Annotated in this window: 56 protein-coding genes and 1 other RNA gene (2 of these 57 only partly in view); 40 read left to right on the top strand and 17 right to left on the bottom strand. The window is 67.6% G+C overall.

The genetic code is table 11. The annotated features are described in order from the left end of the window. On the top strand, positions 1-79 hold the 3' end of the coding sequence (locus AC3DE2_RS06010) for a Tex family protein (RefSeq protein ID WP_488425453.1). Its footprint begins 2,294 nt before the window's first position; 79 of the gene's 2,373 nt are visible here — the last part of the coding sequence; its start codon lies beyond the left edge, outside the window; the stop codon is at positions 77-79. A 771-nt stretch (positions 80-850) separates the two neighbouring features. Here AC3DE2_RS06010 and AC3DE2_RS06005 read toward each other — a convergent pair. Then, entirely contained in the window at positions 851-1,786 is a 936-nt protein-coding gene (locus tag AC3DE2_RS06005) for an MBL fold metallo-hydrolase (protein WP_488425452.1), read from the bottom strand. Between the two features lie 51 nt (positions 1,787-1,837). Continuing rightward, positions 1,838-2,473 (bottom strand): NAD(P)-dependent oxidoreductase, encoded by a 636-nt coding sequence (locus AC3DE2_RS06000; protein ID WP_488425451.1) that lies wholly within the window; start codon positions 2,471-2,473, stop codon positions 1,838-1,840. A 103-nt stretch (positions 2,474-2,576) separates the two neighbouring features. On the opposite strand from AC3DE2_RS06000, the gene AC3DE2_RS05995 reads away from it, so the two are divergent. The 8 genes from AC3DE2_RS05995 to AC3DE2_RS05960 all read left to right on the top strand — a co-directional run bounded on the left by AC3DE2_RS05995 (position 2,577) and on the right by AC3DE2_RS05960 (position 11,203). Further along, positions 2,577-3,503, top strand: coding sequence for a LysR family transcriptional regulator (locus AC3DE2_RS05995; RefSeq protein ID WP_295382361.1), 927 nt, complete (start codon positions 2,577-2,579; stop codon positions 3,501-3,503). A gap of 72 nt (positions 3,504-3,575) precedes the next feature. Next, positions 3,576-4,193, top strand: a complete 618-nt coding sequence (lexA, locus tag AC3DE2_RS05990; RefSeq protein WP_295382362.1) for a transcriptional repressor LexA — start codon at positions 3,576-3,578, stop codon at positions 4,191-4,193. Beyond that, positions 4,169-4,822 (top strand): translesion DNA synthesis-associated protein ImuA, encoded by a 654-nt coding sequence (gene imuA / locus AC3DE2_RS05985; RefSeq protein WP_295382397.1) that lies wholly within the window; start codon positions 4,169-4,171, stop codon positions 4,820-4,822. The genes lexA and imuA overlap by 25 nt, the downstream gene beginning before the upstream one ends. Positions 4,823-4,829: 7 nt before the next feature. Then, positions 4,830-6,251: a Y-family DNA polymerase gene (locus tag AC3DE2_RS05980; protein WP_488425450.1), complete on the top strand. Its 1,422-nt coding sequence runs from the start codon at positions 4,830-4,832 to the stop codon at positions 6,249-6,251. After that, positions 6,248-9,484, top strand: coding sequence for an error-prone DNA polymerase (locus AC3DE2_RS05975; RefSeq protein WP_488425449.1), 3,237 nt, complete (start codon positions 6,248-6,250; stop codon positions 9,482-9,484). Before AC3DE2_RS05980 ends, AC3DE2_RS05975 begins: the two co-directional genes overlap by 4 nt. A 1-nt stretch (position 9,485) precedes the next feature. Beyond that, positions 9,486-10,052, top strand: coding sequence for an alpha-ketoglutarate-dependent dioxygenase AlkB (locus AC3DE2_RS05970; RefSeq protein ID WP_488425448.1), 567 nt, complete (start codon positions 9,486-9,488; stop codon positions 10,050-10,052). Positions 10,053-10,101: 49 nt separating this feature from the next. Next, positions 10,102-10,551, top strand: coding sequence for a helix-turn-helix transcriptional regulator (locus AC3DE2_RS05965; protein ID WP_488425447.1), 450 nt, complete (start codon positions 10,102-10,104; stop codon positions 10,549-10,551). 115 nt (positions 10,552-10,666) lie between these two features. Further along, a complete protein-coding gene (locus tag AC3DE2_RS05960; RefSeq protein WP_488425446.1) occupies positions 10,667-11,203 on the top strand; it encodes a DUF4199 domain-containing protein in 537 nt (178 codons plus the stop codon). Positions 11,204-11,206: 3 nt separating this feature from the next. Here the strand turns inward: AC3DE2_RS05960 and AC3DE2_RS05955 are convergent, their stop codons facing one another. Next, positions 11,207-11,836 carry a TetR/AcrR family transcriptional regulator gene (locus tag AC3DE2_RS05955; RefSeq protein WP_295382371.1) on the bottom strand — a complete coding sequence of 210 codons (630 nt, stop codon included), beginning with the start codon at positions 11,834-11,836 and terminating at the stop codon, positions 11,207-11,209. Positions 11,837-11,915: 79 nt separating this feature from the next. Between AC3DE2_RS05955 and AC3DE2_RS05950 the strand changes: the two genes are divergently transcribed. Further along, complete coding sequence (locus tag AC3DE2_RS05950; RefSeq protein WP_295382373.1) at positions 11,916-12,293, top strand: cupin domain-containing protein; 378 nt, start codon at positions 11,916-11,918, stop codon at positions 12,291-12,293. 16 nt (positions 12,294-12,309) lie between these two features. Here the strand turns inward: AC3DE2_RS05950 and AC3DE2_RS05945 are convergent, their stop codons facing one another. Further along, a complete protein-coding gene (locus tag AC3DE2_RS05945; RefSeq protein ID WP_488425445.1) occupies positions 12,310-13,245 on the bottom strand; it encodes a Dyp-type peroxidase in 936 nt (311 codons plus the stop codon). Positions 13,246-13,278: 33 nt separating this feature from the next. Then, a complete protein-coding gene (gene fdhD / locus AC3DE2_RS05940; RefSeq protein ID WP_488425444.1) occupies positions 13,279-14,115 on the bottom strand; it encodes a formate dehydrogenase accessory sulfurtransferase FdhD in 837 nt (278 codons plus the stop codon). A 208-nt stretch (positions 14,116-14,323) separates the two neighbouring features. Between fdhD and AC3DE2_RS05935 the strand changes: the two genes are divergently transcribed. From AC3DE2_RS05935 to AC3DE2_RS05920, 4 genes are all read left to right on the top strand, one after another. After that, positions 14,324-16,627 carry an FdhF/YdeP family oxidoreductase gene (locus AC3DE2_RS05935; RefSeq protein ID WP_488425443.1) on the top strand — a complete coding sequence of 768 codons (2,304 nt, stop codon included), beginning with the start codon at positions 14,324-14,326 and terminating at the stop codon, positions 16,625-16,627. Beyond that, positions 16,624-17,538 carry a DnaJ C-terminal domain-containing protein gene (locus tag AC3DE2_RS05930; RefSeq protein ID WP_295382381.1) on the top strand — a complete coding sequence of 305 codons (915 nt, stop codon included), beginning with the start codon at positions 16,624-16,626 and terminating at the stop codon, positions 17,536-17,538. Before AC3DE2_RS05935 ends, AC3DE2_RS05930 begins: the two co-directional genes overlap by 4 nt. Then, the gene (locus AC3DE2_RS05925; protein WP_488425442.1) at positions 17,535-17,810 is read left to right on the top strand and encodes a chaperone modulator CbpM; all 276 of its coding nucleotides are present in this window, start codon (positions 17,535-17,537) and stop codon (positions 17,808-17,810) included. The genes AC3DE2_RS05930 and AC3DE2_RS05925 overlap by 4 nt, the downstream gene beginning before the upstream one ends. Positions 17,811-17,929: 119 nt before the next feature. Then, positions 17,930-18,277 (top strand): hypothetical protein, encoded by a 348-nt coding sequence (locus AC3DE2_RS05920; RefSeq protein WP_488425441.1) that lies wholly within the window; start codon positions 17,930-17,932, stop codon positions 18,275-18,277. Between the two features lie 27 nt (positions 18,278-18,304). On the opposite strand, the gene AC3DE2_RS05915 is transcribed toward AC3DE2_RS05920, so the two are convergent. After that, positions 18,305-18,700 (bottom strand): hypothetical protein, encoded by a 396-nt coding sequence (locus tag AC3DE2_RS05915; RefSeq protein WP_488425440.1) that lies wholly within the window; start codon positions 18,698-18,700, stop codon positions 18,305-18,307. A gap of 193 nt (positions 18,701-18,893) precedes the next feature. Between AC3DE2_RS05915 and AC3DE2_RS05910 the strand changes: the two genes are divergently transcribed. Then, the gene (locus AC3DE2_RS05910) at positions 18,894-19,604 is read left to right on the top strand and encodes a DUF2306 domain-containing protein (protein ID WP_488425438.1); all 711 of its coding nucleotides are present in this window, start codon (positions 18,894-18,896) and stop codon (positions 19,602-19,604) included. An 85-nt stretch (positions 19,605-19,689) separates the two neighbouring features. Here the strand turns inward: AC3DE2_RS05910 and AC3DE2_RS05905 are convergent, their stop codons facing one another. Then, positions 19,690-20,940, bottom strand: coding sequence for an MFS transporter (locus AC3DE2_RS05905; RefSeq protein ID WP_488425437.1), 1,251 nt, complete (start codon positions 20,938-20,940; stop codon positions 19,690-19,692). Between the two features lie 506 nt (positions 20,941-21,446). Between AC3DE2_RS05905 and AC3DE2_RS05900 the strand changes: the two genes are divergently transcribed. Both AC3DE2_RS05900 and AC3DE2_RS05895 read left to right on the top strand, forming a co-directional pair. Next, complete coding sequence (locus AC3DE2_RS05900) at positions 21,447-22,238, top strand: nucleotidyltransferase domain-containing protein (protein WP_488425435.1); 792 nt, start codon at positions 21,447-21,449, stop codon at positions 22,236-22,238. 433 nt (positions 22,239-22,671) lie between these two features. After that, positions 22,672-24,750 carry a catalase gene (locus AC3DE2_RS05895; RefSeq protein WP_488425763.1) on the top strand — a complete coding sequence of 693 codons (2,079 nt, stop codon included), beginning with the start codon at positions 22,672-22,674 and terminating at the stop codon, positions 24,748-24,750. An 86-nt stretch (positions 24,751-24,836) separates the two neighbouring features. Here AC3DE2_RS05895 and AC3DE2_RS05890 read toward each other — a convergent pair whose 3' ends face one another. Beyond that, positions 24,837-25,043 carry a KGG domain-containing protein gene (locus AC3DE2_RS05890; protein ID WP_295382391.1) on the bottom strand — a complete coding sequence of 69 codons (207 nt, stop codon included), beginning with the start codon at positions 25,041-25,043 and terminating at the stop codon, positions 24,837-24,839. Between the two features lie 295 nt (positions 25,044-25,338). Between AC3DE2_RS05890 and AC3DE2_RS05885 the strand changes: the two genes are divergently transcribed. Both AC3DE2_RS05885 and AC3DE2_RS05880 read left to right on the top strand, forming a co-directional pair. Next, the gene (locus AC3DE2_RS05885; RefSeq protein ID WP_295382392.1) at positions 25,339-26,868 is read left to right on the top strand and encodes an FAD-dependent oxidoreductase; all 1,530 of its coding nucleotides are present in this window, start codon (positions 25,339-25,341) and stop codon (positions 26,866-26,868) included. A 3-nt stretch (positions 26,869-26,871) separates the two neighbouring features. After that, positions 26,872-27,384, top strand: coding sequence for a hypothetical protein (locus AC3DE2_RS05880; protein WP_295382393.1), 513 nt, complete (start codon positions 26,872-26,874; stop codon positions 27,382-27,384). Here AC3DE2_RS05880 and AC3DE2_RS05875 read toward each other — a convergent pair. Then, positions 27,381-27,779, bottom strand: a complete 399-nt coding sequence (locus AC3DE2_RS05875; RefSeq protein WP_488425434.1) for a hypothetical protein — start codon at positions 27,777-27,779, stop codon at positions 27,381-27,383. The genes AC3DE2_RS05880 and AC3DE2_RS05875 overlap by 4 nt on opposite strands. A gap of 63 nt (positions 27,780-27,842) precedes the next feature. Between AC3DE2_RS05875 and AC3DE2_RS05870 the strand changes: the two genes are divergently transcribed. The 7 genes from AC3DE2_RS05870 (at position 27,843) to AC3DE2_RS05840 (ending at position 34,329) form a co-directional block, all read left to right on the top strand. Further along, on the top strand, positions 27,843-29,123 hold the full coding sequence (locus tag AC3DE2_RS05870) for an SDR family oxidoreductase (RefSeq protein ID WP_488425433.1): 1,281 nt from the start codon (positions 27,843-27,845) through the stop codon (positions 29,121-29,123). Next, positions 29,104-29,583 carry a DUF2269 domain-containing protein gene (locus AC3DE2_RS05865; protein ID WP_295381003.1) on the top strand — a complete coding sequence of 160 codons (480 nt, stop codon included), beginning with the start codon at positions 29,104-29,106 and terminating at the stop codon, positions 29,581-29,583. Before AC3DE2_RS05870 ends, AC3DE2_RS05865 begins: the two co-directional genes overlap by 20 nt. A gap of 135 nt (positions 29,584-29,718) precedes the next feature. Then, on the top strand, positions 29,719-29,913 hold the full coding sequence (locus AC3DE2_RS05860; RefSeq protein WP_488425432.1) for a hypothetical protein: 195 nt from the start codon (positions 29,719-29,721) through the stop codon (positions 29,911-29,913). A 25-nt stretch (positions 29,914-29,938) separates the two neighbouring features. Beyond that, positions 29,939-31,279 (top strand): cytochrome ubiquinol oxidase subunit I, encoded by a 1,341-nt coding sequence (locus AC3DE2_RS05855; protein ID WP_488425431.1) that lies wholly within the window; start codon positions 29,939-29,941, stop codon positions 31,277-31,279. A 50-nt stretch (positions 31,280-31,329) separates the two neighbouring features. After that, complete coding sequence (cydB, locus tag AC3DE2_RS05850; RefSeq protein ID WP_488425762.1) at positions 31,330-32,334, top strand: cytochrome d ubiquinol oxidase subunit II; 1,005 nt, start codon at positions 31,330-31,332, stop codon at positions 32,332-32,334. A 136-nt stretch (positions 32,335-32,470) separates the two neighbouring features. Beyond that, the gene (locus AC3DE2_RS05845) at positions 32,471-33,133 is read left to right on the top strand and encodes a BON domain-containing protein (RefSeq protein WP_488425430.1); all 663 of its coding nucleotides are present in this window, start codon (positions 32,471-32,473) and stop codon (positions 33,131-33,133) included. 29 nt (positions 33,134-33,162) lie between these two features. Then, the gene (locus AC3DE2_RS05840) at positions 33,163-34,329 is read left to right on the top strand and encodes a zinc-dependent alcohol dehydrogenase (protein WP_295380989.1); all 1,167 of its coding nucleotides are present in this window, start codon (positions 33,163-33,165) and stop codon (positions 34,327-34,329) included. A gap of 35 nt (positions 34,330-34,364) precedes the next feature. Here the strand turns inward: AC3DE2_RS05840 and AC3DE2_RS05835 are convergent, their stop codons facing one another. The 3 genes from AC3DE2_RS05835 to AC3DE2_RS05825 all read right to left on the bottom strand — a co-directional run bounded on the left by AC3DE2_RS05835 (position 34,365) and on the right by AC3DE2_RS05825 (position 36,530). Then, entirely contained in the window at positions 34,365-34,541 is a 177-nt protein-coding gene (locus AC3DE2_RS05835; protein ID WP_295380985.1) for a hypothetical protein, read from the bottom strand. 130 nt (positions 34,542-34,671) lie between these two features. Beyond that, positions 34,672-35,487, bottom strand: coding sequence for a DUF4142 domain-containing protein (locus tag AC3DE2_RS05830; protein WP_488425429.1), 816 nt, complete (start codon positions 35,485-35,487; stop codon positions 34,672-34,674). A gap of 383 nt (positions 35,488-35,870) precedes the next feature. Beyond that, the gene (locus tag AC3DE2_RS05825; protein WP_295378606.1) at positions 35,871-36,530 is read right to left on the bottom strand and encodes a DUF6766 family protein; all 660 of its coding nucleotides are present in this window, start codon (positions 36,528-36,530) and stop codon (positions 35,871-35,873) included. Positions 36,531-36,939: 409 nt separating this feature from the next. Here AC3DE2_RS05825 and AC3DE2_RS05820 point away from each other — a divergent pair, with 409 nt between their 5' ends. Both AC3DE2_RS05820 and AC3DE2_RS05815 read left to right on the top strand, forming a co-directional pair. After that, positions 36,940-37,356 (top strand): hypothetical protein, encoded by a 417-nt coding sequence (locus AC3DE2_RS05820; protein ID WP_295378604.1) that lies wholly within the window; start codon positions 36,940-36,942, stop codon positions 37,354-37,356. 473 nt (positions 37,357-37,829) lie between these two features. Beyond that, positions 37,830-38,237, top strand: a complete 408-nt coding sequence (locus AC3DE2_RS05815) for a low affinity iron permease family protein (protein ID WP_295378602.1) — start codon at positions 37,830-37,832, stop codon at positions 38,235-38,237. Positions 38,238-38,353: 116 nt separating this feature from the next. Here AC3DE2_RS05815 and ssrA read toward each other — a convergent pair. Together ssrA and smpB are read right to left on the bottom strand one after the other, a co-directional pair. Beyond that, positions 38,354-38,707, bottom strand: a transfer-messenger RNA (tmRNA) gene (gene ssrA / locus AC3DE2_RS05810). 239 nt (positions 38,708-38,946) lie between these two features. Further along, entirely contained in the window at positions 38,947-39,435 is a 489-nt protein-coding gene (gene smpB, locus AC3DE2_RS05805) for an SsrA-binding protein SmpB (RefSeq protein ID WP_295378599.1), read from the bottom strand. Positions 39,436-39,475: 40 nt separating this feature from the next. Between smpB and AC3DE2_RS05800 the strand changes: the two genes are divergently transcribed. Together AC3DE2_RS05800 and AC3DE2_RS05795 are read left to right on the top strand one after the other, a co-directional pair. After that, entirely contained in the window at positions 39,476-39,904 is a 429-nt protein-coding gene (locus tag AC3DE2_RS05800) for a type II toxin-antitoxin system RatA family toxin (protein ID WP_295378596.1), read from the top strand. A gap of 2 nt (positions 39,905-39,906) precedes the next feature. Next, entirely contained in the window at positions 39,907-40,161 is a 255-nt protein-coding gene (locus AC3DE2_RS05795; protein ID WP_295378593.1) for an RnfH family protein, read from the top strand. A gap of 6 nt (positions 40,162-40,167) precedes the next feature. On the opposite strand, the gene AC3DE2_RS05790 is transcribed toward AC3DE2_RS05795, so the two are convergent. Continuing rightward, positions 40,168-40,566, bottom strand: coding sequence for an outer membrane protein assembly factor BamE domain-containing protein (locus tag AC3DE2_RS05790; RefSeq protein WP_295378591.1), 399 nt, complete (start codon positions 40,564-40,566; stop codon positions 40,168-40,170). A gap of 105 nt (positions 40,567-40,671) precedes the next feature. Here AC3DE2_RS05790 and fur point away from each other — a divergent pair, with 105 nt between their 5' ends. Beyond that, positions 40,672-41,076, top strand: coding sequence for a ferric iron uptake transcriptional regulator (gene fur / locus AC3DE2_RS05785; protein WP_295378590.1), 405 nt, complete (start codon positions 40,672-40,674; stop codon positions 41,074-41,076). Between the two features lie 142 nt (positions 41,077-41,218). On the opposite strand, the gene recN is transcribed toward fur, so the two are convergent. Then, complete coding sequence (gene recN, locus AC3DE2_RS05780; protein ID WP_488425427.1) at positions 41,219-42,889, bottom strand: DNA repair protein RecN; 1,671 nt, start codon at positions 42,887-42,889, stop codon at positions 41,219-41,221. An 83-nt stretch (positions 42,890-42,972) separates the two neighbouring features. Continuing rightward, positions 42,973-43,431, bottom strand: coding sequence for a DUF2269 family protein (locus tag AC3DE2_RS05775; protein ID WP_488425426.1), 459 nt, complete (start codon positions 43,429-43,431; stop codon positions 42,973-42,975). A gap of 120 nt (positions 43,432-43,551) precedes the next feature. Here AC3DE2_RS05775 and hrcA point away from each other — a divergent pair, with 120 nt between their 5' ends. The 9 genes from hrcA to AC3DE2_RS05730 form a co-directional block, all read left to right on the top strand. Then, positions 43,552-44,604: a heat-inducible transcriptional repressor HrcA gene (gene hrcA / locus AC3DE2_RS05770; protein ID WP_488425760.1), complete on the top strand. Its 1,053-nt coding sequence runs from the start codon at positions 43,552-43,554 to the stop codon at positions 44,602-44,604. A 42-nt stretch (positions 44,605-44,646) separates the two neighbouring features. Beyond that, on the top strand, positions 44,647-45,165 hold the full coding sequence (gene grpE / locus AC3DE2_RS05765) for a nucleotide exchange factor GrpE (RefSeq protein WP_295378583.1): 519 nt from the start codon (positions 44,647-44,649) through the stop codon (positions 45,163-45,165). 109 nt (positions 45,166-45,274) lie between these two features. Next, positions 45,275-47,197, top strand: a complete 1,923-nt coding sequence (gene dnaK, locus AC3DE2_RS05760; protein ID WP_488425424.1) for a molecular chaperone DnaK — start codon at positions 45,275-45,277, stop codon at positions 47,195-47,197. A 128-nt stretch (positions 47,198-47,325) separates the two neighbouring features. After that, the gene (gene dnaJ, locus AC3DE2_RS05755) at positions 47,326-48,438 is read left to right on the top strand and encodes a molecular chaperone DnaJ (RefSeq protein ID WP_488425423.1); all 1,113 of its coding nucleotides are present in this window, start codon (positions 47,326-47,328) and stop codon (positions 48,436-48,438) included. A 51-nt stretch (positions 48,439-48,489) separates the two neighbouring features. Beyond that, positions 48,490-49,608: a prephenate dehydrogenase gene (locus AC3DE2_RS05750; RefSeq protein WP_488425422.1), complete on the top strand. Its 1,119-nt coding sequence runs from the start codon at positions 48,490-48,492 to the stop codon at positions 49,606-49,608. A 65-nt stretch (positions 49,609-49,673) separates the two neighbouring features. Next, positions 49,674-50,867, top strand: a complete 1,194-nt coding sequence (locus AC3DE2_RS05745) for an aminotransferase-like domain-containing protein (RefSeq protein WP_488425421.1) — start codon at positions 49,674-49,676, stop codon at positions 50,865-50,867. Between the two features lie 236 nt (positions 50,868-51,103). Further along, positions 51,104-51,823 (top strand): 4-hydroxy-tetrahydrodipicolinate reductase, encoded by a 720-nt coding sequence (gene dapB, locus AC3DE2_RS05740; RefSeq protein WP_295378571.1) that lies wholly within the window; start codon positions 51,104-51,106, stop codon positions 51,821-51,823. Between the two features lie 373 nt (positions 51,824-52,196). Next, a complete protein-coding gene (locus AC3DE2_RS05735) occupies positions 52,197-53,831 on the top strand; it encodes a TldD/PmbA family protein (RefSeq protein ID WP_295378567.1) in 1,635 nt (544 codons plus the stop codon). A 97-nt stretch (positions 53,832-53,928) separates the two neighbouring features. After that, a protein-coding gene (locus AC3DE2_RS05730; protein ID WP_488425420.1) for a TldD/PmbA family protein crosses the window boundary here: on the top strand, positions 53,929-55,002 show its 5' portion. It continues 261 nt past the right edge of the window; only the first 1,074 of its 1,335 coding nucleotides appear in the window; its start codon is at positions 53,929-53,931; its stop codon lies off the right edge, out of view.

The raw sequence follows: 55,002 nt of genomic DNA, 5'->3' as shown, positions 1-55,002 counted from the left end.
CGGCGCAGCACGCACCGCCGCGCCACCTGCCGACAACGCGCTGGCCGCAGCCTTCGCGCGTGCCCGCAGCAAGGATTGATCGCGCGATTCGTGTTTCCTTCCCCCGCATGCGGGGGAAGGTGCCGAAGGCGGATGAGGGCAAGCCGCTGGAGCGGCATCACGCGAAAGGCGCCCTCATCCGGCGCTTGCGCGCCACCTTCTCCCGTAAACGGGAGAAGGAAAACGGGAAGGGAACGAGTGCACTTTCATCCTGCATTCCTTCTCCCGCATACGGGGGAAGGTGCCGAAGGTGGATGAGGGCAAGCTGGTGGAACGGCATCGCGCGAAAGGCGCCCTCATCCGGCGCTTGCGCGCCACCTTCTCCCGTAAACGGGAGAAGGAAGCAACCAGTTTCCTTCCCCCGCATGCGGGGGAAGGTGCCGAAGGCGGATGGGGGCAAGCCGCTGGAGCGGCATCACGCGAAAGGCGCCCTCATCCGGCGCTTGCGCGCCACCTTTTCCCGTAAACGGGAGAAGGAAGTAACCAGTTTCCTTCCCCCGCATGCGGGGGAAGGTGCCGAAGGCGGATGGGGGCAAACCGGCGGAGCGGCATCACGCGAAAGGCGCCCTCATCCGGCGCTTGTGCGCCACCTTCTCCCGTAAACGGGAGAAGGGTGTAGCAGGTTTCTTCCCCCGCGTGCGGGGGAAGGTGCCAAAGGCGGATGGGGGCAAGCCGCTGGAGTGGCATCACGCGAAAGGCGCCTTCATCCGGTGCTTGCGCGCCACCTTCTCCCGTAAACGGGAGAAGGGTGTAGCAGGTTTCTTCTCCCGTTTACGGGAGAGGGGACAGGGCTTGAGGCCAGCGTTTCCGCTCAGGGCCAGCGCATCTCACCCTTGCTGACCTTGGCACTGAGTTCCAGCGAAGGCATGCCGCCCAGTTCCGGATAACGCGCCTTCATCGCCGCGATCAGCGCGGCCGAATCCTCCGCCTTGGCCGCTTCCGCGTCGTAGGCGCGGATGTAGTCGCCAGTGAAGCGCACGGCGTCCAGGCCCTGCGGTGCGCCCGGTTCGAAATGGCCGGGAATCACCGTCCCCGGCTTCAGCGCGGCGATCCGATCCAACGTGGCCAGCCAGTCGGCATGCGATTGCGGCGTCTGGGTATCGGCCATCCATACATGCTCACCGGCCATCACCGGAATGCCGCCGGCCACCGTGCGGATCGAGGGAATCCAGACCACGCTGCGGTCCGGGGTGGGGCCATCCAGGCCGATGATCCGCAGTTCCTGGCCCTCCAGGGTCAGGCGATCACCCGCCAGCGGCTCCGGCACGACGATCTGCTTGGGTGCGCCCGCGCCGAGGATCGGTCCCCAGTGCGCCAGCTTGCCGGCGCTGGTTTCCCGTATGTGGGCGATGGTCTGCGGCGTGGCCAGGATCTTCGCGTCCGGGAAGGCGGCTTTCAGCGTTTCCAGGCCGAAATAGAAATCCGGATCGCCATGGCTGATGTAGATCGTGGTCAGGCGCTTGCCGGAGGCCTTGATCATCTCGACCAGTTTCGCCGCGTCGACGGTGGAGAACTGCGCGTCGATCAGCACCGCGTCCTCGCGGCCGCTCAGCAGTACCGAGGACACCGCGAAGATGCCGTCCGGGCCGGGGTTGTAGATCTCCAGCTTCAGCGGTCCGGCGACCGACTCGGCGGCTTTCGGTACCGCCATGGCGGTGTCGGTGGACGATGGCGCCTGGCCGCCGCAGGCGGCCAGCGACAGGGCGAGCGCCAGCGCGCTCATGGATTTCAGGGCAAGGGCTTTCATGGACATCGTTTCCTGGTCGGTGGATGCGGGCGGAGGAAATTCGCGCAGCGCTCAGTAGGCGGCCGTGATGATCTGGCGCGGATGGCGCGCCTGCTCGATTTCGGCGACGAAGGCATCGGCGTAGTCGGGGTAGCTGATCGCGCTCTTGCCACCGGTATCGGCCAGCAGCTTGCCGGCCTGGGTGCGGAACCGGCCGCGCGCTTCGCCGGGGCCGATTTCGGCGGCGGGCGAGAAGAAGGTCCAGGCCAGATCGTCGGCGTCCTGGAAAAGCTTGAGCGCATCACGATGCGCCAGCGCGACCGGCTTGTAGGCGGCGGGGAAATCCGGAACGTCGACCAGCTGCACGCCAGGCGCCACTTCCAGGCTGCCGGCGCCACCCACCACGACAACGCGGGGCACGCCCGCCTCGCGGGCGGCGGCGATCAGGGCGTCGCTGACATCGACGAGGGTGGATTCGGCGCCGGGCTGCGGGCCATATGCGCTGGCCAGCACGTCGTGGCCGCGCACGGCGGCGACCAGGGCGTCGTGATCGTCCAGCGGTGCGATCACGATGCGGGCGCCCTCCAGTTCGGCGGGCAGGTCGCCATCGCGGCGGACGATGGCGGTGACGTCATGGCCCCGGGCGAGGGCGTGGGCGGCAATGTGGCGGCCGATTTTGCCGGTGGCGGCGACGAGGGCGATTTTCATGGGGAACTCCGGGTGGGCGGGAAAGTGGGGCCACTGTAAGGAGCTGAAAGCGAACGAAAAACCGCGTATAAGGCACTTGTTTGTTGCATGAATCGAGCAAGTCATGGACCGGATGACCGCAATGGGGGTGTTCGTCGAGGTCGCCGAGCGCGGCAGCCTGACCGCCGCCGCCGAGGCGCTGGACATGTCGCGGGCGATGGTCACCCGTTACCTGGCCGAACTGGAAGACTGGCTGGGGGTGCGCCTGTTCCATCGCACCACCCGCCGGATCAGCCTGACCACGCCGGGCGAACAGGCGCTGGAACGCTGTCGCAAATTGCTGGAACTCGGCGCCGATCTGCAGGCCTCGGTCGCCAGCGACACGGACACGCCGCTGCACGGGCAACTGCGACTGACCTGCAGTACCTCGTTCGGGCAGAGCCAGATGGCGGCGGCGGTGGTGGAGTACGTCGGCCAGCACCCGGGCGTGCGCATCGACATGCTGCTGCTGGATCGCACGGTCAACCTGGTCGAGGAGCGGGTGGATCTGGCCATCCGCATCACCCATGAACTGGATCCCAACCTGATCGCCCGCCGGCTCAGCACCTGCCGCTCGCTGCTGTGCGCCTCGCCGGACTACCTGGCCCGGCGCGGCGTGCCGGTACGCGTGGAGGACCTGACCACGCACGACTGCCTGACCCATCACTTCGTCGGCAAGAGCCTGTGGCACCTGCGCCGCGAAGGCCGCGAGATGGCGGTGGCGGTGGGCGGCGGGATCAGTGCCAACGAGGCCAGTGTGCTGCTGCAGGCGGTGCGCAGCGGCGGCGGCATCGCGATGCTGCCGACCTACCAGGCGGCGGATTATCTGGCGCGCGGCGAACTGGTCGCGGTGCTGCCGGACTACGACATTCCGCCGATGGGGATTTTCGGCGTCTACGCCACCCGCCGGCTGATGCCGCCGCTGGTGCGCTCGTTCCTGGATTTCCTGGCCGGACGTTTCGGCGAGGCGCCGGAATGGGACCGGGCGCTGTTCCCGGCCGGGACGGCCTAGGAAAGCACGCTCGGGAGGCCGATTCAGGTTTTCACCCTTGGCTTTCACCTGATTAGGTGAAAAGATTCTCGCGTGAGCCTGACCCTGACCCATCGCCAAGCCGCCATCCTGGAAGCCGTGCGCCTGCACCTGGCCGAGACCGGCAGCGCGCCGACCCTGCAGGAAATCGGCGCGGCGGTCGGCATCGGCCACGTCAGCGCGGTGTTCAAGCACCTGGAAGCGCTGGAGAAGAAGGGCTATCTGGTCCGCGATCCCAGTCGGCCGCGCGGCATCCGCCTGATCGAGGCGCGCATGGAACGCGACGACGTGATCAGCCTGCCGCTGGTGGGACGGGTCGCGGCGGGCCAGCCGATCCTCAACGACGGCGAGACCGAGGCATTGCTGCACGTGGATGCGGCGCTGTTCCGGATGCGCCCGGATTACCTGCTGCGCGTGCAGGGCGACTCGATGCGCGACGACGGCATCCTCGATGGCGATCTGGTCGGCGTGCGCATCACCCCCGACGCGCATCACGGCCAGACGGTGGTGGCGCGGCTCGGCGACGCGGGCATCACCATCAAGCGCCTGCACCGCACCGCCACCGAACTGCGCCTGCTGCCGCGCAGCGCCGGCCATGTACCGATCGATCCGGATCCCGACGAGGATTTCGCCATCGAAGGGCTGTACTGCGGTTTGATCCGGCGCGACTGATGGGCAGCGTCGTCGCCCTGGAATCCCTGCTGGCCGCGCAGACCCTGTGGCACGCGGGCCGCAGCGCCGTCGCTCCGGCCGAGAGCGAGAGCACCGGCCATCACGAACTGGATCGCCTGCTGCCGCAAGGGGGCTGGCCGCGCGGCGCGCTCACCGAACTGCTGCTGCCGGCCGATGGGGTGGGCGAGATCGGCCTGCTGATGCCCACGCTGGCGCGCCTGACACGGGCCGCCGGCGCGGTGGTGCTGATCGCGCCGCCGTACCTGGCCTATGCGCCGGCCTGGCAGGCAGGCGGCGTGGATCTGGCGCACCTGCATCTGGTCGAGGCCGCCCCGCGTGATGCGCTGTGGGCGTTCGAACAATGCCTGCGCAGCGGCGCCTGCGCGGCGGTGATCGGCTGGCCCTCGACTGCCGACGGGCGTGCCCTGCGGCGATTGCAGGTGGCCGCCGACAGCGGCGATTGCCTGGGCTTCGCGCTGCGCGATCGCCGGCATGCGCTCAATGCCTCGCCGGCCGCGCTGCGGCTGGAATACGCCCGCGAAAAAGGCCGCACGACCGGTGCCTGGCACGTACGCAAATGCCGGGGCGGGCATCCGCCCGCACAGGCGTTCGCCTGGACGGGTTCGTGAGCCGCGCATGCTCTGGGCCTGCCTATTGCTGCCGCAACTGGCGCTGGACGCCGTCCTCCGCCGTTGCCCCGATCCCGGAGCAGCGCTGGCGCTGGTGACCGGCCCGGCGCAACTGCGCACGCTGCACGCCGTCAACACCGCCGCCGCGCAGGCGGGCCTGCGGGCCGGCATGCGCCTGACCGCCGCGCATGCGCTGCAACCGGATCTGGCACTGGCCGAATACGACCCGCAGGCCGAGGCGCGCTGGCATCGTTTCCTGGCCGCATGGGCTTATCGCCACAGTTCGCTGGTGAGCGCGCAATGGCCCGGTTGCCTGGTCATGGAAGTGCGCGCCAGTTTCCGCCTGCTGGGGCCGTGGCCGCGGTTCGAGGCGCGGCTGCGCGAGGAACTGCATGCGCTCGGTTTCAACCATCGCATCGCGCTGGCGCCGACGCCGCGCGCGGCGCGCGTGTTCGCCGGCCTGCGCGATGGCCTGGCGATGATGCAGGCGCCGGCCATGCACGAGGTGCTGGATCGGGTGCCGGTCCGACGCGCCGTGTTGCCGGACGACGCGGGCGAACGCCTGCATCGCATGGGCATCCGCGATCTGCGTAGTCTGCGCGGCCTGCCGCGCGACAGCCTGCGCCGGCGCTTCGGCCTGCCGGTGCTGGAGCACCTGGATCGCCTGTATGGCGAGGCCGACGAGCCGCTGTCGTATTACGCGCCGCCGGATCATTTCGACGAGCGGGTGGAACTGGGCTACGAAGTGGAAAGCCACACCGCGCTGCTGTTCCCCCTGCGCCGGCTGATCGGCGATCTGTGCACCTACCTGTCCATCCGCGACGGGGGCGTGCAGCGGTTCCTGCTGCGGCTGGAGCACGAGGAAGGGCATACCGATGTGGAGGTCGGCCTGCTGTCGGCCGAGCGCGAACCGGCGATGCTGTTCGAACTGACCCGCAACCGGCTTGAACGCGTATCCATTCCCGCGCCGGTGGTGGCGGTGCGGTTGCTGGCGCGCGAACTGCCGCCCTTCGTGCCGGCCACGCGGGATCTGTTCGATCTGCACGCGCAGCAGACGCTGCCCTGGCCACAACTGCGCGAACGCCTGCGCGCGCGGTTGGGCGATGATGCGGTCCACCAGGTGGCGCCCACCGGCGATCCGCGCCCGGAACGGGCCTGGCGGCGACTGCGTGGCGACGAGCGCGCGGACATCGCCCCGGCGCCCGCGCGACCGCCGCGCCCGGCCTGGCTGCTGCCGCAGCCGATACCGCTGCGGGATCCGCGCCCGCGCATCCTGTCCGGGCCGGAACGGTTGGAAAGCGGCTGGTGGGACGGCGACGACGCGCGCCGCGACTACTACGTGCTGGAAACCTCGCAGGGCCAGCATGCCTGGGCGTTCGCGCCGCCGGGTGAGCGCGATCACTGGATGCTGCACGGGTGGTTTGCATGAGCCGCGAGCAGGAACGCGATACCGATTCGCCCGGTGGCCGCCCCCCGCGCGCCTGGGAAGTGGCGCAGCGGCTGGGACTGGCGGCGGCCAACGACGATGCCGTCGTCGCCGACGATTTGCCGGCCTACGCCGAGCTGCATTGCCTGTCGGACTTCTCCTTCCTGCGCGGTGCGGCCAGCGCGGAAGAGTTGTTCGCGCGCGCCAAACAATGTGGTTACAAGGCGCTGGCGATCACCGACGAATGCTCGCTGGCGGGCATCGTGCGCGCGCTGGAAGCCTCGCGGGCGACGGGGTTGAAACTGGTGGTGGGCAGCGAGTTCCGGTTGTTCGACGGCCTGCGGCTGGTACTGCTGGTGGAAAACCATCACGGCTACACGCAACTGTGCCGGCTGATCACCGCAGGCCGTCGCGCCACCACCAAGGGAAGCTATCGGCTCACCCGCCAGGATGTGGAAAGCGTGCTGGCCGAAGGAGCGTGCGGCCTGTTCGCGCTGTGGCTGCCAGCGCGCGTGCCGGAGCCGGAACAGGGAAGGTGGCTGCAACGGGTATTCGGCGAACGTGCCTTCCTGGCGGTGGAACTGCATCGCGACGAGGACGACGATGCCCGCCTGCAACGATTGCTGGCATTGGCGGCGGAGCAGGGCATGACGCCGGTGGCGACCGGGGATGTGCACATGGACGTGCGTCGGCGGCGCGCCCTGCAGGACACCATGACCGCGATCCGTCAAGGGCTGCCCTTGAGCGAGTGCGGCGAGCATCTGTTCCGCAACGGTGAACGCCACCTGCGCACGCGGCGGGCGCTGGGAAATATCTATCCGGCCGCGTTGCTGGAGGCGGCGGTGCGACTGGCGGAGCGCTGCACTTTCCATCTGGACGAACTGGAGTACCGCTATCCCGTCGAACTGGTGCCGGAAGGCCATACGCCGGCCAGTTGGCTGCGCGAGCTGACCGAGCGTGGCATGCGCGAACGCTGGCCGGGGGGCGCTCCCCCCAAGATCAGGCAACAGATCGAAGGCGAACTGGCGCTCATCGCCAAGAAGGGGTACGAAGCCTTCTTCCTGACCGTCCAGGACATCGTCAGTTTCGCCAAAGCACAGGACATCCTCTGTCAGGGGCGGGGTTCTTCCGCCAATTCGGCGGTGTGCTTCGCGCTGGGCATCACCGTGGTCAATCCCGACGAGACCCGCCTGCTGATGGCGCGTTTCCTGTCGGAAAACCGCAACGAGCCGCCGGACATCGACGTGGACTTCGAGCATGCGCGGCGCGAGGAGGTGCTCCAATACGTCTACGACAAGTACGGCCGCGAGCGCGCGGCCATCGCCGCCACCGTGATCCGCTACCGCGGCAAGAGCGCGGTGCGCGACGTCGCCAAGGCGTTCGGCCTGCCGCCGGACCAGATTGCGTTGCTGGCCGACTGCTATGGCTGGGGCAACGGCGATACGCCGATGGAACAGCGCCTGCGCGAGGCCGGCTTCGATCCGGACAATCCGCTGATCGCGCGGGTGCTGGCGATGACCGCACTGCTGCGCGGGCACCCGCGCCATCTGTCCCAGCACGTCGGCGGCTTCGTGATCAGCGACGCGCCACTGTCCACGGTGGTGCCGGTGGAGAACGCGGCCATGGACGATCGCACCATCATCCAGTGGGACAAGGACGATCTGGAAACCATGAAGCTGCTCAAGGTGGACTGCCTGGCGCTGGGCATGCTGACCTGCATCAAGAAAGCGGTGGATTTGATTGAAAAGCATCGTGGCCGCGTCATCGACCTGGCGCGGATACCGGGCGGCGACTCAGGTACCTACGATCTCATCCAGGCCGCCGATACCGTCGGCGTGTTCCAGATCGAGTCGCGCGCGCAGATGAGCATGCTGCCGCGATTGAAACCGGAGAATTTCTACGATCTGGTCATCGAGGTGGCCATCGTCCGCCCCGGTCCCATCCAGGGCGACATGGTGCATCCCTATCTGCGGCGGCGGCAGAAAAAGGATCCGGTGGTCTACCCGTCTTCCGGAATCGAGGAAATCCTCGGGCCGACCTTGGGCATCCCCCTGTTCCAGGAACAGGTAATGGAACTGGTGATCCACGCCGGTTATAAGGAAGCGGAAGCAGACGGACTGCGCCGCTCGATGGCGGCCTGGGGACGCGGCGGCGACATGGAGCCGCATCGCGCCCGCATCCGCGAATTGATGGAGGGAAAAAAATACTCCTCCGAATTCATCGACCAGATCTTCGAACAGATCAAGGGCTTCGGTTCCTACGGCTTCCCGCAGAGCCATGCGGCCTCGTTCGCCAAGCTGGTCTACATCAGCAGTTGGCTGAAACGGCACGAGCCGGCCGCGTTCACCTGCGCACTGCTCAACGCCCAGCCGATGGGCTTCTATTCGCCCAGCCAGATCGTGCAGGACGCGCGGCGCGGGCGGGGCGGGCGCCTGCCGGTCGAGGTGCGGCCGGTCGACGTGCTGCACAGCGATTGGGATTGCACGCTGGAAGGCGGCCGCTTCTACATCGATGACAAGGACGATGCCGGCCAGCCGGCAATCCGCCTGGGCATGCGCCAGATCAGCGGGCTGTCGAAGGCGATGGCGAATGCGATCGTCGCGGCCCGTGCGCGCCAGCCATTCCGGGACGTGCGCGATCTGTGCCTGCGCGCGCGCCTGGACGAGAAGGCCCGGCATGCCCTGGCCGAGGCCGGCGCGCTGGAAGCGCTGGCCGGCAATCGCCACGCCGCCCGCTGGGCGGTGGCCGGCATCGAGCGCCAGCGTCCATTGCTGCCCGGCAGTCCGGACGAGGAGGACATCGTGTTGCCGGCGCCACGCACCGGCGAGGACGTGCTGTCGGATTACCGCGCGCTGGGATTGACCCTGCGCACGCACCCGCTGGCACTGCTGCGTGAGCGCCTGCAGGCCGAGCGCGTGCTGGACTCGCGCCAATTGCAGGACATGCCGCACGGGCGTGGCGTGCATGCTGCCGGCATCGTCACCCAGCGCCAGCGACCGGGTACCGCCAGCGGTGTCATTTTCGTGACCCTGGAAGACGAGCACGGCGTGGTCAACGTGGTGGTCTGGCCGCACCTGGCGGCGCGCCAGCGCAAGGCACTGCTGGGCGCGCGCCTGCTGTCGGTGCGTGGGCGATGGGAACACGTGGATGGCGTGCAGCACCTGATCGCGGCCCATCTTGCCGACATGAGCGACTGGCTGGGCGATCTGGTCACCACTTCGCGGGACTTCCACTGAGATGGACCTGTTCGCCACGCCCATGCAGCAGTTGGTCGAAGATGCCCAGGGCGGGATCCGCTATTGGCCGGATTTCGTCGACGAGGTGCGGGCATGGCGGTGGTTCCAGGCGCTGCAGGCGGGGGCCGCCTGGACCCACCTGCAGCGGCCCATGTACGAGAAGGTGGTGGACGTGCCGCGCCTGCTGGCGAACTACGACGTCGGAGCGCTGCCCGCGGACCTGCCGCTGGCCGAGATGCTGGCGCGGGTGCGGGCGGTGGTGCCCGCACCCTACAGCCGGGTGGGCATGAACCTGTATCGCGACGGTCACGACAGCGTCGCCATGCACAGCGACAAGCTGCACATCCTGCGCGAGGGGCACCCGATCACCCTGGTCTCGCTGGGCGCGCCGCGTCGCATGCTGATCAAGGCCAAGGGAGAGGGTCACAAGGCCATCGCCATCGATCTGCAACCGGGCAGCCTGCTCAGCATGAGCCATGCCTCCCAGCTCACCCACGAACATGGCATTCCCAAGACCCGCCGGTCGCAGGCGCCGCGCATCAGCGCGGTATTCCGGGTGCGGCCATAGCGTCGCCGCGCCTTTTCCCCGGCGAGGGCTTGGCGGACAATCCGCCCGCATGAACCGACGCCACGCCCGGATGTCATCCGCCACCGGCAAGCGGACCGCCCTGTACGGCGGGGCGCTGGCGGTCGCGGCGCTGGGCCTGCAATGGCTGGACTACCAGCGGTTGGCACGCACCCACTGGGACGATTTCTACACCGGCCTGATCGCGCTGGCCTTCCTCGCGCTGGGGATATTCGTCGGTGCCCGCCTGTTCGCCGGTCGCCATCGCCCGCCGGCCTTCGACGGCAACCCGAAGGCGCAGGACAGCCTGGGCATCAGCGATCGCGAACGGGCCGTGCTGCTGGAACTGGCGGCGGGTCGCTCCAACAAGGAAATCGCCCGCGAATTGCACATCGCCCCGAGTACGGTGAAAACCCACGTGGCCCGGCTGTATGAAAAGCTGGGCGCGCGCCGGCGGACCGAGGCGGTGCGGCGCGCGCGTGAGCTGGGACTGCTCCCCTGAACAGGGCAATGACGTGCCATCCTTGGGGGAAACGGGCGAAATCACCCGTTTGGCCGATTGCCGCAGGCAGGGCCGGGTTGCCCAATGACGCCGTTTCCCATCCGAGAGGTGTCCCATGTTGCGCAGGATCCTGTCCTACGGTCTGCTCGCCGGCCTGATTGCCGGCGGCGTGCTGTCCCTCATCGTGCTGACCGTGCAGGACGCCCTCCCGTCCGGTTACAGCATGGCGATCGGCTATCTGACCATGCTGGTCGCGCTGAGCCTGGTGTTCCTGGCGATCAAGCGCCACCGCGACCGTGAAGGGGGCGGAGTGATCCGGTTCTGGCCGGCGTTCGGCCTGGGCCTGGGGGTGAGCTTCGTCGCCAGCGTGATCTACATGCTGTCCTGGGAGACTGCGCTCGCGATCAGCGGGCTGGATTTCGCCGACACCTATGCCAGGGCGATGATCGAGGCGCAACAGGCCAAGGGCGCCAGTCCCGAGGCGCTGGCCAAGCTGGCCGCCGACATGGAGGTGTTCAAGGCGCAGTACGCCAATCCGCTGTTCCGCCTGCCGATGACCTTCATCGAGATCTTCCCGGTCGGCCTGCTGGTCTCGCTGATCTCGGCCGCCATCCTGCGCAACCCGCGGGTGCTGCCGGCACGGCAGGGGTGAGGCTCAGGCCTTGCGCAGGTAACGCACCAGCAGGGCGGTGACTTCGTCGATGTAGGCGTCCGCGCGATCGCCGGACACCATTTCCGGCCGCAGCACCACCGCGGCATGGGTGAGCGCCTCCACCGTGGACACGGCGATGAAGGTTGCCGTGTCCAGATCCTGCACGCGCAGTGCCTGCCGGTGGCTTTCCAGGTACTGGCGGATCAGCGCGTAGACCTCGCGATCGATCGCCTCGATGTTCTCCAGCAGGCCCACCCTTGGCGTCTGCTCGACGAGCACCCGATGCAGGCGCGGATTGATGCGGTGTGCGTCGATCATCACCCGCACCAGTTCGCGGGTGGCCAGATCCAATGGCTCCTGCGCGACCCGGGCCAATGCGTCGCGGATGCGCTGCATCATCTCCTGCATGTGCTGGCCGATCACGCCCGCGACCAGCGCTTCCTTGCTCGGGTAGTACTGGTAGAGCGAACCGATGCTCACCCCCGCGGCCTGGGCGATGCGGTTGGTGCTGGCGCGGTCGTAGCCTTCCTTGACCAGAATGCGAGCGGTCGCTTCCAGCAATGCGTCCACGGTGGCGCGGGAACGTTGCTGGGTTGCGGTTTTGCGGGGTTTCGTCGCGGGTTTGCGGGCCATGGCGGTCGACGGGAAAGCGAGTAGACAAGGCGAGCTATCACTCACATTCTATCCATGCTTTCATCAGGCAGACAAATCCATGCTGACGTTTGATCCGCAGGAGCGCGTGGTCGGCTTCGACGATGCCCGCCGCGCGTCCGATATTCCGCTGGACCGGCTGAGCCGGACCGACTCCGAATGGCTGGTGGCGCTGATCGACATCGTCGATGACCGTTCGGTGGATGCGGCGTTCTGGGAACGCCATCCGGCGGGCGACAAGATCCTCTACGTGCTGGAAGGCGGGATCGCGGTGACGCTGGCCCCGGAAGGCGGACAGGAAACCACGGCCAGGGTCGGCGCGCCCGGCGCCTGCGTCATTCCGAGAGGCACCTGGTATCGCCTCGGCGTGCTCTCGCCAGGGCGGATCCTGAGCGTGACGCCAAGAGTGGGTACGGAAGACCGCAGATGCGTGGAGTGAAACGGAGCGGGTCTGATCAATCCCCGCCTGCCGCGTTTTCCAGGAAATCCGCCGAAGGTGCGAAGAACAGCGAACCGGTCACCGCCTTGCTGAAATCCAGCAGCCGATCGTAGTTGCCCGGCGGATTGCCGATGAACATGTTCTCCAGCATCTTCTCGATGCGCGAGGGCGAACGCGCATAGCCGATGAAGTAGGTGCCGAATTCGCCCTTGGCGGCGTCGCCGAAGGACATGTTGTCGCGCAGGATCTCCAGTTCCTGGCCATCCTCGACCAGCGAGGTCAGCGCATTGTGGGCGTAGCTGGGCTTGGTGGCGTCGTCCAGTTCGATGTTCGACAGCTTGGTGCGGCCGACGATCTTTTCCTGCTCGGCCACCGGCACCGCGTTCCAGCCGCCCAGGTCGTGCAGGTACTTCTGCACGATGACGTAGCTGCCGCCGGCGAAGGCCGGATCCTCGACGCCGACCAGGGTTGCGTCGAGCGCGGCCTGGCCCACCGGATTTTCGGTGCCGTCGACGAAGCCGATCAGATCGCGATTGTCGAAATAGCTGAAGCCGTGGACTTCGTCCGCGCCGGTGACCGCGTCGCCCAGCCGTTGCATGACCACGGTCGCCAGTTCGAAACACAGATCCTGGCGTGCGGCGCGGATGTGCAGCAGCAGATCGCCGGGCGTGGCGACGGCGTGGTGCTGGCCGTGCAGTTCGCGGAACGGGTGAAGTTCGCGAGGGCGGGATGCGCCGAACAGATCGTCCCAGACCTCCGAGCCGAACCCCATCACGCAGGACAGGGTGCCCTCCGGCACGCGTGAGCCTATCGCGCGCACCAGTCCCGCCATGTCGGCGCACAGGGCACGGCAGGCCTGCGCATGCCGCGGGCCGCGGGCCAGGGTGACGACGAGGAAGATGGCCGCGCGGGTCACGGGGGTGGTCACGGACTGGGCGAGTACGGCTTGCACGAAAACTCCTGCAGGGGATGGGGACGAAGTGCCTCACGGGCGTGCGCGCAGGCGCTCCGGGAAGGTATAGACGTTGTAGCCGTCGGCGCGGGCAAAGCCAACCAGGCAGACTCCGGCGCCGCGGGCCAGTTCGACGGCCAGCGCGGTCGGCGCCGACACGGCGACGATGAAGCCGATGCCGGCGCGGGCGGCCTTGACCACCATCTCGTAGCTGGCCCGGCTGGAGATCAGCAGCATGCCGGCGGCGGGATCATCGCCTTCGCGCACCATCGCGCCGATCAGCTTGTCCAGCGCGTTGTGCCGGCCCACGTCCTCACGCACCCGGCGTATCCGGCCCTCGGCATCGGTCCAGGCGGCGGCATGGGTGGCGCCGGTGGCCGCGTTCAGGGGCTGATGGAGCGCCAGGGCGTCCAGCGCCTGCCGCAGGGCCGTGCTGTCGAAGACGAGGGTGGCGTCGACCGGGGCCGGAGCCTGGACGACATCCTCCAGTTCGCGGGTGCCGCACAGGCCACAGCCGCCGCGTCCGGGGAGGTTGCGGATCGAGTCGTCGTCGAAATGGGCGCCGGCGGCGCTGGCCGATACCGACATCGCCAACTCGATGCCTTCGACCCGCGGATGGATCTTGATGTCCAGCAATTCGCCTACCTGCGTGATGAGCCCTTCACTGAGCGAAAACCCCAGCGCGAAGTCTTCCAGATCGCAGGGCGTGGCCATCATTACCGCGAACGAGCGGCCGTTGTAGCGCAGGGCAACGGGGACTTCCTCGGCCAACCGGTCGGTCACGGTTTCCACGACGTCTCCCTGCCGGCGCTGGATCCTGCGGACGGCGCATCCGGGCATGGGCGGCGCGGGTTCGCCGGAATCGAGCATGGCTCTCCACCTCCGGTGGATGGCGGGTTGGATGAATGCCATTGCGTCGGCGACACGTGGCCAGCGCGGATGGTGGGCCGCAGCGTAGCTCATCCGGCGCGGCGACGGCGAGAGCGGCCACGCCATGCGGATTCATCACGGCAAGGTGGAGCGTGGGCTCCTAAAGTGCTTAACTGATGGCGTCCTCGGGTTATGGGAGCGTCCGGCCATGAGCGAAAAGAAACCTCCCCGATACAAGCCCTACGACCAGCCCGCCGGTGGCTGGGGCGCGGCGGCGGCCACCGCCAAGGTGCTGCTGGAGCAGAGCGTGGTCGCCAAGGGCTCGCGCGCGTTGCTGGCGATGAACCAGCCCGGCGGCTTCAAATGCCCCAGTTGCGCGTTCCCGGACGCCGACCACACCAGGAAGCTGGAGTTCTGCGAGAACGGGGTGAAGGCACTGGCCTTCGAGGCCACACAGGCACGCGTCACCCGCGAGTTCTTCGCCAGGCACACCGTCTCGGAACTGATGGAACAGTCGGACTACTGGCTGGAGATGCAGGGCCGCCTGACCGAGCCGATGCGCTACGACGCCGCGACGGATCACTACGTCCCCTGCGACTGGGACAGCGCGTTCGCCCTGATTGCGCGGCACCTGCGGTCGCTGGAGAGCCCGCACCAGGCCGAGTTCTACACCTCCGGCCGGACCCCCAACGAGGCCGCGTTCCTGTACGCGATTTTCGTTCGCCAGTTCGGCACCAACAACTTCCCCGACTGTTCCAACATGTGCCACGAACCCACCAGCCGCGGCCTGCCGCCGGCCATCGGGGTGGGCAAGGGCACGGTGGTGCTGGACGATTTCGAGCACGCCGACGCGATCTTCGTGATGGGCCAGAACACCGGGACCAACTCACCGCGGATGATGACCCACCTGGTCGAGGCCCGGAAGCGCGGGATTCCGATCGTCGCGGTCAATCCCATGCCCGAGCGCGCCCTGATCCGGTTCACCGAGCCGCAGGATGTGGTGCAGATGGCGACGTTCGGGTCCACCGAGATCGCCAGCGAGTTCGTCCACATCCGCATCGGCGGCGATCTGGCCCTGCTCAAGGGCATGATGAAGGTGGTGTTCGAACGGGAGGCCGCGGGCGAAGCCGTGCTCGATCACGCATTCCTGCATGAACACACCGAGGGCCTGGAGGCCATCCGCGCCGACGCGCTGGCGCAGGACTGGGGCGAGATCGTGCGGGTGTCGGGGGTATCGGAGGCGCAGATCCGCCGGTGCGCCGAGATCTACATCCGCGCCAAGGCGACCATCATCTGCTATGGCATGGGATTGACCCAGCACCAGCAGGGCTCGCGGCTGGTGCAGCAGGTCGCCAACCTGCTGTTCCTGCGCGGCAACTTCGGCCGACCGGGCGCGGGCATTTCACCCATCCGCGGCCATTCCAACGTGCAGGGCGATCGCACCGTCGGCATCGACGAAAAACCGTCGCCGGCCTATCTGGACAAGGTGCGCGAGGTGTTCGGCTTCGAACCGCCGCGCGAGCACGGCCACCACACCGTGGAGTCCATCGAGGCGATGATGGACGGCAGCGCCAAGGTGTTCATCGGCCTGGGCGGCAACTTCGTGCGTGCGGTGCCGGACACGGATCGCGCCTATGCCGCCATGCGCAAGCTCGATCTGACCGTGGGCATCGCCACCAAGTTGAACCGGGGGCATCTGGTGCATGGCAGGAATGCGTTAATCCTGCCGGTGGTGGCGCGCTCGGAACGCATCGTGACGGCGGCGGGCGAGCAGTTCGTCACCATCGAGGATTCGATGTCCAACGTCACCGCCTCGCGCGGGGTACTGGAACCGGTGAGCGGGGATGTGCTGCCCGAGGTGGAGATCGTGTGCCGGATGGCGCGGGCGACCCTCCCGGATAGCCGGATTCCGTGGGAGGACTACCGCGCGGACTACGGACTCGTCCGGGACCGCATCGCGGCGGTGTATCCGGCGATCTACACGGGATTCGCCGATCGCATCCGCGAGCCGAAGGGATTCCACCTGGATGTCGCGCCGCGCCGGCGGATCTGGCTCACCCCCAACGGCAAGGCCAATTTCCTGCTGCTGGAGGGACTGGAGGTCAACGACCCCATCGCCGATCCGTCGATGCTGCGCCTGGCCACCGTGCGTTCGCACGATCAGTTCAACACCAGCATCTACAGCTACAACGATCGCTATCGAGGCGTGTACAACGATCGCATGGTGCTGTTCATGAACCTGGAGGATCGGCGCGCCCGCGGGCTGGCGAAGGAAGCGCGCGTGGCGCTGGAAACCATCAGCAACGATGGCCACCTGCGCCGGGTCGAAGGACTGACCGTGCTGGACTACCCGATGCCGCGCGGTGCGCTGGCCGGCTACTACCCGGAATTGAATCCGTTGCTGCCGCTGGATTACTACGACCGTATCAGCGGCACGCCGGCGGCCAAGTCGATTCCGGTCCGGGTGATCGCGATGGAAGCCCCGGAGGCATCCACGGAGGCGGGGCCGTGAGCAATCCCTATGACGTGCTGGGCGTGGCGCCTTCCGCTTCGGCCGAGGACATCAAGAAGGCCTACCGCCGGCTTGCGCGCAAGCTGCACCCGGACCTCAATCCCGGCGACAAGGCGGCGGAGGAACGCTTCAAGGAGGTCGCCGTCGCCTATCGCCTGCTCGGTGATGCCGAACAGCGCAGGCGCTACGACGCCGGCGAGATCGACGAGACCGGCGCCGAGCGGCCACAGCATCGTTACTACCGCGACTACGCCGGCAGCGACCACGGCCAGGGTTACGGGGATGATGCGGATTACGCGGGCTATGCGGATTTTGCCGAGGGCGACGACCCGTTCGCCGAGCTGCTGCGAAGGAGCGCGCAGGCCCGCGCGCGACGGCGCGGCCAGGACCTGCATTACCGGTTGGCCATCAGCCTGGCCGATGCCATCAACGGCACCCGCACGCGGCTGACCCTGCCGACCGGCGACACCCTGGATGTCAGCGTGCCGGCCGGTGTGGTATCGGGACAGACACTGCGCCTGCGCGGCAAGGGCGCTCCCGGCGGCGAACAGGGCCAGGCCGGCGATGCGCTCATCGAACTGGATGTGCAGCCGGACCCCCGCTTCAGCCGGGAGGGCGACGATCTGAGCCTGGAAGTACCCATATCGTTGCGCGAAGCGGTGCTGGGCGGCCCGGTGCGCGTGCCCACGCCCACCGGCCATGTCGAGCTGACCGTGCCGCCCGGATCCGACGGCAGCAGCCGGTTGCGGGTGAAAGGACACGGCCTGCCGCGCCGCGGTGGTGGGCGCGGTGACGAGTACGTCCGCCTGCGCATCGTGCTGCCCCGGGGCGAGGACGCCGAACTGAAGGAATTCGTTTCCCGATGGAGCGCGGGCCAGACCCACGTACCGCGCGAGGAGCATCCGGCATGAACATCGACGTCGAGGATTTCCTGTCCCAGTCCGGCATTCGGCGCGAAACGTTGACCGTCTGGATCGAGAAGGCCTGGATCACCCCCGCGCAGGGCGTCACCTGCGTCGAGTTGACCGAAGTGGACGTGGCGCGTGCCTACCTGGTCCGCGATCTGTCCGACGATCTGGGCGTGAACGAGGAGGGCATCGATGTCGCCCTGCACTTGCTCGATCAGATCCACGGACTGCGCCGGCTGCTGGCGCAGCTGCGCGGGGAGATCAAGGGCGGGTAGGGTGGATGCGCGCTCGCCTCTCCCTTGGAAGACAGCGGAACGAAGGGAATGGCCCTTCGCCGCATGGCCCCTGCCGATGGGCCGCCCGCCGCCCCCCAACCGATAACTACAGGAACGGCATGTCCACCCGCGAAGATCTCCTGGCGCATCTCTGGACCGAGGTGATCAACCTCCAACTCCGGCCGGAAGGCCTGGCCCAGCTGATCGCATACGCGAAGCAACGGCCGGAGGATCCCTTCGCCGACAGCGGCCCTGCCCTCGAACGCCTGTTCGCGCTGGGGGCCGATCCCGGGGACATCTGCCTGCTGATGCGCAACACCGCCTACGAGGCGGTGTTCTCGACCCTGTACGCGTTGGGCGATCCGGGCGTCGACGGCAACGATGTCTTCATGCTGCACGAGGATCTGCTGTCGGCGGATCCCAGCGGGATGGAAGGGCGTCCCGGATCCGCGTTTCGGCGCGGGTGACCATGCCGGGTCTTACTTGTCCGCTGTCTACTGGCCGCCACGCATGGCAAGCCGCATCCGCGGCCAGACACGGCGCAACTTCAGGGGGACGATGAACGATGCCAACAACCCCGCCACCAGGCATGCGCCGATCGAACCGTATTCGGACAGGAAATGGATCGCGATCGCTGTCCGTTCGTAGCCGCCGGCGGCCAATTGAGGTGCGACAAAGACATCCGCCATCCCCAATGGAAGGAAGGCCACGCCTGCAAGCGTGAAGAATCCGAACGACAGCAGCAGGCAGACGAGAATGAACGAACGGCGGGCATCCATCGGCATGCCGGAGCGCCAGGCGACGACCCAGGCGAACCATGCAGGTACGGCCACCACCGCGACGATGGCGATGCCTCCCAGAGCAACGATGAACAGTGAAATGGCGTCCAAAGCAGGCATTATCCGCTGACGGTACGAGACGACGCGGGTTTCACCCGGGCTCCCCTTGCGCGACTCATCCTACGTGGGCGCAATGACGTCAACAACGGGGCTGGTACGGTGTTTGCCCGCAACCTGAACACGTGGCTGTCTGCTCCCGGCACGTTGCGATACGCTGGCCGCGGCGTCCCCTCATGGCATTCGCATGCGTTTCGCAGACCCGGTCCAGGCCCCCGGCGGATACCGTCGCCATCTGAAAATCGCGTTGCTTGTCGTGGCATGGTCGCTGGTGGTCGCCGCCGCCGCCGAATTCCTGTCCATCGCCTACCAGAAATATACGCACCTGGATGCCGGCAGCTACGGCATGTTCTGGACCCGGCGCGAATGGCTGTGGACGCATATCGGCGGGGGCCTGCTGACGATCGTGCTGGGCGCCCTGCAATTCCTGCCACGGATCCGCCGTGGATATCCGCGGCTGCACCGCTGGATGGGCCGGAGCTTCCTCTCGGGCATGCTGCTCGCCTGCGTGGGCGCGGTGGGCCTGATCCTGACCAGCCCGGCACCGGCCGCGATTCGCATCGCTTTCGCCGCCACCGCGCTGGCCTGGCTGGTCACCGCCTTCCTGGGCTACCGCGCCATCCGCCGCGGGCAAGTGGGAACGCACCGGCGATGGATGATTGGCTGCTACCTGGTGACGCTGGCCCCGGTCACCTTCCGGGCGATGATCCGGATCCCCGGCATGATGGAAATCGCCTCGCCGATGGTAATGATCCCCACGCTGCTCTGGCTGAGTTGGGCGGCACCGTTGCTGGTGTATGGGATGGGCGTGGCCCTATTGGAGCGGACTCGCAGCAGGGTTGCGCCGCGCGGCCGTCGGGTGGACGTTGCTCGTGCCATGGGCGTGGATTCCGCCTGACGTTGGAATCGGCATGGGGGCCCAGGACGCAGGCGGGCGCGCTTGCTTCATGCGGCGCGTCCAGGAGGACCGTTTTTTCCATGGCTCACGGATGACGTGGACCAAACCGGGCGGCCAGGATGATGCCCACTGCCGACAGCAGCGCCGAAAGACCCGACAGGACGATGGACAGGGTGTAGCTGTGGTACAGGTCGTACAGGAACCCTGCGACGCTTCCGCCGGCGACTGCGGCAATCCCCACCGCAATGTACAGCGCGCCGAGGATGGCCCCCAGGTGGGAGGTGCCGAACCAGGTGCTGGCGACGGCTGGATACAACGCGATGCATCCGCCATTGGCCGCGCCGAACAGCAACGCGAAGATGCTCAGCGACGCGAAGCCGCGCGCCATGGCCCATGGTCCGCATAGCAGCGCCAGGCCGAGGGTGACCACGATCAGGAAGCGTTGGGCACCCATGCGATCGCCGATACGTCCGAGCACCAGCCGGCCGCCAATATTGCCCACGCCGATCAGGCCGATCAGCAGGTTGGCCCGGGTCGTCTCCAGCCCGTGCTGCTGTGCGTAGGGATTGATGTGGACGAGTGCGAGGAACAGGCCGACGGAGCCGAAGAAGATCGCCAGGAAAAACCACCAGAATCGGGCCTGGCGTACCGCGTCGCGCAACGTGGTGTCGCCGCACCGCGGTTTGGGCCCGTCGATGGTGGTCGTGCCCGAAGGTGGAAGCCCGTCGGGACGCTGCCCCAGATCTTCGGGTTTTCCCCGCAGGCAAGCCGCGGCGGCCAACCCGAGCACGGCGATGCCCGCGGCAAACAACCGCATGGTGCTTTGCCAGGACAAGTGTTGCATCAGCAGTCCCGCGACCGTCGGCCCGACGAGCGTGCCCAGCCCCGTTCCCGCCAGCGCGAGGCCGGAAGCCGAACTGCGATGGATGACGAACCAGCGCTGGAGGGTCGAGACCGCCGGGACGTAGACCAGACCGATGCCCAGCCCAACGAGGCTGCAGAATGCCGTCAGGAAGAGTGCAAGGGACGATGACAGCAGGCTGCCGGCCAGAAAACCCAGCGAGAGAAGCAGGATGCCCAGGCTGACGACCGTGCGCACCGAGGTCCTGTCGCTCCAGGTGCCGGAGAAAACGCCCACGACGTAGTAGATGAGCGCCGTGGAGGAGAAGATGGATGCGGTTGAAAATCGATCCGCGTCGAAGTTCGCCTGCAAGTGGGTGAAGAATGCGCCGAAGGAGTAGGCGGCACCGAAAATCAGCGCCAGCAACAGATGCACGGCGCCTACCATGTACCAGCCGTGGAAACGCGGACCATTCATCCAGACCTCGTCCTTCATCGGGGGGACATCGGGGACCATGGCAAGGCTCGTTCGCGCGGGACCTCCATGGTCATCAATGCGGCGTGGAAATCCGGACCGCACCGAACTGCACCGCGTCGTCGACGCTCTCGCCGCAGGACGATGCCGTGCCAACGCGCTGTTCGCCGCATCGCCGCCATCAGGTGGAAAGAGGCGATGCGCCGAGCTTCATGCCATTCCGTCGGTGGTGACGCTACCGCGTTGCGCGGGCATCTTCTTGTCCGCATTTGTCCATACAGGCACACCCGGCGCTGTCGATGCATTTTGTATGCGGGACCATGGCGCGCCTTGGCAGGAGAAGGCGGCGGCCAGGACCGTTCTTCCGGGAGCGAGGCTACTGTGAGGTGGGGAGTACTGGCCGCGATGCGAGGGAGGGCTGCAGGCCCGCGATCCCTCGCTGCTCCAGCGAAGGCCCGCATCGCTTGTTCTGGCCGCCGCATCTCCAGTAACCTGAGCTGCTGGCCTGGAGAACCGATATGCCCAGCATGCTTCCTCAGTTGCACCATGATTTTGTTGAAAGGGTCCGGACCGAGGTTTCCCGCGACCACCGGCTGACCGCGCTGCTCGCCGGCGGCTCCTATATCCACGGCGGCTTCGATCCGTATTCGGATCTGGATTTCGTAGTCGTCGTGGACGCCGCGCACTATCCCGACGTGATGGCGACGCGCCGGCAGTTCGCCGAACGGATGGATGGCCTGTTGTCGGCCTTCGGCGGCGAACATGTCGGCGAGCCGCGATTGCTCATCTGCCTGTACGGTCCGCCGCTGATTCACGTGGATCTGAAGTTCGTCGTCGCCGATGATCTGGACCGGCTGGTCGAGCGGCCCGCGGTGCTGTTCGCGCGCGCAGGCAGCGATATCGAAGCCCGCCTGGATTCGGCGGCCATCCACTGGCCCGACCGGTCCCCGGAATGGTTCGAACAGCGGGCGTGGGTATGGCTGCACTACGGCGCGGCCAAGCTGGGGCGTGGCGAGCTGTTCGAGGCGATCGGGATGCTCGCCTTCATCCGCGACCAGGTACTGGGACCGATGCTTCATCGCAGGGCGGGACGCCCGCAGCGTGGGGTGAGGCGGATGGAAGCAGTGGATATGCAGGCGAGCGATCTGCTGCGCCGCACCGTCGCCGCGCACGAGGCGAGTGCCATCCGCGCCGCCCTGGCAGCTTCGGCCGCCCTTTATCTGGATCTTCGCAACGATGAGCCGCCTGCCGAAGTCACCCGGCAGATGCCCGAAGTGCTCCTTCGCTATCTCGACGGGACCGCGGAAACCCCGTTGTAGCCGGGCCTCGACCAGGGCAGGGCGGGTGGCCCTGCACCGGCGGCGTAGCGGGTGTCCGGCTGGCGAACGCATTCTGTTCACTCCATCGGACTAGGTTGGGACACCTCTCTCCCTGGAGGTGCCCGCCATGAGCAAGAAGCAAGCCCCGTCCAAGCGCCAGGCCGCCAAGAAAGCCGCACCGCGGACCGATTCCGGCCCGGCGTCCGCCCGCCGCGATGCCGTGGGGGCGCCGCAGGCCGAAGCTGCGCGCCTGGCGGAGGCATGGTCCAGCGAGCGCGAGTACAACGTGGACAAGGCGGCCGAGCACGACCGGGAGAACGCGCTGGACCCGCCCGAAGGCACGCACGTGCCGGCGCCCGCGCCCGAGGCGGCGGCCAGCACGGTGAGCGAACGCAATGACACCGGCAAGACGGGTGAATCCGCCTTGCCGGGCATGGATGCCGGCAGCGGGCCGCTGCTGCGCGTGCGCAACGATGCCGGTGACCGGGTCCTGACCACCAACCAGGGCGTGGCCGTGGCCGACAACCAGAACAGCCTGAAAGCCGGGCTGCGAGGTCCGGCGCTGCTCAAGGATTTCATCCTGCGCGAGAAGATCACCCACTTCGATCACGAGCGGATTCCCGAGCGCATCGTGCATGCGCGGGGTTCGGGCGCGCATGGTTATTTCGAGGCCTACGAGAGCCTGTCTGATCTCACCCGCGCCGCGCCCTTCGCGGAAGCCGGCAAGCAGACGCCGGTTTTCGTGCGCTTTTCCACCGTCGCCGGCGAACGCGGATCCAAGGACACCGCGCGGGACGTGCGCGGATTCGCGGTGAAGTTCTACACCGACGAAGGCAACTGGGACCTGGTGGGCAACAACATGCCGGTGTTCTTCATCCAGGATGCAATGAAATTTCCCGACCTGGTCCACGCGGTGAAGCCGGAACCGCACCACGGCATGCCCCAGGCCGCCTCGGCGCATGACACCTTCTGGGATTTCGTCTCGCTGATGCCCGAATCCGCCCACATGCTGATGTGGTTGATGTCCGATCGTGCGATCCCGCGCAGTTTCCGGATGATGCAGGGCTTCGGCGTGCATACCTTCCGGCTGGTGAACGCGGACGGGGACTCGGTGTTCTGCAAGTTCCACTGGATTCCCAGGTTCGGCACCCATTCGCTGGTATGGGAGGAAGCGGTCAAGATTTCCGGCGCGGATCCGGATTTCCACCGCCGTGATCTGTGGGAGGCCATCGAGGCCGGCGACTATCCCGAGTACGAACTGGGCCTGCAGATCTTCACCCCGGAACAGGCCGAGGCCTTCAGCTTCGACGTTCTGGACGCGACCAAGATCGTGCCGGAGGAACTGGTGCCGCTGCGCATGGTCGGGCGGCTGGTGTTGAACCGCAATCCGGACAATTTCTTCGCCGAGACCGAGCAGGTGGCCTTCTGCGCCGCGCATGTGATTCCCGGCATCGACTTTACCAACGACCCGCTGCTGGCCGGGCGCATCCATTCCTATGTGGATACCCAGATCAGCCGGCTGGGCGGGCCCAACTTCCACGAGATTCCGATCAACGCGCCGGTGGCGCCGGTGCACAACAACCAGCGCGACGGCATGCATCGCCAGGCGATCCATCGCGGGCGGGTCTCGTACGAGCCGAATTCGCTGGGCGGGGGCTGTCCGTTCCAGGCCGGTGCGGCCGGATTCGTTTCCTTCCCGGAACCTCCGGAAGGCGATGAAGTGCGGGCCAAGCCGGAGAAATTCGCCGAGCATTTCAACCAGGCCACGCTGTTCTATGAAAGCCAGACCGCGTTCGAGAAGCGCCATATCGCCGCCGGTTTCCGCTTCGAGTTGAGCAAGGTGACGGTGCCGGCGATCCGCAGGCGGATGGTGTCGATGCTGCGCAACGTGTCCGAGACGCTGGCCGCGGAAGTGGCGGCGGGACTGGGCATGGCGTTGCCGCCCGCGATGCCGCGGGCGCTGGAACCGTCCCCGGCCGCGGAAGTGACCCTGTCGCCGGCGCTGTCCCTCGAGGCCCGTCCCGGCGACGGCGGCATCCGCACGCGGCGGGTGGCGGTCCTGGCCACGCGCGGCGTGCGCGCCGAAGACGTCCGCGCGATCGTCGACACGCTGGCCGGGCATGGCGCGGGCGTGCGGGTGGTGGGACCGCACGTGGGCGCACTGGAAACCGAGGAAGGCCAGATGCTGGATGCGGACGCCTCGGTGGAGAACGCGCCCAGCGTGCTGTTCGACGCGGTCGTACTGCCGGCCGGCGACGAGGCGGTGGCGCTGTGGTCGGCGGATGGACGGGTACTGGAATTCGTCCGCGACGCCTGGCGTCACGGCAAGGCGATCCTTGCGTTGGGGACTGCCAGCCAGGTGCTGTCCCTGGCCGGGATCGAGATCGAAGCGGCGTCGGACACGGCGCTGGTGATGGCCGAGGCCACCAATGAGGACAGCCTGTCGCGCTTTATCGGCGCCATCGCGCGGCACCGCAATCCCGAACGCGAGACGGATCCGCCCCGGGCGTGACCATGCTGCGGGGACACGCGAAAACGCGGGCCGTGAGCCCACGTTTTCGTGCTGAGTCCGGTAGCGGACCCACGGTCCGACGGAGATCAGTGATCGTTGCGGCCACCGCGGGCCTCGCCGCCCTTGCGGCCTGCGGCACGGGCCTCGCGGCAATCGAATTCGTGCGCGTTGCCACTGCGGTGCACGGCGCGGCCGCCTTCGGCGGCGATGTCGCGCTGCCTGTCCGGATCCATGCTGGCGAAGCCGCGGCGATCCTGGTGGTTCTGGCTGTTCTGGTTGCGTCGGGTTGGCATGTCGATCTCCTGTCGCGTGGGAAACGGGGCGTGATTCACACCCCGTTCCTTCGGCGCCATGGCCGTGCCAGCGGCAGGCGTCCCGCTACACGCTCGCCAAGGCGGGAAAGGCGCGGCCTGCAGATTCTGCAGGTCGGGCCCGCGAAGATTTGACTCAGGCATGGTCTTCGCCCGCGACGAGGTCACGCGTGCCTGCGTTGTTAACGCGTGCAGCGAGATCGCGTACGCGGGTTTCACGTCGTCTTGTCCCTCGCTGGGCTAAGCCAAGGACAACCGTGGAAGAAGGAGTCAGACGATGGGCACCGCACGCACGCAACCGATCTGGTCACCGGTGGACGCGGCCACTTCCGGCTGGTTCCTGGACGGGCCGGTCAGCGAAGTCCAGGACGTCGTGGTCATCGGCGCTGGTATCGCGGGGCTGAGTACCGCACTGTGCCTTTGCCGGGAGGGCCGGCGGGTCCTGGTAATCGATCGCGAGGGCATCGGTGCGGGCGAAACACTGCGCACCACCGCGCACCTGGCCTCGGCACTGGATGATCGCTATTACCGGCTGGCGCGCCAGCATGGCGAGGACGGCGCAAGGCTGGCGGCGGCGAGCCATGCCGCGGCCATCGACTGGATCGAGGAACTGGCGCTGGGCACGCAGCAGCCGTGCGGCTTCCGGCGCATTCCCGGCTACCTGTTTTCCCACGATGGCAATCCGGACAACCTGCATCGCGAAGCGGAAGCCGCGCGCACGGCCGGGCTGTCCGCCGAAGTCCTTGCCGGGGGCGCGGAGACGCCGGCAACGCTGGGCCCGGTGGTGCGTTTCGATCAACAGGCGCGGGTGGACATGGGTCTGTACCTGCTGGCCCTGGCCAAGGCGGTGCGCGATGCGGGCGGCGGCTTCCTGCGCGCGGAGGCCACGGCGGTGGAGGGCGGCGTGCAGCCGCTGATCCGGCTGCATGACGACGAGGTGCGCGCCGCGGCGGTCGTGGTGGCCAGCAATGTGCCGTTCCATCAGACCGGCGCGACCTACCTGAAACAGGCCGCCTACCGGACATACGCCGTGGCGGGCGAGGCGCCGTCCGGCGCGCTGCCCGACGCGCTGTACTGGGACGATGGCGATCCCTACCACTATGTGCGGCTGCAGGTACCCGGCGATGCTTCCGAACCGGTGCAGGTGATTGTGGGCGGCGAGGATCACAAGACCGGACAGGACGATGATCCGACCGCCTACGCGCGCCTGCAGGAATGGGCGAAGGTGCGGTTTCCGCACATCGACCGCTTCACCCATGCCTGGTCCGGGCAGATCCTCGAACCGGTGGACGGCCTGGCCTTCATCGGCCGCGATCCGGACAACGACAATGTCTATCTGGTCACCGGGGATTCCGGCAACGGCATCACCCACGGCACCCTGGCCGGGCTGCTGCTGACCGATCTGATCCAGGGGCGCGACAATCCCTGGTCCGCGCTGTACGACCCGGGTCGCAAGCCGGTGCGCGGCGCGGGGGAATGGCTGCGCGAGAACGCCAACGCCGCCCTGCAGTTCCGCGACTGGCTGCGGCCGGGCGAAGTGGCCAGCGCCGACGACATCGGCCGCGGCAGCGGCGCGGTGCTGCGCCGGGGCCTGCACCGGATCGCCGCCTATCGCGCCGCGGATGGACGCCTGCACACCTTCAACGCGCGTTGTCCGCACCTGGGCTGCGTGGTGCGCTGGAGCAGCGAGGAGAAGTCCTGGGACTGCCCCTGCCATGGTTCGCGCTTCGACGCCGCCAGCGGCGCGATCCTCAACGGGCCGACCAGCGAACCGCTGGCGGAATTTCCGTGGGACGAGGCATCCTGAGCCATGTCTTTCGCGGACTGGGCCTATGCCGGCTACATCCTCTGGCTGTGCGCCGGCCTGGCGGATTTCACCCTCCATTGGCGCGAGGATCTGGCGCACACCTCGGGCTGGTCCGAGTCGCGCCTGCACCTGCTGCAACTGGCACTGATCGGATCCGGGGTGATGCTGTGGCTGTACCTGCAGCCGTCATGGCCGGTATTGCTGCTGCAGGGGCTGCTGGTGGTGGGGCACGCCGGCGTGGGTTACCGCGATACCCAGATCGCCTATCCGCTACGACGCATCGGACCGCTCGAGCAGCACGTGCATAGCGTGCTCGACATGGCGCCGTGGTTCGCGCTGGTCGCGTTGGCGGGCATCGCCGTCGCCTCGGCGGACGGATGGGGTGGGCGGGTCGCGCTGCGGAAGCCTTGGCCCGATGCGGGCGTGCAGTTGCGCACGTTGCTGCCGGCTGCCGTGCTGGTGGCGCTGCCGGCGTTGGTCGAAGCGCGCGCGGCCTGGCACGCGCGGGCCGGTTAGCGAGGAAGGTGTCGCCGATGGCGACCGGCCAGGTACAGGCCCAGCGCGAAAGCCGCATAGGTCATCAGCATGCCCGGCCGGGCGATGCGGTGTTCGAAGCCGGGACTCAGTCGCAGTGGCACGACGTGATAGTCGACGACATAGGCCAGGGTGGCGATTGCCGAAGCCTTCGCCAATCGGGGCCCAGGGCGTCGTTGCCGCCACGCCTCGAACATCAGCGCCCAGAACACCGAACTGGCGTGATGGATGGCATAGCCGACGGCGGTATGCCGCCATGTCCACGCGCGCGCGCGGCGCGCGGGACGATCCCATACCCACTGGCTGGCCGCGTTGGTGCCGGCCGGGACGGAACCATCGACACGCTGGCTCCATGCCATGATGACGGCCGTGGACACCACGCTCGCCACCGACCCCGAGACCAGCGCACGCCGGAACACGCGCAGCCAGGGGGAACACTGATGCGCGTGCTGGTGGCAGGCGGAAGCGGCCTGCTGGGGGCTGCGCTGGTGCGGCGGCTGCAAGCGTCGGGGCATACGGTGATCCTGGCGATGCGCGCATCCGGCAGCCACGAAGACGGCACCCGGACGCTGGCGCTGGACTACACCGCGCCGCCCGCGCATGCCACGCTGGTCGAGCAGTTGCGTGGCGTGGATGCGGTGGTCAACGCGGTGGGCATCTTCCGGGAATCAGCAAAACAGACCTTCGATGCAGTGCACGTGAAAGGACCGATGGCGCTGTTCCGGGCCGCGGTGGATGCCGGCGTGCCGCGTATCGTGCAGGTTTCGGCGCTCGGCGCGGACCCTGCGTCGGCGCAGGCGTTCCTGGCCTCCAAGGGCCATGCGGATGCGCAGGTCCTGGCGCTGCCCGCCTCGGTGCGGGTGGTGCGGCCCTCGCTGGTGTTCGCCCCCGAGGGCGCCAGCACGCGCCAGTTCGCGCGCATGGCGGCATGGCCGGTCACGCCGTTGCCCGGCGGCGGGCACCAGTGCATCCAGCCGATCCACATCGACGATGTCGCGGCCCTGCTGGAAAGACTGGTCACCTCGCCGGAAGCACCTTCCGTGATCGCGGCGGTTGGTCCGCGTGCGTTGGAACTGCGTGACTACCTGGCGTTGTTCAAGCAGGCGTTTGCCCAGCGACCGCGCTTCCTCGCCGTACCGCAGGCACTGCTGCGCCGCCTGCCGCCATGGGCCAGACGGGTGGGAGGCGGCCTGGCGGATGCCGACGCGCTGGCGATGCTGGAAGCTGGCAACACGGCCGATGCCGCGCCCGTGCAGGCGTTGCTGGGTCGGCCGCCAAGGGATCCGGCCGGCTTCCTCGAGGGCGCCTCCGCGCGCACCCTGGAAGCTCGCCTGCGCACGTCGCGCTACCTGGCGTTGATGCGCGGGGCACTGGCAATGATGTGGCTGGGAACCGCCTGGGTGTCGTTGTTCGTCTATCCACGCGCGGCGAGCCATGCGTTGCTGGCACGGTTGGGCCTGCAGGGCGGTTGGGCGGACCTGGCGCTGTGGAGCGGCGCCGTGCTCGACGCGGTGCTCGGACTGGCGCTGCTCACCCGCCACCGCCGCGTTGTCTATCGCCTCCAACTGGCGCTGGTGCTGGCCTATACGGTGTTGATCAGCGTGGGCCTGCCGGAATTCTGGCAACACCCGTTCGGCCCCTTGCTCAAGAACGTCCCCTTGCTGGCGATGATCCTCGCCCTGCACGCACTGGACAGACCCGATGGACCTGATCCTCGTTAAGTACCTGCATATCCTGTCGTCCACGCTGCTGTTCGGCACCGGCATCGGCACCGCGTTCTACCTGTTCTTCATCAGCCGGACACGGGATGCCAGGCTGGTGGCGGCGGTGGCGCGATTGGTGGTGATCGCGGACTGGATCTTCACTGCCACCACCATCGTCTTCCAGCCGGTCAGCGGGCTGTACCTTGCCCACCGCATGGGCGTGCCGCTGGGCACGCCTTGGCTGTTCTGGTCGCTGGTGCTGTTCGTGATCGCGGCGGCGTGCTGGCTGCCGGTGGTCTGGCTGCAGATGCGGTTGCGCGATATCGCCCGCGCGGCGGCGACAGCGGGCACCGAACTCCCACCACGCTACGCGGCGCACCTGGGGGCCTGGACGGCACTGGGCGTGCCGGCGCTGGTGTCGTTCCTGGTGATCTTCTACCTGATGGTCGCCAAGCACGTTCCATTCCTGGAGGGTTGATCCTTTAGGCCCGATTCTTGAGGCCTGGTCCACGAAGGAGATCACGCCGTTTTGCATCCGCTTCACCTGGCCGTGGCCGTGCGCTAACGGCGAGCAGGCTAGCGTCGTCGACGATTTCCCCAACAGGAGTCCGTCATGACCGCCACACGCGGCAATCGCGAGCGCCACCAGCCGCCCGCCGGCCCGGATCGTTCCGATGACCATGCCCATGTGCTGCGCGCGGGCAAGAAGGGCAGCTCGCCCCGCAAGCAACCGCCTGAGCACGAGGCACCCACCCGCGACAAGGGCCGCGACGACCGCCGCAGCGGCAGTGACAGCAATCGCCACTGATCGCGCCAGGCAGGGATGACGCGCCATGGATGCCCTGTTGCTCTCGCGCATCCAGTTCGCCTTCGTCATCAGCTTCCACATCCTGTTCCCGGCGTTCACCGTCGGCCTGTCCAGCTGGCTGGGTTTCCTGGAATGGCGCTGGCTGCGCACGCGGCAGCCGGCATGGCGGGACCTGTATTTTTTCTGGCTGAAGATATTCGCGGTGTCGTTCGGCATGGGCGTGGTCAGCGGCATCGTGATGAGCTTCCAGCTGGGCACCAACTGGGCCGGACTGAGCGCGCGCGCCGGCGGCATCCTCGGGCCGCTGCTCGGCTACGAGGTGCTGACCGCCTTCTTCCTGGAAGCCAGCTTCCTCGGCGTAATGCTGTTCGGCTGGGGGCGGGTGCCGGAGCGGATCCATTTCCTGTCGACCGTGCTGGTCGCGCTGGGCACGCTGTTCTCCACCTTCTGGATCCTGTCTGCCAACAGCTGGCTGCATACCCCGGCCGGCTTCAGCCTGGAAGAGGGCATCTTCCGGCCCGTCGACTGGTGGGCGCTGGTGTTCAATCCCTCGTTCCCGTATCGCCTGGTCCACATGAGCCTGGCCGCGTTCATCACCACCTGTTTCGTCATCGGCGGCATCGGTGCGTGGTACCTGCGGCGCGGCAGGCATGGCGAACACGGCCTGCGCATGTTGCGGCTGGCGATCGCCTTCGCCTGCATCGCGGTGCCGGTGCAGGTGGTGGTGGGCGATCTGCATGGGCTCAACACGCTGACGCACCAGCCGATCAAGGTGGCGGCTATGGAGGGGCACTGGCAGGCCGAGCCGGGCAGGGGCCAGCCGCTGGTGTTGTTCGCCTGGCCGGACGAGGCCGCCGAGCGCAACCGCATGGAACTGGCGGTGCCGCGCGCGGGCAGCCTGGTGCTAACCCATAGCTGGGACGGGCAGACCCCGGGTCTCAAGTCGGTCGGCGCGGACGAGCGGCCGCCGGTGGTACCGGTGTTCTTCGCCTTCCGGGTGATGGTGGGCATCGGCGTGCTGATGCTGCTGCTGGCGCTGGCGTCGCTGTGGGCCTGGCGACGTGGCCGCCTCGCGGACGCGCGCGGGTTGCAGCGCGCCTGGATGCTGATGCTGCCGTCGGGCTTCGTGGCGATGCTGGCCGGCTGGCATGTCACCGAACTCGGACGCCAGCCCTACGTGATCTATGGCTGGCTGCGCACCGCCGATGCGGTGAGTCCGGTGGGGGCAGCAAGCGTCGCGTTGTCACTGGGCATCTACGCGGTGGCCTATGCAATCGTGTTCGGATTCGGGCTGACCTACCTGGTCAAGATGGTCCGGCGCGGGCCGGTGCCGTTCGAGCCGCCTCCGCATACCGAGGGTGGCTAGCATACGCCGGCGCGTCCACTGTCGGCGGCGGACGCGTCGCTGGAGGATCGCTGAGCATGGAAACCGCTCTGCCCGTGATCTGGTTCGGCATCATCGGCTTCGCGGTGCTGATGTACGTGCTGCTGGACGGCTTCGTACTGGGCCTGGGCATCCTGGCCCCGTTCGCCGAGGACGAAGCACAGCTCGACCTGATGATGAATACCGCCGCGCCCATCTGGGACGGCAACGAAACCTGGCTGGTGCTGGGCGGCGCGAGCCTGCTGGCGGCATTTCCGGCGGCCTATGCGCTGCTGCTGTCGTCGTTGTATCTGCCGGTCCTGCTGATGCTGATCGCGCTGGTGTTCCGCGGCGTGGCGTTTGAATTCCGCTTCAAGGCACGGCGTTCCAAGCGGCTGTGGGGCGCGGCGTTCCTGCTCGGCTCGTTGGGGGCGGCGTTCTGGCAGGGTGTGATCCTGGGGGCGCTGGTGGAAGGACGCGCGGCTGATCCGGGCGCCGGCGCGGCGGCATGGTTCAGTCCGTTCTCGATGCTGACGGGCGCGGCCCTGATCGCCGGCTACGCATTGCTGGGCAGCACCTGGCTGGTGATGAAGACGGAAGGCGACCTCCAGCGGATGGCGCGCATGCTGGCGCGCCCGCTGGTGGCACTGGTGGTGGTGTTCATGGGCCTGGTCAGTGCGTGGCTGCCCTTCCTGGACTCGCGCGTGATGGCACGCTGGTTCGAGCAGGGCAACTTCTGGTGGCTCTCGCCGGTACCGGCGCTGGCGCTGCTCAATGCAGCCTGGCTCTGGCGCAGCGCGTTCGCGCAGGGCCGGGATGCGCGCCCGTTCGTGCTGACCCTGAGTTTCTTCGGGCTGGGTTTTGCCGGACTGGTCATCGGCTTGTGGCCGTACCTGGCACCGCCGCGGCTGACCTTGTGGGAAGCGGCCTCGGGCGCGGGTTCGCAGGGATTCCTGCTGGTGGGCGTGGCGGTGCTGCTGCCCGTCATCCTCGGCTACACCGCGTGGTCGTACCACGTGTTCCGCGGCAAAGTGCGCGCGGGACAGGGATATCACTGAGGACGATCCGCGGTTGCATACCCTCTGCTCACGCCGGCGGGTCTAGCGTGGACGCAACGGGCCGCAGGCAAAGCGGCGCGCCGTGATCATCGCCGCCTTCGCGGAATGCCGGAGGCCGCTTTCCCGGAGGATCCCCATGAAACCGCAAGACGCACGCCGCGATCTGTCTCCCAATCCGCGCCACGAAGACCCGGCGGATCCGCGCGACTTCCATGCCTGGTCGCAAAACCAGGGACACGATCCGGGTGGATATTCGCAGCGGCATGGCGGACGCGAGCGCCCGGGTTCCAGTGATTACGCCAATCCCGGGCAGCACGCGCAGCGCGCCTGGCGGGAAGGTGCACGGGACAAGCCAACGGGCGGGCGCGAACAGGGGCGCCATGCGCCTTCGCGTTCGCTGGGAGCCGCGGACTGTCTGGATGCCCGATTTCGTCCATACCCAGGCGGCTACCACTACGAAGAGCGTCGTGCGGAGCCGTCGCCGCCCGGCTTCCGCGGGCGTGGCCCGCGAGGCTACGTGCGTTCCGACGAGCGGATCGGCGAGGACATCCACGAACGACTGACCGAGGATCCCATGCTGGACGCGGGCGACATCACGGTGGAGGTGCGCGACGGCGTGGTCACGCTGGGCGGATGCGTCGAACAGCGCTGGCTGCGACACCATGCCGAGGATCTGGTCGAGGCCTGCGGTGGCGTGCGCGATATCCGCAACGATCTGCGGGTGGGAACACCGGCAGGAAACGACATGCGCACCGCGGCCCGGGCCGGCGGGCGGCCGGACGCGACGACGACGGGCTAGTCCTGCCCGTCAGCAAGCGAGGAGAAACCATGCGCGCGCTCACCTATCACGGCACCCGCGACGTGCGGGTGGAGACGGTACCGGATCCGGTATTGCAGGACAGCGACGACATCATCCTGCGGGTCACCGCCACCGCCATCTGTGGTTCGGACCTGCATCTGTATCGCGGCAAGATGCCGGGCATGGAGGATGGCGACATCCTCGGCCACGAGTTCATGGGCGTGGTCGAGGACGCGGGCCCGGACGTGGTGCGCATCGCGCGTGGCGACCGCGTGGTGGTGCCGTTCGTGATTGCCTGCGGCACCTGCTTCTTCTGCCTGCTGTCCGAATACGCGTCGTGCCAGAACACCAATCCGGGCACCGGCGCCGCGCTCAACCGCAAGCAGCTCACTCCGCCGGCGGCGCTGTTCGGCTACAGTGCGCTGTATGGTGGCATCGCCGGCGGGCAGGCGGAATACGTGCGCGTGCCCAAGGCCAATGTCGGGCCGCTGGCCATCCCCGAAGGGCTGGCGGACGAACAGGTCCTGTTCCTGTCCGACATCCTGCCGACCGGCTACCAGGCGGCGGTCAATGCGGGCATCAAGTCCGGCAGCACGGTGGCGATTTTCGGTGCGGGACCGGTGGGCCAGATGAGCGCGGCCTGTTGCCGCATGCTCGGAGCGGATCGCATTTTCATGGTCGACCACCATCCGTACCGGCTGGACTTCGCGCGCACGGCTTACGGCGTCCATCCCATCAATTTCGACGAACAGGATGATCCGGCCGAGCAGATCGTCCAGGCGACCGGAGGGCGCGGCGTCGACGCCAGCATCGAGGCGGTGGGCTTCGAGGCCAAGGGGTCCACCGCCGAGACCGTATTGACGGCGATGAAGCTGGAAGGCAGCAGCGGGCATGCCTTGCGCCAATGCATCGCCGCCACCCGCCGCGGCGGTGTGGTCAGCATCCCCGGCGTGTACGCCGGCTTCATCCACGCCTTCCTGATTGGCGATGCCTTCGACAAGGGGTTGGGCTTCCGTATGGGGCAGACCCACGTGCAGCGCTTCATGCCCGAATTGCTCGAGATGATCCAGGAAGGCCGCCTGGCGCCGGAAGCCATCATCACCCACCGGCTGCCGCTGGCCGACGCCGCGCGCGGCTACGAGGTCTTCGACGAGAAGCGTGAGGACTGCCGCAAGGTGGTGCTGACGCCAGGATAGACCCGTCCCGCGAGAAGCGGGGATCCGGCCGGGCATCAATCGGGATTGACGCGCTTCTTGCGGGCATCGTTTCCGCGCCGCGCACCCGCCTCGGATGCGGGATCATTGCGCTCTTCGTTGGTGCGCTTGCCGGGCTGCTCGCCGCGTGGCGCCGGCGTGGCGGGCGCGCGCTCGCGTTCCACCGGATTGCGTGGCCGTGTGGTCGATGTCATTGGATCACTCCCATGGCGGGAAAGAAGGCACGGATCCAGCACGGGACCCGGCGCAGTGGTGTTGACGCGAACGGGTATCCACGCCGCGCGCCGCGCCTGGCCGGCGCGGCGCGCTTCGCGGTCCCATACGTCACTTCTTCTGCAATGCCTTGGCACGTTCGAGATGATTGGCGACGTGTTCACGGGTGGAAGCCAGATGATCCTTGACCGCTTGGGTGGTGGCCTTGGGAATCAGCTTCTGATCAAGCGCCGCGAGTGCGTCGGTATGGCCCTTGACCATGGCATCCACATAAGCCTTCGCATAGGCATCGCCGCTGAGCTTGTCGAGCGTGGCCAGCTCGGCCTCGCCCTTCTGGCGCTGGGCGTTGACGTCGGCGCCTTCGGAATCGGGCTTGAATCCGGTGGTTTTGTCCCGGTTCTCGGTATGCGCCTGGATCATCAGTTCGGCGAAACTCCGGGTATCGCCGGACACGCCTTTTTCCAGGGCCTGGTTGCCGGCCGCGATCTCGTGCTCATTGATCGCGTTCAGCACGCCGAGCGCGGCGCGTTCGTCCGTGGTGGTGGCCGCCGCGGCATCCACGGGCATCGCGCCGCTGGCATCGGCGGACGTCGCGATGTCGGCGGCGGTCGATGGCGTGGTATCGGCAGGTGCGGCGGGCGCATCGGCAGGCGTGGCCGGCGGCGGCGCGGAGGCGGTTTCGGTCGAAGAATCGGCGCGGTCCCCGCATCCGGCGAGGATGCCCAGGCAAGCGATCAGACTGAAGGCCAGATTCGATTGGGTGATCATGGTGAGCTCCAAGGAGGGAACGCGATGGTTATCCCTCCGGGCAAGGCAAGAGGTGATGAAAGACGCTTCTGGTCGGGCCTGCCAGACCAGATTGGGTCGTAACGGATCCGGGTAATGCGGGAGGCACCCGTGATGTGGGGGCTCGGTGGTGTCGCTCACCTGTTGGCTACGGAGGTGGACGCCTGGCCGATCCGTGAGCAGCCATGGCCACCTCGGGATCATCGAACGGATGGCAGGCAGGTGGCCGGCGCATCGTGCGGGCACGGTGGAACGATAGGGCACACCGGCTCGCGATCGACGCGGTATAGGGTGATGGCCACCCGACCTCCTCGTCACCGGCGTTCAATACGCAACGGGCGTCGTGGCGTTCCAGCCCGGGAGCAGGGCGGATGACTGCGTCCCGGATGTAGCCCTCCGGAATGAGCGGGCAGCCTACGCCGGGAGTGTCTGCCTGATCGTGCCTGTCCATGCGGCGGGGCTGTGGTCGCGCGGGTGATGAAGATGTGGACCAGCGGGCATGTCCGGGTTGCGCCTTCGCAGCCTCAGGTGCCGGTCTGCCCGTGCGGCGCCGCAAGCGGCTTGGACTCGGGTGATTTGTCCTGGCGCAGGAAGATGGACAGCACGACGATGGACAGCACGGCAAGGAATTCGCTCTGCCAGTTCTGGAAGGATTCAAACCAGAACTGCGCGCCGCACAGATGCTCCGCCAGCGAGATGAGCGGCTCGCCGGCCATCGCGCGCTCATCGTTCTCATGCTTCCAGCTGCCGCAGGCGTGCAGCACGAACGACAGGGCGAACAAGACGAAGAACGTGATCGACAGGGAATGCGCATACAACCAGCGCCAGGCGCCGCCGGCGAGGACAGGCCACGGTGTCGGACCCCGGTCGATGCGCTCTTCCTCCTCGGCCGGATCCAGCGGCCGGGATTCGGCGGAACCGCGCTGGCGCAGCCAGACGGTCAGCAGCACGTACATGCCCATCTGCAGGAATTCGCTTTCCCAGTTCTCGAAGGTGGCAGACACGAAGTGGCCGCTGGTGAGATAGGACGACATCGCTTCGGGGGGCAGATGATGATCGAGCCGGTCCGTGTTCCAGGCCGCGTGTCCGGCGATGATCTGCGCTACCAGGAACAGCGCAAACAGTGCCGTCAAGACCAGCGACAGGCCATTTCGTTTCCAGAAATTGTCTCTTTTCGGATTCATTCGAACGGTCCCGGAAAGATGGTGCAGGGGGCACCAGGCTCCTGCATGAAGGTCCCCCGCGCAGCGGCAAGGTCTTGTGAAAGATGATGCGTGGGCGGGCGCGGGCTTCGTCCACGCTTCCATCCCGATCCGCGATGGCGGTTCGCGGGCGACCGGTTGTCGGATTGCGTTCGTGCATGCCCGCGTCGTGCCCGCTCTGACCCGCTTTTCATCCATGCGGGTGCAAGCTTGCGGTGTCGCAGAGGGTTCCCGTCCGCTGGGCAGCGTTGGTCGGACCCTGGCGACGCCTTCCGCGAGCAATGGCTCGCGCAGGAACGCGCGGCCGGCCCCATCCCTAGCCGGGGCCGGCCCATGACTTCGCGACATCACCATGACTTCATCGAGGGGCCTGGGCGCCCGGGGATTGGCCATGCGCAGCCTTCGGAACGATGTGGACACCGTGCTCCCGGTGGGACCCGACCTGCTCGGCTTCGGCGTGGAGATCTTCCATGCCGCGCTGGCCGGAAACTTTCCCTGCGACTACCAATGGGCCGAAGGCGAGTCGGCCATCCACGTCGGCATCAAGGCCGTGATCTCCGAAATAGACGGCCATGGCCTGGAGCCGGAGGAAGAACTGTCGCTGGTCTACCGCGTGCTGGCCTTTGGCGACCTGGTGGAAAAGATGGCGCGGGATCCCCGCACGCGCGAGCATGTCGCGCGGTCGAAGGATGGCTATCAGGTCAGCGAAACCCTGTTGCGGCTGGCAGCCTCGGCGACGCTGGTTTCGACCGCGGACGGAGCACTGGAGTACGACCCGGAATCGCTGGCGAGGAAGTTGATCAACTGAACCCACGCGCCGCGCGGGCCTGAGCATTGGAACCGGCCGGATGACGGCGAAGACGGATACTCCGGAGGCCGGCCCCGTGAGCGGGAGCCGGCCTGTTTCGGACTCCTGTGGACTATCGGGCTCCGGCGGCATGGCCGGCCGGAGCGGGATCCGTGTTGCGGCACGCCGTCGTCATGGCGCTGGCGAACACGGCGACGAACAGGAGCAATGCGATTCGGGATTTCATGCGTCACCTCGATGACTTGTGTGGGGAGAGCCTGCAGGGTTTCGCATCCGCGGTGGAGAGAACGTTCGCGAACCCGGCCATGGCAATCCATGCGCATGCCATGGACAGGGTTGGCGGCACCGGGCCGGGCGGTGGATGGTGCCGGCGGGGCAAGGCTCCCTCGGTCGGCGCAGGCGCGCCTTCACCGCTTGCACATGCAGGCGACCGCACAGTCGAGCCAGCATCGACAGCCCCCAGGACCCGCGCCATGAACAACAAGGTTTCCGCCTTCACCCGCCTGGCCAAGCAGGCGTCCTCCTTTACCGGGCGTCCTACCTGTTTCGGCCTGGCCCTGGGCGTGGTCGTGCTCTGGGCGATCTGCGGTCCGCTGTTCGGCTTCAGTGATACCTGGCAACTGGTGATCAACACCGGCACCACCATCATCACGTTCCTGATGGTGTTCCTGATCCAGAACACCCAGAACCGCGACACCCAGGCGATGCAGATCAAGCTGGACGAACTGATCCACGTGACATCGCGCGCGAACAACGAACTGCTGGACCTGGAGGAACTGGAAGAATCCGAATTGGAACGGTTGCGCCAGCACTACGAAGCGATGGCGCAGAAAGCCAAGGATGCGCGCCAGCGGGTGCGGGGTTCCGGACGACGGGCGTGACAGCCGCGCAAGCAGTTCCCGGTCGTTATTTCCTGCAGGACGGCATGGCGGGAACGTTCTTTCACTGCAAGACGCGCAAAGAAAAAGACCCGCCGAAGCGGGCCTTTTTCCTGAAATGGTGGAGGTGGGCGGAATTGAACCGCCGTCCGAAGGCACTCCATCCCCGGTACTACATGCTTATCCCCCCGTTGAGTCTCGTCCTGCGGCAGCACGGTGGGCAAAGCGCACCGCAGGACCAGCCTGTTAGAGGTTGACCGGGAGCTGACAGGCAGCGGCTCCCGGCGATTCCGTGATAGTGACCCTACGCTGCGAGCACGGACACAAGCAGTTTCGGGGCTTACGCCTTAAGCGGCGAGAGCGTAGTTGTCGTCGTTGGCAACTAGAGTTTTGCCGCTGGATTTACGAGGAAAGCTGCCCCCTCGGCATGCACCAGGCAACTTTGCAACCCCCGTCGAAGCCAGTGCACCCCCGGGAGCCAGAATGTTTCCTGACCATGACAGTGTAGGGGCGGGGTGGGGCGCTTACAAGGTTGTGACGGAGAGCCGGTCAACCGGTGGTTAGCCGGGTGACGGCCGAGGGCGTCCCGTAGAAGCAACGTGAGTCGCGACCGGATGAATAAAGCAGTCTGGGCACGTACCCGTCATCCGTGCCGGGAACCTGTGCCGGAAATCCCGGGCGCGACTCACGTCGCTCCTACGGGAAAACCGGCTCAGGCGTCGCGGTTGTGCTGGCGCATGACGCGCGATTTCTCGCGGGCCCAGTCGCGTTCCTTGCTGGCGGCGCGCTTGTCGTGGGATTGCTTGCCCTTGGCCAGGGCGATCTCGGCCTTGACCTTGTTGCCCTTCCAGTACAGCGAGGTCGGCACCAGGGTGTAGCCGTCACGCTCGACCTTGCCGATCAGGCGGTCGATTTCGCGCCGGTGCAGCAGCATCTTGCGGGTACGGCGATCCTCGGCCACCACGTGGCTGGAGGCCTGGATGAGCGGGGTGATCTGGGAACCGAACAGGAAGATCTCGCCATGGCGAATGGTCGCGTAGGCCTCGGTGATGTTGGCCCGGCCGGCGCGGATGGCCTTGAGCTCCCAGCCCTGCAGCGCCAGTCCCGCCTCGAGGCGCTCCTCCAGGTGGTACTCGTGGCGGGCGCGCTTGTTCAACGCGATGGTGCCAGTTGCTTTATTCTTGTCCGGTTTCTTGCCCATCCGTTTATTGTCGCCGAAGGCGGAACCACAAGCGAGTCAAATGCAAACCATCCGCCGCAGCGCCCTGGTCGAACACGCCGCCAGCCGCATGTTCGACCTGGTCAACGACGTTCCCGCCTATCCCCGCCGCTTCGACTGGTGCCGCGGCGCCGAAGTCATCGAGTCCGGCGAGCAGCGCCTGGTGGCCCGGCTGGATCTGGGGCTGGGCTCGCTGAGCACCTGGTTCACCACCGAGAACACCCTGGACCGTCCGCACCGCATCGACATGAAGCTGGTCGACGGGCCGTTCCGCAAGCTGCACGGGCAGTGGGAATTCCACGCCCTGGACGAGAGTGCCTGCAAGGTCAGCCTGACCTTGGAATTCGAGCCGTCCAGCCGGCTGTTGCTGCCCGCGCTGACCCTGGGCTTCCAGGGCCTGGCCGACCGCATGGTCGACGACTTCGTGCGCGTGGCCGACCGCGGGGAATGAGCATGCGGGTCGAGGTCATCCGCGCCTGGCCGCACCGGTTCGACACGGTGACGCTCGATCTGCCTGCCGGCGCGCGGGTGGGCGATGCGGTGCGGGCATCAGGATTCGCCGATGATCCGGAAATCAACGGCTACGCCATCCACGGCGTGGCGGCGCAGGCCGAAACCGAACTGCGCGAGGGAGACCGGGTTGAATTGTTGAGGCCGTTGACGCTGGACCCCAAGGAGGCGCGGCGACGCCGCGCCCGCAAGGCCTAGGCCGGCTCAGCGGCCGCCGCGACCGCCCTTCTTCTTGTCCTTGGCCAGATTGGGACCGAACTTGCGCACATCCGAGGCCAGTTGCAGATCGTTCTCGGGGAAATACTCGCCTTCCCAGCTCGCCAGCTGATCGCCCTGGAACAGCAGGGTCAGGGTCTTGATCTCGGTGGTGCCGCGGCGGTTGGTGCGTTCGCTGGCCGCGTAGTCCCAACGCTGGGAATGGAACGGATCGGCGATGGACGGGCTGCCGATCAGCGCCTGCACCTGCTGCTTGCTCTGGCCCACCTGCAATTGATCCACCGCCGCCTTGTCCAGCAGGTTGCCCTGGTAGATCGGCTGCTTGTAGAGGATGCCGCAGCCGGCAGTCAGGGAGGCGAGGGCGGCGACCAGCAGGAGTTTGCGCATGGGACGGCTACAGGTGGAAAACATGCCGATGATACACTTCCGGCGACCGCCGCAACCCAGCTTCAGGCAGCCGGCGCTAAACCGGTTATGAACGGAGACGCCGATATGGAATCCCAAGAACTTCGCAAGGTTGGCCTCAAGGTCACCCACCCGCGGATGCGCATCCTGGAGCTGCTGGAGCAGAAAAGCTCACAGCACCACCTCAGTGCCGAAGACATCTACCGCCAGTTGCTGGAGCACGGCGATGAAATCGGACTGGCCACGGTGTACCGGGTGCTGACCCAGTTCGAGGCCGCCGGTCTGGTGCTGAAGCACAACTTCGAGGGTGGCCAGGCCGTCTACGAACTCGATCGCGGCGGCCACCACGACCACATGGTGGACGTGGATACCGGCAAGATCATCGAGTTCGAAAGCGCGGAAATCGAGAAGCTGCAGCGCGAAATCGCCGCCAAGCACGGTTACGTGCTGGAAGAGCACTCGCTGGTGCTGTACGTGCGCAAGAAGCGCTGATTCCCGCGATTCGACATCCGCCTCCAGCCCGATGCCGGGCGGGAGCGGTCTCCGGCCGCGAACTTTCCCGCAGGCTTCCGGGCCATCCAGGCGCCTTCCATCCCGATGCCGGGAAAGGAACACGCCCCCGGGGGTGCATGCCTCAGCCGGCGACGTCGGCCAGCAGCCGCTTGGCCGCCGCGTGGGCTTCCTTGCTGACCTCGACGCCGCCCAGCATGCGCGCCAGTTCTTCCTCGCGCTGGCGCGCGGTCAGCACTTCGACCGCGCTCTGGGTCATGCCATCCACCGGCGCCTTGCTGACCCGGTAGTGCGCGTGCCCCTGGGCGGCGACCTGGGGCAGGTGGGTCACGCACAGCACCTGCCGCTGGGCGCCGAGCGCACGCAGTTTCTTGCCGACGATGTCGGCGACCGCGCCGCCGATGCCGGAGTCCACCTCGTCGAACACCATGGTGGGCACCGCGTCCACGCCGAGCGCGGCGACCTCGATGGCCAGGGAGATGCGCGACAGTTCGCCGCCGGAGGCGACCTTGCGCAGCGGCCGTGGCGGCTGGCCGGCGTTGGCGCCGACCAGGAACTCGACCCGCTCGGCGCCGGCCGGATCGGGCCGATCGCCTTCGTTGGCCTCCAGCGAAATCTCGAAGCGCCCGCCGCCCATGCCCAGTTCGCCGATCAGGGCGGTGGTGGCCTTGCCCAGTTCGCGGGCGGCGCGCTGGCGGCTGCGGGTGAGTTTGGCGGCGGCGGTCTTCCAGGCGTCGCGGGCGGCCTCGATTTCCTTGTTGAGGCCGAGCAGGCGTTCGCCGGCACCGCGCAGGCCATCCAGTTCGGTGGCGATGGCATCGCGCACGCGGGCCAGGTCGTCCGGGGTGGTGCGGTGCTTGCGGGCCAGGTCGTGGATGCGACCGAGCCGCAGTTCCAGCTCCTCGAACTGCTCCGGATCGGCGTCCAGATCGTCGCGGATCTGGCCCAGCAGGCCGAGCGCTTCCTCGATCTGGATATTGGCGCTTTCCAGCATGCCGTCGATCTCGGCCAGCCGGGGTTCGTGCTGGGCCAGCCGGGCCAGGTCGCCACGGGTCTGCTGCAGCTGCCGTGACAGGGACGGCGATTCGTCGCCACCCAGCCGCGCCAGCGCCGCGTCGCAGGCCTGGATGAGGCCGGTGGCATGGGCCTGGCGGCGGTGGCCGGCGACCAGGTTCTCGATGCTGGCTGGAGCGAGATCCTCGCGCGCCAGTTCGCCGAGCTGGTGTTCCAGGTAGTTGATGCGGTCGGAGACGTCGCCCTGGCGCGAGAGGTGATCGCGTTCCTGCAGCAGTTCCGACCAGCGCGTCGCGGCGGTCGCCACGGCTTGCCGTTCGGCGGCGTTGCGGGCGTAGCCGTCCAGCAGGTCGCGCTGGCTGGCCTTGTCCATCAGTGCCTGGTGCTCGTGCTGGCCATGGATTTCCACCAGCCGCCCGGCCAGATCCGACAACTGGCCGAGGGTGACGCTGCGGCCGTTGATCCAGGCGCGCGAACCGCCATCGGCGCGGATGATACGGCGCAGCTGGCAGGCCAGTTCGTCGTCCAGTTCCTGCTCGCGCAGCCACGCCAGCGCCGGGGCGTTGGCCTCGATGGCGAATTCGGCCGACAGTTCGGCGCGTTCGGCGCCGTGGCGGACCACGCCGCTGTCGGCGCGCAGGCCGGACAGGAATCCCAGGGCATCCACCAGCAATGACTTGCCGGCGCCGGTTTCACCGGAAATGACGGTCATGCCGGGGCCGAATTCCAGTTCGGTGGCGCGGACGACGGCGAAATCCTTGATCGCGAGGTGTCTGAGCATGCTCGTATTGTAAGGGCCAGCCATGACGCGCATGGCACGCGGCGGCAGCATCGGCGGGCGCCGTCGCAGGAACCGAGACGGCGCTACGCGGGCACCTTCAGCACCATCGCGGCGAGGGCCAGCCAGGCCGGCACCAGGCTGGCGATGCCGATGCGGTTCCAGCGCCGCAGCAGCTGCGCGCAGTCTTCCCAGCCGATTCCATCGCGGGCGGCCAGCACCCGCAGGCGGTGCTGGAGCGGGGCCAACACCGCGAACACCAGCCCGGACAACACGAACAGGCCGACGCCCCAGGCGATCCAACCCGTGCGCAGCACCGGCCAGCCGCCTTGCCAGGCGGCCAGGCCGCCGCTGGCGATGATCACCATTACCGCCGGCAGGGTGAACACGCGATCGCCGCGGATGACCCCGGCCATCGCGTCCGCCAGCCGCGACGGGGAACGGTGGCGGGCGGCGTGGCGCACCCAGAACACGCCGATGGTGATGTTGCCGAGGAACAGCACCACGGCCACCACGTGCAGCAGCTTGAACAACAGGTAGACCATGGCGGTGGGCTCGGTGCGGAAGGGATGCCCATTGACCCGCATCCGCCGGCGCGGGCCAAGTGGCCGGAAGTCACTTCAACGCTTGCGGTCGCGAGGCGATGCCGCTATCTATTCGCGATGATGGCCGCACCCGCCGACACCCCGCTGGACCCCCGCGCCCGCCAGTTGCTGCGGGCGCTGATCTCCCGTTACATCCGCGACGGCGAGCCGGTCGGCTCGCAGACCCTGGCCCGCCACGGCGGCCTGGACGTCAGCCCGGCGACCATCCGCAACATCCTGGCCGAGCTGGAGGAAGTGGGGCTGTTGAGCTCGCCGCACACCTCCGCCGGACGGGTGCCGACCGCCCAGGGCTATCGGGTGTTCGTGGACAGCCTGGTGCAGGTGAAGTCGCTGGGCGAGGGCGAGATCACCCGCCTGCGTTCCGAACTGCCGGCCGGGGCGGGCACCCAGGCCCTGCTGGGCAATGCCTCCGAACTGCTGTCGGCGATGACCCATTTCGTCGGCGTGGTCAGTGCGCCCCGGCGCGAGCAGTTCGCGTTCCGCTACATCGATTTCGTGCCGCTGGACGGCCGCCGGGTGATGGCGATCCTGGTGTTCGCCGACAACGACGTGCAGAACCGGGTCATCGAACCGCGCCGGACCTACGACCGGTCCGAGCTGGAGCGGATCGCCAACTATCTGAACACCCATTTCGCCGGACGCCCGCTGGCCGACATCCGCGCGACCCTACTGCGGGAACTGCGCGCGGCCCGCAGCGAGATGGAAGGGTTGCTGGCCGAGGCGGTGGACCTGGCCGAACAGGCGCTGGTCCCGCCCGGCGACGACGTGGTCCTGGCCGGGCAGACCCGGCTGATGAGCGTGCAGGACCTGTCCGACCTGGAACGCCTGCGGGATCTGTTCGAGACCTTCGCCCGCAAGCGCGAGATCCTGCAGCTGCTGGAGCGAACCCTGCGCGCCCCCGGGGTGCGCATCTTCATCGGCGAGGACACCGGCCTGGCCCGCCACGACAGCGTCTCGGTGGTCACCGCGCCCTACATGGCCGGCGGCCAGGTGCTGGGGGTGCTGGGGGTGATCGGCCCCACCCGGATGGCCTACGACCGGGTGATCCCGGTGGTGCAGGCGGCGGCCGATGCGCTGGGCGCCGCCTTGAATCCCGACAGCCCGGCCCAATAAGTTGGCTGTCATGCGGCAGGAAACGCCGCGCCGGGACCCGAAATGAACCAAAACGAACACGATTCCGAACCGGGCCAGATGCCCGAACCGCAAGAAACCGACAACCCCCTGATCGCCGAACTGGAAACGCTCCGCAACGAGGTGGACCAGTTGCGGGCCGCCTCGCTGCTGGAGCGCGCGGACCTTGAGAACCAGCGCAAGCGGGTGGCGCGCGACATCGAGATGGCGCGCAAGTTCGCCAACGAACGCCTGCTGGGCGACCTGCTGCCGGTCTTCGACAGCCTGGATGCCGGGCTGGCTGCGGCCGGCAACGAGGCCAATCCGCTGCGTGAAGGCCTGGAACTGACCTACAAGCAGTTGCTGAAGGTCGCCGGCGACAACGGCCTGACCGTGCTCGATCCGGTCGGCGCCCCGTTCAACCCGGAACACCACCAGGCCATCAGCCAGGCCGACGCCCCCGGCGCTGCCCCCGGCAGCGTGGTGCAGGTGTTCCAGAAGGGCTACCTGCTCAACGACCGCCTGCTGCGCCCCGCGCTGGTGGTGGTGGCCCGGCAGGACTGAACGCGTGGACCCGGCGGCGCTTGAACCGCGCCGGCCGGACCCCACATCCAGACCATCCCCGGCGCAACGCCGGACCAAGACAGACATTTTTTAGGGAGCGAACCCGACAATGGGCAAGATCATCGGCATCGACCTGGGCACGACCAATTCGTGCGTGGCGATCATGGAAGGCGGCAAGGCACGCGTCATCGAGAATTCCGAAGGCGACCGTACCACCCCCTCCATCGTCGCCTACACCAAGGACGGCGAAGTCCTGGTGGGCGCCTCGGCCAAGCGCCAGGCCGTCACCAACCCCAAGAACACCTTCTTCGCGGTGAAGCGCCTGATCGGCCGCAAGTTCACCGACGCCGAAGTGCAGAAGGACATCGGCCTGGTGCCGTACTCCATCGTCCAGCACGACAACGGCGACGCCTGGGTGGCCACCGCCGACGGCAGGAAGCTGTCCGCGCAGGAAATCTCCGCGCGCATCCTGGAGAAGATGAAGAAGACCGCCGAGGCCTTCCTGGGCGAGACGGTGACCGAAGCGGTCATCACCGTGCCGGCCTACTTCAACGACAGCCAGCGCCAGGCGACCAAGGACGCCGGCAAGATCGCCGGCCTGGACGTCAAGCGCATCATCAACGAGCCGACCGCCGCGGCGCTGGCCTATGGCCTGGACAAGGCCGACGGCACCGATCGCAAGATCGCCGTGTACGACCTGGGCGGCGGCACCTTCGACGTGTCGATCATCGAGATCGCCAACGTCGACGGCGAGAAGCAGTTCGAGGTGCTGGCCACCAACGGCGATACCTTCCTGGGTGGCGAGGACTTCGACAAGCGCGTCATCGACTATCTGGTGGAAGAGTTCCAGAAGGACCAGGGCATCGATCTGCGCAAGGATCCGCTGGCCCTGCAGCGCCTGAAGGACGCCGCCGAGCGCGCCAAGATCGAGCTGTCCAGCTCGCAGCAGACCGAAGTCAACCTGCCGTACATCACCGCCGACGCGTCCGGCCCGAAGCACCTCAACATCAAGCTGACCCGCGCCAAGCTGGAAGCGCTGGTGGAAGACCTGATCAAGAAGAGCATCGAGCCGTGCCGCATCGCGCTGAACGACGCCGGCCTGCGCGCCAGCGAGATCAGCGAGGTGATCCTGGTCGGTGGCCAGACCCGCATGCCGAAGGTGCAGCAGGCGGTGGCCGAATTCTTCGGCAAGGATCCGCGCAAGGACGTCAACCCCGACGAAGCCGTGGCGCTGGGCGCCGCGATCCAGGGCGGCGTGCTGGCCGGCGACGTCAAGGACGTGCTGCTGCTGGACGTGACCCCGCTGAGCCTGGGCATCGAGACCCTGGGCGGCGTGTTCACCAAGATCATCGAGAAGAACACCACCATCCCGACCAAGGCCTCGCAGACCTTCTCCACGGCCGAGGACAACCAGTCCGCGGTGACCGTGCACGTGCTGCAGGGCGAGCGCGAGCAGGCCCGCTTCAACAAGTCGCTGGCCCGCTTCGACCTGGCCGGCATCGATCCCTCGCCGCGCGGCCTGCCGCAGATCGAGGTGTCGTTCGACATCGACGCCAACGGCATCCTGCACGTCTCGGCCAAGGACAAGAAGACCAACAAGGAACAGAAGGTCGAGATCAAGGCCGGTTCGGGCCTGTCCGAGGAAGAGATCCAGCGCATGGTCGCCGACGCCGAGGCGCATCGCGACGAGGACAAGAAGTTCCACGAGCTGGTGCAGGCGCGCAACCACGCCGACGGCCTGCTGCACGCCACCCGCACCGCCATCACCGAACACGGCAGCAAGGTGCCGGGCGACGTGATCGGCCGGGTCGAGGGTGCCATCGCCGAGCTGGAAACGGCGATGAAGAGCGACGACAAGGCCCAGATCGAAGCCAAGTCCAAGACCCTGGAAGAAGCGGCCCAGTCGCTGTACGCGGCGGCCGCCGCCGGCCAGCAGCCGGGCGCCGATGACGGTGCCGCCCCGGGCGCGCAATCCGGGGGCGACGACGTGGTCGATGCCGAGTTCACCGAAGTCAAGGACGACAAGAAGTAAGGCCGGGAATCGGGAATGGGGATTCGGGATTCGGAACAGCGCTTCCGGTTTCCGGATCCCCTTCCGGTATCTGAAGTTCCGATGCTGTCCGCCATCCCCAATCCCGAATCTCCAATCCCTGCTTGCCGATGAAACGCGATTACTACGAAGTCCTGGGCGTGGCCCGCACCGCCAGCGAAGATGAGCTGAAGAAGGCCTATCGCCGCTGCGCGATGAAGTTCCATCCGGATCGCAATCCCGGCGACAAGGCGGCCGAGGCATCGTTCAAGGAATGCAAGGAGGCCTACGAGGTGTTGTCCGACGGCGCCAAGCGCCGCGCCTACGATGCCCACGGGCATGCCGCGTTCGAGCACGGCATGGGCGGTGGCGCGGGCGGCCCGGACATGGGCGACATCTTCGGCGACATCTTCGGCAACATCTTTGGTGGCGGCGGCGCGCGCGCGGCCCGCCGCGGCGCCGACATCGGCTACGTGATGGAGCTGGATCTCGAAGAGGCCGTGGCCGGCATCGAGAAGCGCATCGAGATTCCCACCCTGGTGGCCTGCGAGCCCTGCCATGGTTCGGGCTCCGAGGATGGCCAGGTCGAGACCTGCGCCACCTGCGGCGGGCGCGGCAACGTGCGCATGCAGCGCGGCATCTTCGCCATGCAGCAGGCCTGCCCGGCCTGCGGCGGGCGCGGCCAGACCATCAAGAATCCGTGCAAGACCTGCCATGGCGCCGGTCGCGTGGAAGAAGAGAAAGTCCTGTCGGTCAAGATTCCGGCCGGCGTGGACAGCGGCGATCGCATCCGCCTGACCGGCGAGGGCGAGGCCGGCCCCCCCGGTACGCCGCCGGGCGATCTGTACGTGGAAGTGCGCGTGCGCGAACACGAGATCTTCCAGCGCGACGGCGACGACCTGCATTGCGAAGTGCCGATCCGCATCTCCCAGGCGGCGCTGGGCGACACCGTCCGCGTGCCCACCCTCAATGGCGAGGCGGAGATCCGTATTCCGGCCGAAACCCAGACCGGCAAGCTGTTCCGCCTGCGCGGCAAGGGCGTGAAGTCGGTGCGCAGCCGCAGCGAGGGCGATCTGTATTGCCGGGTCGTGGTGGAAACCCCGGTCAACCTGACCACCGAGCAGCGCGAATTGCTGGAGAAGTTCGAGGCGACCTTCGTGGGCGACGAAGCGCGCAAGCACTCGCCCAAGTCGGCGACCTTCCTGGACGGCGTGAAGGGCTTCTGGGACCGGATGACGTCCTGACCCGCACGAGGGTCTGACCTAGAATGAGGGCTCCCCCTGGAGCCCTTTTTCGTGTCCGCACCCCTGATCGGCATCGTCGGCAGCGCTGGCGCCTATGGGCGCTGGTTGCGCCGTTTCTTCGAGACCCGCATGGGCCTGGCCGTCATCGGGCACGATCCTGCGGATCCAGACTCGCGGCCGGAAGCCGAACTGGCGCGGCGCGCCGACGTGCTGATCTTCTCCGCGCCCATCCGGCACACCGCCGGGATCATCCAGCGCTACATCGGACTGGCCGGCGGCGGCGAGGCGGGGCGGTTGTGGCTGGACGTCACCTCGATCAAGGCCACGCCGATCGCGGCGATGCTGGATTCGCGCGCCGAGGTCGTGGGCCTGCACCCGATGACCGCGCCGCCCAAGGCGCCAACCCTGAAAGGGCGGGTGACGGTGGTCTGCGAGGCCCGGCTGGACGCCTGGCGGCCCTGGCTGGACGATTTCCTGCACGCGCTCGAAGGCGAATACGTGAGGGCCGAGCCCGAACAGCACGATCGCATCATGGCGCTGGTGCAGGCCATGGTGCATGCCACCCACCTCGCCCAGGCCGGCGTGCTGCGTGGACAGAAAGCCCGGGTTGGCGATTTGGCGGACGTGCTGCCGTTCCGTTCGGCCTCCTTCGAGATGGACGCGGCCATCCTGGCGCGCATCCTCTCGTTGAACCCGGCCATCTATGAAGACATCCAGTTCGGCAACCCGCACGCCCATGAGATCCTGACCGCGTTGCACGCCCAGATCGGGCGGATGGCGGCGCTGGTGGGCGAGGGCGACGATGCGGCGCGGGCGGCGTTTCGCGCGGAATTCCTGTCCGGCAACCGGGAGGCGCTGGGAACGCGGGCGCTGGCCGAGGGCAATTACAGCTACGAGCGGCTGGGCTATCTGCTGGCGGACCTGGCGGGAGCGCAGGCCATGAGCGTGCACCTGCCCGAAGATCGCCCCGGTTCGCTGCGCGCGCTGCTGCACGTGTTCGAGCGGCATGGGGTCAGCCTGTCCTCGATCCATTCCTCGCGCACCCCCGACGGCGAAGTGCATTTCCGCATCGGTTTCGATGCCGGTGTCGACGCGGCGGCCCTGCGTCTTGCCGCGGCCGAGATCGATGCCAGCGGGATCGGCCGGGTGCTGGTGGCGGCCGGCCGCTAGCGGTACGCCGGCGTATTGGCGCAGTGCATGACGGCGGCGACCGGTATCGCCGTTACACTGCGCCGATGAACAGCCATTTCACCCTGTCCCGTCGTGCGCAGGCGCTGACCAGTTCGGCGATCCGCGAAATCCTCAAGGTCACCGAGCGTCCCGAGGTGATTTCCTTCGCCGGTGGCCTGCCTTCCCCGGCGACCTTCCCGATCCAGCGCATGCAAGCGGCCACCGACAAGGTGTTCGCCGAGGCGCCGCAGGCCGCGCTGCAATACGGACCGACCGAGGGCTTCACCCCCTTGCGGGAATGGATCGCCGCGCGCCACAGCCGCGATGGCGTCACCATCCGGCCCGGGCAGGTGCTGGTCACCACCGGCTCGCAGCAGGGACTGGATCTGCTGGGCAAGGTGCTGATCGACGAAGGCAGCAAGGTGCTGGTGGAAACGCCGAGCTACCTGGGTGCGCTGCAGGCCTTCTCGCTGTTCCAGCCCGCGTTCTCGGCCATGTGCAGCGACGACGAAGGCATCGTGGTCGACGCGCTGGACGAGGCGCAGCTGCGCGGCGGTCGTTTCATGTACTGCCTGCCGAACTTCCAGAACCCCACCGGCCGGCGCCTGCCGCTGGAACGCCGCACGGCGTTGATCGCGCGTGCCCGCGCCGCCGGCGTGCTGGTGATCGAGGATGACCCTTACGGCGAACTGAGCTACCAGGGCGAGCAGTTGCCCAGCCTGCTGTCGATGGATCCGGACAACGTGGTCTACATGGGCTCGTTCTCCAAGGTGCTGGCGCCGGGTTTGCGGCTGGGCTACCTGATCGCGCCCGAAGCGCTGCACGCCAAACTCGTGCAGGCCAAGCAGGCGGCGGACCTGCACACGCCGTCGTTCTCCCAGCGGATTGTCTTCGAGGCGGTGCAGGGCGGTTTCCTGGATCGGCACATTCCCGAAATCCGCACGCTCTACGGCAACCAGTGCGAGCTGATGCTGTCGGCGCTGCAGCGGCATTTCCCCGCCGAGGCGACATGGAACCGGCCGGCGGGCGGCATGTTCATCTGGGTCACGCTGCCGGAGGGCGTCGACGCCAGCGCGCTGCTGGCCCGGGCGATCGAGCAGAACGTCGCGTTCGTGCCGGGCGCGCCGTTCTTCGCCGTCGACCCGCAACCCAATACCCTGCGCCTGTCGTTCGTGACCGTATCGGCCGAGAAGATCGAGCAGGGCATGGCGCGGCTGGGCGCGCTGGTGCGCGAGGAAGTCGCCGCCGCGGTGGCGTGAAGGCAGCCCGGTGGGCGCCCTTGCGGGAGCTACGTCAGTCGCGAAGGGAGAGCTGGTGTTTCAGAGCATCGCGACTGACGTCGCTGTCACGACAGGCGGCAGGAATCGCTCCCGCGTTACCGGGTAGCCGCGGCTGTCGTTGACGGGAACGCATCCGGTCGCGGCTCACGTCGCTCCAGCGAGGGGATGGCGTTGCCAGCTTCGCCATCGGGGCCGGCTCGGCTACCATGCCGGGCATGGAAACCACGCCCACCCGTCTTCTCATCCACGGCGCCTCCGGGCGCATGGGCCAGGCATTGTTGCGCCTGGCCGCCGAACAACCGCAGCAGGTGCAGGTGGTCGCGGCGGTGATGCGCAAATCGCCCGCGCAGCGGGTGGTGGAGGGCGTGCCTTACTTCGCCGCCAGTGAACTGGGCGGCGTGCCGGCGTTCGACGTCGCCATCGATTTCAGTCTGCCGGAAGGTTTCGATCCGGTGCTGGCGCTGTGCGCGCAGCGCGGCGCCGCATTGGTTTCGGGCACCACCGGCCTGGCCGGACCACAGCGGGAGGCGCTGGCGCAGGCCGCCAGCCGGATACCGGTGGCGTGGGCCTCCAACTTCAGCCTGGGGGTGGCGGTGCTGACCGAACTGGTCGAACGCGCGGCCGCGGCGCTGGGGGGCTGGGACTGCGACGTGGTCGAGTCCCACCACATCCACAAGAAGGACGCGCCCTCGGGCACCGCGCTGACCCTGGGCGAGGCCGCCGGTTCGGCGGGCGCCGCCGTGCATTACGCCAGCCTGCGTGCCGGCGACATCGTCGGCGAGCACCTGGTCCAGTTCACCGGCCTGGGCGAGCGCATCGAACTGACCCATCGCGCCACCAACCGGGACATCTTCGCGCGCGGCGCGCTGCACGTGGCCCGCCGCCTGGCAGGACGTGCGCCCGGCCAGTATCGCGTGCGCGATCTGCTCGACTGAGGCCGCGCGGGCGGCCTCATCGCTACCCGGCCGCGTCCACGGACACATCGACAATCGAAGCCTCGTCGGCGCGCGGCTTTCGCATCGCGCCGTCCGATGCGTTGAACGCCCGCGGGGACGCGCCCGGCATCTGTCTGCGACAGGTCGTCCCGGCGCGATCACCGCGCCGCGGCACGTGGTCGGGGAGTCCGGGCTTTCCGACCGATGCGCGCCGGAAAGCATGGCGTCTATGCCGAAAGTCATTTGACGGACGATTCAGCCACCGGCAAGAATCCGGACGCACCGCAATCGCGATCACCTGCTTCGCCCCGCCTCATTCCGTTTCGTTCCGTTCCAGCTCCGCGCTGCGGGGCTCATCGATGGAGAGCTAGCCTTGCGCAGACGTGACTTCCTGGCCTACAGCGGCCTCAGCCTCGGCGGCCTGATGCTGCCGGCGTACTTCGGCAAGGCCATCGCCGCCGAGGAACTGCAGACCTCCCTCGATGTCGGCCTGAAGAAGCGCCTGGCCGACACCGCCATGACCGCGGCCAAGGAGGCCGGCGCCAGCTACTGCGACGTGCGCATAGGGCGCTACCTGCGCCAGTTCGTGATCACCCGCGAGGACAAGGTGCAGAACGTGGTCAACACCGAGTCCACCGGTGTCGGCATCCGCGTGATCGCCAACGGCGCCTGGGGCTTCGCCGCCACCCACGAGCTGACCGCGCAGGGCGTCGCGCGCGCCGCGCAGCAGGCCGCCGCGATCGCCAAGGCCAACAGCAAGGTGCAGGCCAAGCCGGTGCAACTGGCGGCCACGCCGGGCGTGGGCGAGGTGTCCTGGAAGACCCCGATCCGCAAGAACGCGATGGCGGTGCCGATCAAGGACAAGGCCGATCTGCTGCTGGGGGTCAACGCGGCGGCGATCAACGCCGGCGCGGATTTCGTCAACTCGATGCTGTTCCTGGTCAACGAGCAGAAGTACTTCGCCAGCACCGACGGTTCCTACATCGACCAGGACGTGCACCGCATCTGGGTGCCGATGACGGTCACCGCCATCGACAAGGCCAGCGGCAAGTTCCGCACCCGCGACGGCCTGTCTTCGCCGATGGGCATGGGCTTCGAATACCTGGACGGCGATGCGTCCGGCAAGGTGGTCTCGCCCAACGGCGTGATCAACTACGGCCTGTCCTACGACATGAAGGAAGACGCCGTCGCCGCGGCCAAGCAGGCGCGCGCCAAGCTCAAGGCGCCGTCGGTGAAGCCGGGCAAGTACGATCTGGTGCTGGATCCCTCGCATACCTGGCTGACCATCCACGAATCGGTCGGCCATCCGCTGGAACTGGACCGCGTGCTCGGCTACGAGGCCAACTACGCCGGCACCAGCTTCGCCACCCTGGACAAGCGCGAATCGCATTTCCAGTACGGCAGCGACAAGGTCACCATCTTCGCCGACAAGGTCCAGCCCGGCAGCCTCGGCGCGGTGGGCTACGACGACGAGGGCGTGAAGACCAAGCGCTGGAACCTGATCAGCGACGGCAAGCTGGTGGACTACCAGACCATCCGCGATCAGGCCCACATCCTGGGCAAGACCGAATCCGACGGCTGCTGCTACGCCGACTCCTGGTCGAGCGTGCAGTTCCAGCGCATGGCCAATGTCTCGCTGCAGCCGGGCAAGCAGAAGCTCAGTGTGGCCGACATGATCAAGGACGTCGAGAACGGCATCTACATCATCGGCGACGGTTCGTTCTCCATCGACCAGCAGCGCTACAACGCGCAGTTCGGCGGGCAGCTGTTCTACGAGATCAAGAACGGCAGGATCACGCAGCAGATCGAGGACGTGGCCTACCAGATCCGCACGCCGGAGTTCTGGAATGCCTGTGCCGCGGTATGCGACGAGAGCGACTACCGCCTGGGTGGTTCGTTCTTCGACGGCAAGGGGCAACCCGGCCAGGTGTCGGCGGTGTCGCACGGTTCCTCCACCGCACGCTTCAACGGCATCAACGTCATCAATACCGCCCGCAGCCTGGGTTGAGGCATGACGCCGGGTCCGCCCGGCGCCATCGCTACCCGAGGTTCCCGACAGCGAAAGGCGGCGGAGCGAGCTCCGCCCTACGAGAGAACACCAGAACATGAGCATCCTTACCGAAGAGCAGGCCAAGGCCATCCTGGACAAGGTCATCGCGCTGTCCAAGGCCGATGAATGCACGGCCAGCCTGAGTGGCAGCATCAGCGGCAACATCCGGTTCGCGCTCAACGATGTCTCCACCAGCGGCATCGTCAGCAACGCCGACCTGGCCGTGCAGGTGGCCTTCGGCAAGCGCGTGGGCGTGGCCACCATCAACGAGTTCAACGACGCCGCGCTGGAACGCGTGGTCCGCCGCGCCGAGGACCTGGCCCGGCTGGCGCCGGAGAATCCGGAGTTCATGCCGGCCATCGACAAGCAGGCCTACCAGGCCAGCCCGACCTTCAGCGAATCCACCGCCGCGATCACCCCGGAGTTCCGCGCCGACGTCGCCGCGGCCTCGATTGCGCCGTGCAAGGCGGAGAAACTGATCGCGGCCGGCTTCCTGGAGGACGGCCAGAGCTTCGTCGCCTTCGCCAACAGCAAGGGCAACTTCGGCTACCAGCGCGCGACCAGCTTCGACTACACCTGCACCGTGCGCACCGAGGACGGCCGCGGCTCGGGCTGGGTGGGCCGCAACCTGAAGGACGCCAGCGCGTTCAAGGCCGACAGCGACATCCGCACCGCCATGCGCAAGGCCAGCGAGTCGGCCGAGGCCAAGGCGCTGGAGCCGGGCAAGTACACCGTGATCCTGGAGCCGGCCGCGGCGGCGGGCCTGATCTCCTTCATGATGAATTTCTTCGATGCGCGCCAGGCCGACGAGGGCCGCAGCTTCCTGTCCAAGAAGGGCGGCGGCAACAAGCTGGGCGAGCAGGTCTACGATCCGCGGGTCAACCTGACCGCCGATCCCTGGCATCCGGACGCCCCGGTGCTGCCATGGGATGGCGAGAACCTGCCGCGCGAGAAGATGGCGATCGTCGAGAATGGCAAGATCGCCAACCTGGACTATTCGCGCTTCTGGGCGCAGAAGCAGGGCAAGCGCGCGATCGGTTCGCCCGGCAACCTGCTGATGGCCGGTGGCGACAAGTCCACCGCCGAACTGGTGAAGAGCACCCAGAAGGGCATCCTGGTCACCCGTACC

This window comes from Pseudoxanthomonas sp. 68-E7 (assembly GCF_057773145.1).
This window is presented reverse-complemented; position numbering and strand designations above follow the sequence as displayed.

Bases quoted from the DNA above. Each gene is read 5' to 3' on its own strand.
- AC3DE2_RS05960 (WP_488425446.1), top strand. From the start codon at position 10,667: ATGTTGCGCAGGATCCTGTCCTACGGTCTGCTCGCCGGCCTGATTGCC.
- recN (WP_488425427.1), bottom strand. From the start codon at position 42,889: ATGCTCAGACACCTCGCGATCAAGGATTTCGCCGTCGTCCGCGCCACC.
- AC3DE2_RS05905 (WP_488425437.1), bottom strand. From the start codon at position 20,940: ATGAAGGACGAGGTCTGGATGAATGGTCCGCGTTTCCACGGCTGGTAC.
- AC3DE2_RS05880 (WP_295382393.1), top strand. From the start codon at position 26,872: ATGTCTTTCGCGGACTGGGCCTATGCCGGCTACATCCTCTGGCTGTGC.
- AC3DE2_RS05845 (WP_488425430.1), top strand. From the start codon at position 32,471: ATGAAACCGCAAGACGCACGCCGCGATCTGTCTCCCAATCCGCGCCAC.
- AC3DE2_RS05925 (WP_488425442.1), top strand. From the start codon at position 17,535: ATGAACATCGACGTCGAGGATTTCCTGTCCCAGTCCGGCATTCGGCGC.
- AC3DE2_RS05900 (WP_488425435.1), top strand. From the start codon at position 21,447: ATGCTTCCTCAGTTGCACCATGATTTTGTTGAAAGGGTCCGGACCGAG.
- AC3DE2_RS05955 (WP_295382371.1), bottom strand. From the start codon at position 11,836: ATGGCCCGCAAACCCGCGACGAAACCCCGCAAAACCGCAACCCAGCAA.
- AC3DE2_RS05795 (WP_295378593.1), top strand. From the start codon at position 39,907: ATGCGGGTCGAGGTCATCCGCGCCTGGCCGCACCGGTTCGACACGGTG.
- AC3DE2_RS05840 (WP_295380989.1), top strand. From the start codon at position 33,163: ATGCGCGCGCTCACCTATCACGGCACCCGCGACGTGCGGGTGGAGACG.
- AC3DE2_RS05920 (WP_488425441.1), top strand. From the start codon at position 17,930: ATGTCCACCCGCGAAGATCTCCTGGCGCATCTCTGGACCGAGGTGATC.
- AC3DE2_RS05800 (WP_295378596.1), top strand. From the start codon at position 39,476: ATGCAAACCATCCGCCGCAGCGCCCTGGTCGAACACGCCGCCAGCCGC.
- AC3DE2_RS05975 (WP_488425449.1), top strand. From the start codon at position 6,248: ATGAGCCGCGAGCAGGAACGCGATACCGATTCGCCCGGTGGCCGCCCC.
- AC3DE2_RS05820 (WP_295378604.1), top strand. From the start codon at position 36,940: ATGCGCAGCCTTCGGAACGATGTGGACACCGTGCTCCCGGTGGGACCC.
- AC3DE2_RS06005 (WP_488425452.1), bottom strand. From the start codon at position 1,786: ATGAAAGCCCTTGCCCTGAAATCCATGAGCGCGCTGGCGCTCGCCCTG.
- AC3DE2_RS05835 (WP_295380985.1), bottom strand. From the start codon at position 34,541: ATGACATCGACCACACGGCCACGCAATCCGGTGGAACGCGAGCGCGCG.
- AC3DE2_RS05890 (WP_295382391.1), bottom strand. From the start codon at position 25,043: ATGCCAACCCGACGCAACCAGAACAGCCAGAACCACCAGGATCGCCGC.
- AC3DE2_RS05855 (WP_488425431.1), top strand. From the start codon at position 29,939: ATGGATGCCCTGTTGCTCTCGCGCATCCAGTTCGCCTTCGTCATCAGC.
- AC3DE2_RS05825 (WP_295378606.1), bottom strand. From the start codon at position 36,530: ATGAATCCGAAAAGAGACAATTTCTGGAAACGAAATGGCCTGTCGCTG.
- AC3DE2_RS05910 (WP_488425438.1), top strand. From the start codon at position 18,894: ATGCGTTTCGCAGACCCGGTCCAGGCCCCCGGCGGATACCGTCGCCAT.
- fur (WP_295378590.1), top strand. From the start codon at position 40,672: ATGGAATCCCAAGAACTTCGCAAGGTTGGCCTCAAGGTCACCCACCCG.
- dnaK (WP_488425424.1), top strand. From the start codon at position 45,275: ATGGGCAAGATCATCGGCATCGACCTGGGCACGACCAATTCGTGCGTG.
- fdhD (WP_488425444.1), bottom strand. From the start codon at position 14,115: ATGCTCGATTCCGGCGAACCCGCGCCGCCCATGCCCGGATGCGCCGTC.
- AC3DE2_RS05970 (WP_488425448.1), top strand. From the start codon at position 9,486: ATGGACCTGTTCGCCACGCCCATGCAGCAGTTGGTCGAAGATGCCCAG.
- dnaJ (WP_488425423.1), top strand. From the start codon at position 47,326: ATGAAACGCGATTACTACGAAGTCCTGGGCGTGGCCCGCACCGCCAGC.
- AC3DE2_RS05950 (WP_295382373.1), top strand. From the start codon at position 11,916: ATGCTGACGTTTGATCCGCAGGAGCGCGTGGTCGGCTTCGACGATGCC.
- hrcA (WP_488425760.1), top strand. From the start codon at position 43,552: ATGGCCGCACCCGCCGACACCCCGCTGGACCCCCGCGCCCGCCAGTTG.
- AC3DE2_RS05745 (WP_488425421.1), top strand. From the start codon at position 49,674: ATGAACAGCCATTTCACCCTGTCCCGTCGTGCGCAGGCGCTGACCAGT.
- AC3DE2_RS05895 (WP_488425763.1), top strand. From the start codon at position 22,672: ATGGATGCCGGCAGCGGGCCGCTGCTGCGCGTGCGCAACGATGCCGGT.
- AC3DE2_RS05865 (WP_295381003.1), top strand. From the start codon at position 29,104: ATGGACCTGATCCTCGTTAAGTACCTGCATATCCTGTCGTCCACGCTG.
- smpB (WP_295378599.1), bottom strand. From the start codon at position 39,435: ATGGGCAAGAAACCGGACAAGAATAAAGCAACTGGCACCATCGCGTTG.
- AC3DE2_RS05815 (WP_295378602.1), top strand. From the start codon at position 37,830: ATGAACAACAAGGTTTCCGCCTTCACCCGCCTGGCCAAGCAGGCGTCC.
- AC3DE2_RS05775 (WP_488425426.1), bottom strand. From the start codon at position 43,431: ATGGTCTACCTGTTGTTCAAGCTGCTGCACGTGGTGGCCGTGGTGCTG.
- AC3DE2_RS05860 (WP_488425432.1), top strand. From the start codon at position 29,719: ATGACCGCCACACGCGGCAATCGCGAGCGCCACCAGCCGCCCGCCGGC.
- AC3DE2_RS05885 (WP_295382392.1), top strand. From the start codon at position 25,339: ATGGGCACCGCACGCACGCAACCGATCTGGTCACCGGTGGACGCGGCC.
- AC3DE2_RS05995 (WP_295382361.1), top strand. From the start codon at position 2,577: ATGGACCGGATGACCGCAATGGGGGTGTTCGTCGAGGTCGCCGAGCGC.
- AC3DE2_RS05935 (WP_488425443.1), top strand. From the start codon at position 14,324: ATGAGCGAAAAGAAACCTCCCCGATACAAGCCCTACGACCAGCCCGCC.
- grpE (WP_295378583.1), top strand. From the start codon at position 44,647: ATGAACCAAAACGAACACGATTCCGAACCGGGCCAGATGCCCGAACCG.
- AC3DE2_RS05790 (WP_295378591.1), bottom strand. From the start codon at position 40,566: ATGCGCAAACTCCTGCTGGTCGCCGCCCTCGCCTCCCTGACTGCCGGC.
- AC3DE2_RS06000 (WP_488425451.1), bottom strand. From the start codon at position 2,473: ATGAAAATCGCCCTCGTCGCCGCCACCGGCAAAATCGGCCGCCACATT.
- AC3DE2_RS05870 (WP_488425433.1), top strand. From the start codon at position 27,843: ATGCGCGTGCTGGTGGCAGGCGGAAGCGGCCTGCTGGGGGCTGCGCTG.
- AC3DE2_RS05965 (WP_488425447.1), top strand. From the start codon at position 10,102: ATGAACCGACGCCACGCCCGGATGTCATCCGCCACCGGCAAGCGGACC.
- dapB (WP_295378571.1), top strand. From the start codon at position 51,104: ATGGAAACCACGCCCACCCGTCTTCTCATCCACGGCGCCTCCGGGCGC.
- AC3DE2_RS05980 (WP_488425450.1), top strand. From the start codon at position 4,830: ATGCTCTGGGCCTGCCTATTGCTGCCGCAACTGGCGCTGGACGCCGTC.